This is a genomic window from Cronobacter sp. EKM101R, from assembly GCF_963888145.1.
In the GTDB taxonomy this organism is placed as follows: domain Bacteria; phylum Pseudomonadota; class Gammaproteobacteria; order Enterobacterales; family Enterobacteriaceae; genus Cronobacter; species Cronobacter turicensis.
In genome coordinates this window covers 1-57,671 of the sequence record NZ_CAWPHW010000009.1, presented here as the reverse complement: position 1 = coordinate 57,671, position 57,671 = coordinate 1, and the positions used below count along the sequence as shown (strand labels likewise).

Annotated in this window: 55 protein-coding genes and 7 pseudogenes (1 of these 62 running past the window's edge); 18 read left to right on the top strand and 44 right to left on the bottom strand. The window is 49.5% G+C overall.

Going from position 1 to position 57,671, the window contains the following annotated elements:
- The 5 genes from AACV31_RS08070 to AACV31_RS08050 form a co-directional block, all read left to right on the top strand.
- Positions 1–198: the 3' end of a permease gene (locus AACV31_RS08070; protein ID WP_165156881.1), read on the top strand. The gene continues 927 nt to the left of window position 1, outside the view; the window shows 198 of its 1,125 coding nt (coding positions 928–1,125); its start codon lies off the left edge, out of view; its stop codon occupies positions 196–198.
- Entirely contained in the window at positions 195–1,409 is a 1,215-nt protein-coding gene (locus AACV31_RS08065) for a TolC family protein (RefSeq protein WP_165156883.1), read from the top strand. Before AACV31_RS08070 ends, AACV31_RS08065 begins: the two co-directional genes overlap by 4 nt.
- Positions 1,372–2,154, top strand: a complete 783-nt coding sequence (locus AACV31_RS08060; RefSeq protein WP_165156885.1) for a hypothetical protein — start codon at positions 1,372–1,374, stop codon at positions 2,152–2,154. The genes AACV31_RS08065 and AACV31_RS08060 overlap by 38 nt, the downstream gene beginning before the upstream one ends.
- Complete coding sequence (locus AACV31_RS08055; protein WP_165156887.1) at positions 2,147–2,776, top strand: ABC transporter ATP-binding protein; 630 nt, start codon at positions 2,147–2,149, stop codon at positions 2,774–2,776. Before AACV31_RS08060 ends, AACV31_RS08055 begins: the two co-directional genes overlap by 8 nt.
- Before the next feature lie 438 nt (positions 2,777–3,214).
- Positions 3,215–4,015 carry a hypothetical protein gene (locus tag AACV31_RS08050; protein ID WP_165156889.1) on the top strand — a complete coding sequence of 267 codons (801 nt, stop codon included), beginning with the start codon at positions 3,215–3,217 and terminating at the stop codon, positions 4,013–4,015.
- A gap of 398 nt (positions 4,016–4,413) precedes the next feature.
- Here the strand turns inward: AACV31_RS08050 and AACV31_RS08045 are convergent.
- Positions 4,414–4,566 (bottom strand): annotated as a pseudogene (locus AACV31_RS08045) (alpha/beta fold hydrolase); the annotation flags it as partial.
- On the opposite strand from AACV31_RS08045, the gene AACV31_RS08040 reads away from it, so the two are divergent.
- On the top strand, positions 4,519–4,830 hold the full coding sequence (locus tag AACV31_RS08040) for a MerR family DNA-binding protein (protein ID WP_255491420.1): 312 nt from the start codon (positions 4,519–4,521) through the stop codon (positions 4,828–4,830). The pseudogene AACV31_RS08045 and the gene AACV31_RS08040 sit on opposite strands and share 48 nt — an antisense overlap.
- 76 nt (positions 4,831–4,906) lie before the next feature.
- A pseudogene (locus tag AACV31_RS08035) lies at positions 4,907–5,101 on the top strand (ISNCY family transposase); the annotation flags it as partial.
- An 87-nt stretch (positions 5,102–5,188) separates the two neighbouring features.
- Here the strand turns inward: AACV31_RS08035 and AACV31_RS08030 are convergent.
- From AACV31_RS08030 to traI, 4 genes are all read right to left on the bottom strand, one after another.
- On the bottom strand, positions 5,189–5,440 hold the full coding sequence (locus AACV31_RS08030; protein WP_165156891.1) for a type II toxin-antitoxin system Phd/YefM family antitoxin: 252 nt from the start codon (positions 5,438–5,440) through the stop codon (positions 5,189–5,191).
- A gap of 208 nt (positions 5,441–5,648) precedes the next feature.
- Entirely contained in the window at positions 5,649–6,206 is a 558-nt protein-coding gene (locus AACV31_RS08025) for a fertility inhibition protein FinO (RefSeq protein WP_165156893.1), read from the bottom strand.
- 54 nt (positions 6,207–6,260) lie between these two features.
- Positions 6,261–7,007, bottom strand: coding sequence for a conjugal transfer pilus acetylase TraX (gene traX / locus AACV31_RS08020; protein ID WP_165156895.1), 747 nt, complete (start codon positions 7,005–7,007; stop codon positions 6,261–6,263).
- A 19-nt stretch (positions 7,008–7,026) separates the two neighbouring features.
- Positions 7,027–12,297, bottom strand: a complete 5,271-nt coding sequence (traI, locus tag AACV31_RS08015) for a conjugative transfer relaxase/helicase TraI (RefSeq protein ID WP_165156897.1) — start codon at positions 12,295–12,297, stop codon at positions 7,027–7,029.
- Between the two features lie 81 nt (positions 12,298–12,378).
- On the opposite strand from traI, the gene vapB (AACV31_RS08010) reads away from it, so the two are divergent.
- Both vapB (AACV31_RS08010) and vapC read left to right on the top strand, forming a co-directional pair.
- A complete protein-coding gene (gene vapB, locus AACV31_RS08010; protein WP_161574083.1) occupies positions 12,379–12,606 on the top strand; it encodes a toxin-antitoxin system antitoxin VapB in 228 nt (75 codons plus the stop codon).
- Complete coding sequence (vapC, locus tag AACV31_RS08005; protein ID WP_097377987.1) at positions 12,606–13,004, top strand: type II toxin-antitoxin system tRNA(fMet)-specific endonuclease VapC; 399 nt, start codon at positions 12,606–12,608, stop codon at positions 13,002–13,004. Before vapB (AACV31_RS08010) ends, vapC begins: the two co-directional genes overlap by 1 nt.
- A gap of 8 nt (positions 13,005–13,012) precedes the next feature.
- Here the strand turns inward: vapC and traD are convergent, their stop codons facing one another.
- The 27 genes and pseudogenes from traD to traM form a co-directional block, all read right to left on the bottom strand.
- Entirely contained in the window at positions 13,013–15,220 is a 2,208-nt protein-coding gene (gene traD, locus AACV31_RS08000) for a type IV conjugative transfer system coupling protein TraD (protein WP_165156899.1), read from the bottom strand.
- A 242-nt stretch (positions 15,221–15,462) separates the two neighbouring features.
- A complete protein-coding gene (gene traT / locus AACV31_RS07995) occupies positions 15,463–16,194 on the bottom strand; it encodes a conjugal transfer complement resistance protein TraT (protein WP_165156901.1) in 732 nt (243 codons plus the stop codon).
- A 13-nt stretch (positions 16,195–16,207) separates the two neighbouring features.
- Positions 16,208–16,717 carry a conjugal transfer entry exclusion protein TraS gene (gene traS, locus AACV31_RS07990; RefSeq protein ID WP_165156903.1) on the bottom strand — a complete coding sequence of 170 codons (510 nt, stop codon included), beginning with the start codon at positions 16,715–16,717 and terminating at the stop codon, positions 16,208–16,210.
- Positions 16,714–19,539 carry a conjugal transfer mating-pair stabilization protein TraG gene (traG, locus tag AACV31_RS07985; protein ID WP_165156905.1) on the bottom strand — a complete coding sequence of 942 codons (2,826 nt, stop codon included), beginning with the start codon at positions 19,537–19,539 and terminating at the stop codon, positions 16,714–16,716. The genes traS and traG overlap by 4 nt, the downstream gene beginning before the upstream one ends.
- The gene (gene traH / locus AACV31_RS07980) at positions 19,536–20,918 is read right to left on the bottom strand and encodes a conjugal transfer pilus assembly protein TraH (protein WP_165156907.1); all 1,383 of its coding nucleotides are present in this window, start codon (positions 20,916–20,918) and stop codon (positions 19,536–19,538) included. Before traH ends, traG begins: the two co-directional genes overlap by 4 nt.
- Positions 20,908–21,453, bottom strand: a complete 546-nt coding sequence (gene trbB / locus AACV31_RS07975) for a type-F conjugative transfer system pilin assembly thiol-disulfide isomerase TrbB (protein ID WP_165156909.1) — start codon at positions 21,451–21,453, stop codon at positions 20,908–20,910. The genes traH and trbB overlap by 11 nt, the downstream gene beginning before the upstream one ends.
- The gene (gene traQ, locus AACV31_RS07970; protein ID WP_000270010.1) at positions 21,440–21,676 is read right to left on the bottom strand and encodes a type-F conjugative transfer system pilin chaperone TraQ; all 237 of its coding nucleotides are present in this window, start codon (positions 21,674–21,676) and stop codon (positions 21,440–21,442) included. The genes trbB and traQ overlap by 14 nt, the downstream gene beginning before the upstream one ends.
- A gap of 169 nt (positions 21,677–21,845) precedes the next feature.
- Positions 21,846–22,589, bottom strand: a complete 744-nt coding sequence (gene traF, locus AACV31_RS07965) for a type-F conjugative transfer system pilin assembly protein TraF (protein ID WP_161574067.1) — start codon at positions 22,587–22,589, stop codon at positions 21,846–21,848.
- Positions 22,582–22,839 (bottom strand): conjugal transfer protein TrbE, encoded by a 258-nt coding sequence (locus AACV31_RS07960; protein ID WP_161574085.1) that lies wholly within the window; start codon positions 22,837–22,839, stop codon positions 22,582–22,584. Before AACV31_RS07960 ends, traF begins: the two co-directional genes overlap by 8 nt.
- A 26-nt stretch (positions 22,840–22,865) precedes the next feature.
- Positions 22,866–24,674, bottom strand: a complete 1,809-nt coding sequence (gene traN / locus AACV31_RS07955; RefSeq protein WP_165156911.1) for a type-F conjugative transfer system mating-pair stabilization protein TraN — start codon at positions 24,672–24,674, stop codon at positions 22,866–22,868.
- Positions 24,671–25,309 (bottom strand): type-F conjugative transfer system pilin assembly protein TrbC, encoded by a 639-nt coding sequence (gene trbC / locus AACV31_RS07950; protein ID WP_165156953.1) that lies wholly within the window; start codon positions 25,307–25,309, stop codon positions 24,671–24,673. The genes traN and trbC overlap by 4 nt, the downstream gene beginning before the upstream one ends.
- Positions 25,310–25,317: 8 nt before the next feature.
- Positions 25,318–26,310, bottom strand: a complete 993-nt coding sequence (traU, locus tag AACV31_RS07945; RefSeq protein WP_000830839.1) for a conjugal transfer pilus assembly protein TraU — start codon at positions 26,308–26,310, stop codon at positions 25,318–25,320.
- Complete coding sequence (gene traW, locus AACV31_RS07940) at positions 26,307–26,939, bottom strand: type-F conjugative transfer system protein TraW (RefSeq protein WP_001203720.1); 633 nt, start codon at positions 26,937–26,939, stop codon at positions 26,307–26,309. Before traW ends, traU begins: the two co-directional genes overlap by 4 nt.
- Positions 26,936–27,322: a type-F conjugative transfer system protein TrbI gene (gene trbI / locus AACV31_RS07935; RefSeq protein WP_001585100.1), complete on the bottom strand. Its 387-nt coding sequence runs from the start codon at positions 27,320–27,322 to the stop codon at positions 26,936–26,938. Before trbI ends, traW begins: the two co-directional genes overlap by 4 nt.
- Entirely contained in the window at positions 27,319–29,946 is a 2,628-nt protein-coding gene (gene traC / locus AACV31_RS07930; protein WP_165156913.1) for a type IV secretion system protein TraC, read from the bottom strand. The genes trbI and traC overlap by 4 nt, the downstream gene beginning before the upstream one ends.
- Before the next feature lie 159 nt (positions 29,947–30,105).
- Entirely contained in the window at positions 30,106–30,327 is a 222-nt protein-coding gene (traR, locus tag AACV31_RS07925) for a conjugal transfer protein TraR (protein ID WP_165156915.1), read from the bottom strand.
- 134 nt (positions 30,328–30,461) lie between these two features.
- Positions 30,462–30,977 carry a type IV conjugative transfer system lipoprotein TraV gene (traV, locus tag AACV31_RS07920; protein WP_161574072.1) on the bottom strand — a complete coding sequence of 172 codons (516 nt, stop codon included), beginning with the start codon at positions 30,975–30,977 and terminating at the stop codon, positions 30,462–30,464.
- Positions 30,974–31,294, bottom strand: a complete 321-nt coding sequence (locus AACV31_RS07915) for a conjugal transfer protein TrbD (RefSeq protein WP_245174386.1) — start codon at positions 31,292–31,294, stop codon at positions 30,974–30,976. Before AACV31_RS07915 ends, traV begins: the two co-directional genes overlap by 4 nt.
- Positions 31,281–31,869, bottom strand: a pseudogene (gene traP, locus AACV31_RS07910) (conjugal transfer pilus-stabilizing protein TraP). Before traP ends, AACV31_RS07915 begins: the two are co-directional and overlap by 14 nt.
- Positions 31,859–33,286 (bottom strand): F-type conjugal transfer pilus assembly protein TraB, encoded by a 1,428-nt coding sequence (gene traB, locus AACV31_RS07905; protein ID WP_161574073.1) that lies wholly within the window; start codon positions 33,284–33,286, stop codon positions 31,859–31,861. Before traB ends, traP begins: the two are co-directional and overlap by 11 nt.
- Positions 33,286–34,014 (bottom strand): type-F conjugative transfer system secretin TraK, encoded by a 729-nt coding sequence (gene traK / locus AACV31_RS07900; RefSeq protein ID WP_161574074.1) that lies wholly within the window; start codon positions 34,012–34,014, stop codon positions 33,286–33,288. The genes traB and traK overlap by 1 nt, the downstream gene beginning before the upstream one ends.
- A complete protein-coding gene (traE, locus tag AACV31_RS07895) occupies positions 34,001–34,567 on the bottom strand; it encodes a type IV conjugative transfer system protein TraE (RefSeq protein WP_161574075.1) in 567 nt (188 codons plus the stop codon). The genes traK and traE overlap by 14 nt, the downstream gene beginning before the upstream one ends.
- Positions 34,568–34,588: 21 nt before the next feature.
- Positions 34,589–34,900 (bottom strand): type IV conjugative transfer system protein TraL, encoded by a 312-nt coding sequence (gene traL / locus AACV31_RS07890; protein ID WP_161574076.1) that lies wholly within the window; start codon positions 34,898–34,900, stop codon positions 34,589–34,591.
- 14 nt (positions 34,901–34,914) lie between these two features.
- The gene (gene traA, locus AACV31_RS07885) at positions 34,915–35,274 is read right to left on the bottom strand and encodes a type IV conjugative transfer system pilin TraA (RefSeq protein ID WP_161574077.1); all 360 of its coding nucleotides are present in this window, start codon (positions 35,272–35,274) and stop codon (positions 34,915–34,917) included.
- Between the two features lie 33 nt (positions 35,275–35,307).
- Positions 35,308–35,535, bottom strand: coding sequence for a conjugal transfer relaxosome protein TraY (gene traY, locus AACV31_RS07880; RefSeq protein ID WP_071645896.1), 228 nt, complete (start codon positions 35,533–35,535; stop codon positions 35,308–35,310).
- Between the two features lie 93 nt (positions 35,536–35,628).
- Entirely contained in the window at positions 35,629–36,315 is a 687-nt protein-coding gene (locus AACV31_RS07875; RefSeq protein ID WP_161574078.1) for a PAS domain-containing protein, read from the bottom strand.
- A gap of 193 nt (positions 36,316–36,508) precedes the next feature.
- Positions 36,509–36,892, bottom strand: a complete 384-nt coding sequence (gene traM, locus AACV31_RS07870; RefSeq protein ID WP_165156917.1) for a conjugal transfer relaxosome DNA-binding protein TraM — start codon at positions 36,890–36,892, stop codon at positions 36,509–36,511.
- A gap of 275 nt (positions 36,893–37,167) precedes the next feature.
- Here traM and AACV31_RS07865 point away from each other — a divergent pair, with 275 nt between their 5' ends.
- On the top strand, positions 37,168–37,815 hold the full coding sequence (locus AACV31_RS07865; RefSeq protein ID WP_165156919.1) for a transglycosylase SLT domain-containing protein: 648 nt from the start codon (positions 37,168–37,170) through the stop codon (positions 37,813–37,815).
- Positions 37,816–38,110: 295 nt separating this feature from the next.
- Here the strand turns inward: AACV31_RS07865 and AACV31_RS07860 are convergent, their stop codons facing one another.
- The 3 genes from AACV31_RS07860 to AACV31_RS07850 form a co-directional block, all read right to left on the bottom strand.
- Entirely contained in the window at positions 38,111–38,932 is an 822-nt protein-coding gene (locus tag AACV31_RS07860; protein WP_001234475.1) for a DUF932 domain-containing protein, read from the bottom strand.
- Positions 38,933–39,062: 130 nt separating this feature from the next.
- Positions 39,063–39,338, bottom strand: a complete 276-nt coding sequence (locus tag AACV31_RS07855) for a hypothetical protein (RefSeq protein WP_185155307.1) — start codon at positions 39,336–39,338, stop codon at positions 39,063–39,065.
- A 24-nt stretch (positions 39,339–39,362) separates the two neighbouring features.
- Positions 39,363–39,518, bottom strand: a complete 156-nt coding sequence (locus tag AACV31_RS07850; RefSeq protein WP_339379739.1) for a single-stranded DNA-binding protein — start codon at positions 39,516–39,518, stop codon at positions 39,363–39,365.
- Between AACV31_RS07850 and AACV31_RS07845 the strand changes: the two are divergent.
- Positions 39,505–39,829 (top strand): annotated as a pseudogene (locus AACV31_RS07845) (hypothetical protein); the annotation flags it as partial. The gene AACV31_RS07850 and the pseudogene AACV31_RS07845 sit on opposite strands and share 14 nt — an antisense overlap.
- A 28-nt stretch (positions 39,830–39,857) precedes the next feature.
- On the opposite strand, the pseudogene tnpC reads toward AACV31_RS07845, so the two are convergent.
- The 3 pseudogenes from tnpC to AACV31_RS07830 form a co-directional block, all read right to left on the bottom strand.
- Positions 39,858–40,937 (bottom strand): annotated as a pseudogene (gene tnpC / locus AACV31_RS07840) (IS66 family transposase); the annotation flags it as partial.
- A 25-nt stretch (positions 40,938–40,962) separates the two neighbouring features.
- A pseudogene (gene tnpA / locus AACV31_RS07835) lies at positions 40,963–41,464 on the bottom strand (IS66-like element accessory protein TnpA); the annotation flags it as partial.
- 774 nt (positions 41,465–42,238) lie between these two features.
- A pseudogene (locus tag AACV31_RS07830) lies at positions 42,239–42,349 on the bottom strand (type I toxin-antitoxin system Hok family toxin); the annotation flags it as partial.
- A 976-nt stretch (positions 42,350–43,325) separates the two neighbouring features.
- On the opposite strand from AACV31_RS07830, the gene AACV31_RS07825 reads away from it, so the two are divergent.
- The 3 genes from AACV31_RS07825 (at position 43,326) to AACV31_RS07815 (ending at position 45,575) form a co-directional block, all read left to right on the top strand.
- On the top strand, positions 43,326–43,943 hold the full coding sequence (locus AACV31_RS07825; protein WP_165156925.1) for a ParA family protein: 618 nt from the start codon (positions 43,326–43,328) through the stop codon (positions 43,941–43,943).
- 52 nt (positions 43,944–43,995) lie between these two features.
- Complete coding sequence (locus AACV31_RS07820) at positions 43,996–44,235, top strand: plasmid partition protein ParG (RefSeq protein ID WP_165156927.1); 240 nt, start codon at positions 43,996–43,998, stop codon at positions 44,233–44,235.
- 467 nt (positions 44,236–44,702) lie between these two features.
- The gene (locus AACV31_RS07815; RefSeq protein ID WP_023897702.1) at positions 44,703–45,575 is read left to right on the top strand and encodes a RepB family plasmid replication initiator protein; all 873 of its coding nucleotides are present in this window, start codon (positions 44,703–44,705) and stop codon (positions 45,573–45,575) included.
- A 381-nt stretch (positions 45,576–45,956) separates the two neighbouring features.
- Here the strand turns inward: AACV31_RS07815 and AACV31_RS07810 are convergent, their stop codons facing one another.
- The 4 genes from AACV31_RS07810 to AACV31_RS07795 all read right to left on the bottom strand — a co-directional run bounded on the left by AACV31_RS07810 (position 45,957) and on the right by AACV31_RS07795 (position 48,467).
- Positions 45,957–46,745, bottom strand: coding sequence for a site-specific integrase (locus AACV31_RS07810; RefSeq protein WP_165156929.1), 789 nt, complete (start codon positions 46,743–46,745; stop codon positions 45,957–45,959).
- Positions 46,746–46,897: 152 nt separating this feature from the next.
- On the bottom strand, positions 46,898–47,491 hold the full coding sequence (locus tag AACV31_RS07805) for a hypothetical protein (RefSeq protein WP_255491419.1): 594 nt from the start codon (positions 47,489–47,491) through the stop codon (positions 46,898–46,900).
- Positions 47,492–47,548: 57 nt separating this feature from the next.
- Positions 47,549–48,223 carry a hypothetical protein gene (locus AACV31_RS07800; RefSeq protein WP_185155306.1) on the bottom strand — a complete coding sequence of 225 codons (675 nt, stop codon included), beginning with the start codon at positions 48,221–48,223 and terminating at the stop codon, positions 47,549–47,551.
- Positions 48,216–48,467 (bottom strand): hypothetical protein, encoded by a 252-nt coding sequence (locus tag AACV31_RS07795; RefSeq protein WP_165156931.1) that lies wholly within the window; start codon positions 48,465–48,467, stop codon positions 48,216–48,218. Before AACV31_RS07795 ends, AACV31_RS07800 begins: the two co-directional genes overlap by 8 nt.
- 693 nt (positions 48,468–49,160) lie before the next feature.
- On the opposite strand from AACV31_RS07795, the gene vapB (AACV31_RS07790) reads away from it, so the two are divergent.
- Both vapB (AACV31_RS07790) and AACV31_RS07785 read left to right on the top strand, forming a co-directional pair.
- On the top strand, positions 49,161–49,391 hold the full coding sequence (gene vapB / locus AACV31_RS07790; protein WP_165156933.1) for a type II toxin-antitoxin system VapB family antitoxin: 231 nt from the start codon (positions 49,161–49,163) through the stop codon (positions 49,389–49,391).
- Positions 49,388–49,798: a type II toxin-antitoxin system VapC family toxin gene (locus tag AACV31_RS07785; protein ID WP_165156935.1), complete on the top strand. Its 411-nt coding sequence runs from the start codon at positions 49,388–49,390 to the stop codon at positions 49,796–49,798. The genes vapB (AACV31_RS07790) and AACV31_RS07785 overlap by 4 nt, the downstream gene beginning before the upstream one ends.
- 69 nt (positions 49,799–49,867) lie before the next feature.
- Here the strand turns inward: AACV31_RS07785 and AACV31_RS07780 are convergent, their stop codons facing one another.
- Both AACV31_RS07780 and AACV31_RS07775 read right to left on the bottom strand, forming a co-directional pair.
- Positions 49,868–50,770: an ATP-grasp fold amidoligase family protein gene (locus tag AACV31_RS07780; RefSeq protein WP_165156937.1), complete on the bottom strand. Its 903-nt coding sequence runs from the start codon at positions 50,768–50,770 to the stop codon at positions 49,868–49,870.
- Between the two features lie 160 nt (positions 50,771–50,930).
- Positions 50,931–51,740 carry an AraC family transcriptional regulator gene (locus AACV31_RS07775; RefSeq protein ID WP_165156939.1) on the bottom strand — a complete coding sequence of 270 codons (810 nt, stop codon included), beginning with the start codon at positions 51,738–51,740 and terminating at the stop codon, positions 50,931–50,933.
- Positions 51,741–52,074: 334 nt separating this feature from the next.
- On the opposite strand from AACV31_RS07775, the gene AACV31_RS07770 reads away from it, so the two are divergent.
- Positions 52,075–53,886, top strand: coding sequence for a ShlB/FhaC/HecB family hemolysin secretion/activation protein (locus AACV31_RS07770; protein WP_165156941.1), 1,812 nt, complete (start codon positions 52,075–52,077; stop codon positions 53,884–53,886).
- An 85-nt stretch (positions 53,887–53,971) separates the two neighbouring features.
- Positions 53,972–57,671: two-partner secretion domain-containing protein (locus AACV31_RS07765; RefSeq protein ID WP_166337104.1), on the top strand; the 3,700-nt coding region annotated here is incomplete at its 3' end.

Sequence of the window (57,671 nt, the reverse complement as noted above, 5' to 3'; positions counted from 1 at the left end):
ATAATATCATTTATATTCAGTTCGGCATTTTTATTTGGTTTATCTGTTATTCTCCATGTTGATTTACATATTAGGTTTTTTGCTCTTCTTTTATCTTTGACCTGTTTATCATTTGTTTGCATCATAACTAATGTGGTTTTAGGAAGGGGTTTTTTTAGCAAAAGACCTATTGATTTAATCAAAGGCAGAATGTTATGAAGCGCTTTATAGTTGTAGTTGTTTATATTTTGTTTTTTTTTATAATCCCTGCTCACGCTGTGCCTCCGGCGTGTACATTAGATAACTATTTCATGAAAACAGAAGGGTATAAAAACCACATGTTGCAGAAGATGGATAGCAGCATAAACAGGGAGCGAAACTATACATCCTTATATCCTAATTTATATCTAAGTTCTGGGCAATATGCAAATAACAATACTTCTTTTACCAGCATTGATAACAGTTTTGTAACATTCGGGCTATCTATGCCACTTTATAGTGGTGGCTTATACAGCAAGCAAATAAAAATGAATGATGCTCAAGATGCGCTGAGCTTTAACTCATTGAAAGAGTATAAGATGAACTATCTTTTATCTTTGTTTTCGGATGTGTCAAATTATAATTACCTCATAGATCAACTTGTTTTATCTGAAAAGAAATTAAAAAACCAAAAGCGCGATATAAAAATTGCGTCACATAACGAAAGGTTGGGGTATATTTCAAGATTTGAGTTTGATATAAGAACACAGAGGAAAAGTGAGATAGAAAATGAAATTTTAAATATTAAAAATAGCATTGAAGAAAAACAAAAATATATATATTACAAGTATAAAATACCAAAGGAAAACATCAAAGATATATCTTACCTTGACATATTAAATTGTAACCATAACGGATTGCTGGAAATATTAAAAGAAAAAGTATCAACTGAAAAAGATATATTATCCGTCGAGCATGAAATTAATTTATCCACGCTTAAGCCATCAGTTTACGCGGGAGTGAATATAACCCCAAAAAATAGAGGGACTTTATCAGATGTAAGGTTTAACAAGGCAAACTATTCGCTATCCATAAGTGTTGACGTGCCGTTAAATATATTTTTTAGCAAATCCATTTATGATAAGGAATATCATTTATCTTTGAAAAAAAAACAATTGCGTTATGATGATGAGTTTGAGTATTATTTAAATCAAAAAGAATCTAGCGAAAGGAAGCTGACTTCTCTTCAAAATGAGTTGAATTTCCTAAAAAAAAATATCGCCCTGAAAAGGGAAAAGGTGAAATTCACATATGACAGATTAAAAAAGAATCAAGATACTATTATTGAATATTACAGACAACAAGAGGATTTATATTTATCCGAAATTTTAATGAAGAAAGCGGAGAGAGAAATTGAGATTTATAAAATCTACATTAATTTTATTAAGTAGTGTTTTGACTGTTCTTCATATTGATGATGGGCATGCTAACATCAAATATTATGGTATATTAAAGGGCGGGGATATCATTGAATTCAAAAGCCCAGTGTCAGGGGTTGTTTCGTTAGTTGGTAACAAGGAGGGGGATATAAAAACAAAAGGAACCGTTTTTGATCTGGAAAGTATTGAGAACAATGCAAAAATAGACTTACTTAACCTGAAAATAAAAAAAACACGAGCACTGCTTTTACAAAAAAAGAATGAGTATAATGAAGCATACCAATCCTATAAACTGGGATACATATCAAAAAATGAACTAGATTTAAGAGCAAACCAATTAAATGATGCGGAGATTGAGCTTAAGCAACTGCATATAGAGTTATCATCAATTATAAAATTAAAAAAATTGAGTAATCCATATGTAAATGATAAGTTCATAATAAGAAATTTATATGTTAATGATGGGCAATATGTAAACACAAATGAACCTATTCTAAAAATAGAAAAGATTGATAAATATCATGTAAATATAAAAGTTGACCCTCTAGTTTTAGGGGATATAAAAAATCATGATATAAGAGCCAAGTCTCTTGTCTCAGGAGAAATTTTTAAGGCGCGGCTTTTGAAAGTTAATAGCGACGATAGTGGTAATAGCGCGACAGGAATGAAAATAATAACACTTCTGATTGAACCTCAAGATGTCATTATAAATGACAATTTATTGGATACGGCATTCGAGATTATTATAAATGATTAAATTACACATTAATGGAAAAGTATTTAAAGAGAGAATAATATTGAATAATACTTACGTAACTATCAATAAGGGGGATTTTTTAGTTATTTCAGGTCCTTCTGGTATCGGTAAAAGTACTTTATTAAATATAGTAGGTCTTTTAGATCTTAATTTTGAAGGGGTCTATACTTTTTGTGGTAAGGATATTAATAGCTATAATGATATCTTATTGTTGAGGCGTGAATATTTTGGCTATGTTTTTCAAGACGCATTAATCAATGACAAGCAAAGTATAATAAGAAATATAATGAGTGCCATTGATTATTCCAATCATAGTAAGTTAACTCAATCTGATATGTCCGCCATATTGAATGCGGTGGGCCTATATGATATAACAAAACCTGTTAATGTCTTGTCTGGTGGAGAGCGGCAACGCTTAGCTCTAGCTAGAGCATTATTGAAAAAACCCCGGATATTATTGGCTGATGAACCTACGGCCAGCCTTGATAATGAAAACAAAAAGAACATAATGCGTATTTTGTGTGAATTCAATAATGACGGAGGGATTGTTGTTATGGTAACCCATGATCTGGATTTAATTGATGGCAGAATGAAATTGTTAAATTTAGATAATAGCAGATAATGTAATTTTAATGATATGTTTATTAGTTTGCTTTTTTTTTATATGCATATTGTATTTAAAAACAATTGCTTAATAAAAAAACTGTTATTCCCTTTTCTTTTTTCCTTCCTGTTTTACAGCTATCTGCTATTTGAATATTCATTTTCCACTTCATTCTTTGAAAAAGATATACTTCTTATATTTATCTTTTTGCTGTGCTATTTTTATTTTTATTTTTTCCTTTATTCTATTTTTTGTGGTAATATACTCGGGATTTTATTTTTTTCATTGTTGATGGCAGGGGTTTCATATGTACATATATTCCCCGTTATCAACCCATTTTTTTTGCTGTGTTCGACGGATACTTTTTTTCTTCCGAACACAGCATCTCCAGTTTTGAATACGATACTACTTTTTATTTTTATTCCTCTTTTTTGTTTATGTCTTTATAAAAAGAAGATGGGGTACTATTTTTTATTCATGGTGTTTGTTTTTTTTATTTATAATACAAACTGTATAAAACATCCGATTTATGAGGGAAAAGAACCTAAAATTGCTGTAATTCAGATTGGACTCTATCTGAAAAATGGCGGTAGTGTGGTAACACTTGCTAATGATTTACATCAATTCATTAAAAAAAATCCGTCAGTTGAGATTCTGATTTTTTCAGAAAATACAACGTATGGTTATAAAGGGGAATATAAAAGTGAATTAACGGAAGATTTATTGCAGTACTTAAAAACTCAAAAAATATTTGATACATATGCCTTTTTATTTAGTTTTTATGGATATGAAAACATCAACAACATGGTATCCATGTTCATGCATAATGACACCAAAGTTTTAAATCAAAAGAAAATTCTAGTTCCATTTTGGGAGGAGGATATTTTTAACAAAAACAATAGCATTAAATCTAAATATCTCTACGCAGATAAAAACCTTACTAATAAGGCGATAAGATTTAAAACATATACTATAAGAACATTCATCTGTTATGATTCTTTATTCCCCTTGCATTATGATAGCCAAAATAATGATTTTGTATTTGTTCAATCTAATTTTAACACCCTTAACGTTGGGAATGGCTTCAATAATTTATTAATCCTTGGAAGTAAACTGGCAAAATTCGCAACTGCTCCACAAAGCAATCTGTTTATTAATGCTCAGAATTTTGGTGGGACTGTTGTTATTAGGGGGAAGGATATTGATATGGATCTTTTTTTAAAGTCAAAAAAAGAACCATTTGTGGTCATAAACTAAAGAAACGGTTCATCACAGAAAAATTTGCGGTTTTGCTAATAGACTTAGCTCGTATATGTAAAGGAAGTTTATTTTATCTGGAGCGATGCGCAGCCATTTGTGTGGTCAGTCGCCGATCGACAACATCTTGAATGATTTTGAGTCGGTTAACTTAGTCCAAGGGGCGAACATCTCAATTTAGCTAATACAATATCAGTGCGCACAACGTGGATTATGTTAAATAATATCTGGCATCGGAACCACGCTGATTGACCCGGTCCGCCTGACGCCGTTATTGCCTGCCCTGCGTGCCTTAACAGCGCGAACAGCAAAGCTGTCTGTATTCAACCCGCGCGCTACGCGAAATCTGCTGGCCTGAGCCTCACAACTTTTCTCAGATTTCACGTAGCGCACCGTTTTTACATCGCCTTCTGCGCGTGCGTTCTGCTTACCCGCGCTACGGCGTCATCAGCAAACTCTTCCAGTTGCGCATTAAACCGCGCGGCGTCTTCCATAAATGGCGCATGTCCGGCGTTCGCATAAATGTCGGAACGTATGTGCGGATTGATCGCTTTCTTGATAAGCAGGCCATCATCCAGGTGCGCCAGATCCAGCGGCTCATTGCCACCGGTTTTAGCGTGGCCGAGATCCGCAGCTTTCCCGATTGCATGTTGCTGGTCGAAGGCGCAAGATTCTGCCCGGAAACCCAGGCCGTACAGTATCAGCGCCTGAAAGATATCGAAAAACAGATAAAGGAACTTGAACAGCGCAAAGCGCGCCTGCTGGAAACGCTGCGGCAAAATGGTCACAGCGATGCGGTAACGTTACATGAATAATTGCCTCCCGCGGGTGCGCTCTGCTTACCCGCGCTACGGCGTTATCAGCAAACTCAGGATTGGCTTATCTGAAAGCATCAGCAGCATCGAGGATGCCAATGCCTGGCTGGATTCCTTCATTATTGACTTCAATCGTTGTTTTGCCAGACTAGCAAAATATCCCAAAGACCTGCATCGACCGGTGGTTGAAAACTCTGAAGATCTGGATGATATCTTTGCTTGGCAGGAATCACGAAAACTCTCGAAAACACTGACTTTCCGTTACGATAAAGAGTTCCGAGCCAGTCTGAAACGCTAGCCCCCTGCTCTGTGGCCTAGCTTCTGCCATTCCTTCAGTGCCCTGCGGTCAAAAGCCAGTTCATAGGTCATCCAAGTTAACCGTCACAATTTCCGGGTTTTTCATACGCTCATCAGCAACAGCGTTTAACTCGACATCTTCAGCGAGTTCCCGATAGTGGGCGTAAAGTTTTGGGGGGACGCAATAGAACGCTGGTTCGTTTCGGTTCAGGATCGCAACAGCATCTCCCTCGCCTTCAGCTACGGTTCCCATGGGATTTTTTTTCAGGTCAGTAATACTGGCCGCTGTGGTTGTCAGAATTTGATAGCTCATAAATCCTCCATTTCTCTCATTGAAATGAGAGCATCGTTAAAAGCACTCTTAAAAGCGCTTTGTGTTGAAGGCAAATTCAGAAACAGGGGCAATATGGCTCTCACCTAAAATGCTCTGTAACGCATTCTGAGCGATTTTTTCGTTTTTAAGATTGTATCGAACGAATCGGCAGAAAGCGATTCAGGGCTTCTCAGTGGGAAGCTTTTTTTTATTTCTCAATCACGGCCTGAAGTTCTGCCTTTATCCGGTTCTGGCGGCGGATTTTCGCCAGACGCTCTGCCGCATACGCTTCCTCCTCCGGAGAAATATGCTCCATCACATCCCCTTCCGTATCATACCGGCAGGCACCGGCTTTCATGGCACACAGATAGCTTTCTGAACGGGCGATGGCCTTCAGCGCCCTGCGCAGTTTTTTATGCGAGAGCGGGATATTCCGCTGCGATACGTCTTCCAGTAACACGTCCCGGATACCGCAGGCCAGAAGTCGTGGTGTGTCACCGTCAAATAATCCCGGCCACCAGGGCTTCAGGGTGTTCACGGCCTCATCCAGTGTGGGCAGAGACAAATAAATGGACAGAGCCTGTCTGGCCTGTGTTTTTTTTGCCGCCAGCTCAGCTTCCCGGGCCGCTTTCTCCGCCAGCTTCTGCTTTTTCACCTTCCATTTTGGTGGCGTGGTGACATTGATGATGGTTTTCCGGCTGTGGACAGGCGTCTCCCCTTCCGTTTTCCGCTTCAGTGTCAGTACCGGTCGCTTCTGCTCTGTCATGCTGTGTTCTGCCTCTGACGAATCATCCTCTTGCGACCAAAGATATCACACCCGTCACAGTGCCAGAACGCCCAGCCCAACCAGATGACAGGCATAGAAAGTCGGGAAAAAATCTCCGGGCCAGAAACGGGGTAATAATTTCCCTGCACCGGACACCAGACCAACGGTTAGTACCGTCATCACAAGGCCGGCTACAGCCGCCGCATCACTGGTGGCAAGGTTAAGTGCCGGAATCACGGCCAGCAAGCATGCAACCAGCGCCAGACGTTCCGTTCTGTCTTTCGCCCGGTACAGCCGGTGGCTGACCGCCAGCATCAGCAGCCCGGCAATGCCGTAACTGGTGCCGGAGAAAGGCAACCATACCGCCAGAAGCAACATGGTTCCTGAGGAACACCACAGGCTGCGCGTTTCACACCATGTCAGCACCTGTGCCGCAACTGCAAAGGCAAACAAGATATTCCCCTCATACCACGGAAATCCAGCCAGATAATACGCGAACTGGGCAATAATCCCCCATCCCCACAGCCGGTTAATGGCCGACTGCCGGATATGCGCATGACGGGACAGATTCATCCCCCACACCAGGGCAAAAAGCGGAAAGGCTCCGCGCCCGGCCAGAAACATCCACGTCTGGTCCAGATGCAGAATGCGGTTTGCATGGTCCAGAACCATCAGCACCAGTGCCACCGTTTTGATGATATCCCGTTGTCCGGGTGACCAGACCAGCAACGACTGTAACCTGGTATCGGTCCGGGCCGCCAGTGAATCGTTACATGTCGTGTTCGTGTTACCCGTTGTCATCAGCGTTTCTCTACCTGTATCAGTCTCCGCCCAGGGTTTTCTCTTTCTGCAGGTCACGGACCATATCCTGCTCCATCTGCTTAAGTCGCTCCTGCAGCAGATTTTCCCGGGCAACCTCACGGACCGCTTCCCGCTCCCGTTGTGGTTCACGTAGTACACTCTCCGGCAGCGCGGTTTCCCGTTCTGAAGTGACAGCCCGGTCACGCCCCTGCCCGGCAATATCCCTGACAACCTGCTCTGTTTTGCCGTCCGGCAGGTCAGGTTTGTTCTCTGCCATTTTACGAACAATTTCATCCGCACGGCGTTCCGTTTCACGGCGGATGGCCTCTTCAGCCTGCCGCTGTGCCAGCACTTCAGCTGTGACCGGTTCACCGTTTCCTGCCCCCGGCTGGACGCTGTTGTCCGGGATATCCCCCCACACGCGACCGCCGGTGATGGCACCGGGATTCCACGGACGACCTTCACCGGCGATTCTCACCACCACACCGCTGTCAGGGTTATCACGGGCAATCCGGACGCCATCCTGCATATTATCAGCCAGCAGGCTCTCTCCGTTACGGCTACCCTGCAGGGCCACGAACTGCGCATTCCCGCTGCCTTTTACCCGGCCTTCACCGCTGAATCCCCGCAGCCCGTTTCCGTCATCCGTGGTCAGCGGGTTCAGCCAGATACCTGCAGACTTGCCGTTACGGTCAAAAGCCGGCAGCGCCACATACGGCTGCGGATATTTACGCCCCGGTGCAATAAACCGTGCCGGACTGTCTCCCCCGGCCAGCCCCGCCTGACGGAGAACAGCACGCCCTGCCGCCACGTCCCGCAGCTCTCGCGCCGTGCTGAACAGCCGCTCTGCATTCATGACCTCCCGGTCAGCTTTCGGCTCCAGCACATCGTGTGCAGTCCCTTTCTGTACGGCGTTGTTGATGGCATCAGTCCATTCCTGACGGTCATCGGTGTACACCTGTACATGCTGCTTCATACGCGACAGGGCAACGTAGGCTGACTCAAAGCCGGCCATCTGTTTCCGGCCACCTTCCGTGCCTTCAAGCGCGATGGCAAAGGTTTCACTTGCCCCCTGCGCACCGTGGGCGGTGATGGCATAGGCCAGGTCAATATGTTGCTCTGCCTGCTCCTGGCCAGGGTGAATCACCCGGGTCTGCTGGCCGTCCGACAGCGTGACACTGTCACCTGAAACCGCTGTCACCGTCCAGACGCTGTTGGCCACATAGCCGCGCTCCCGGTCACTCTTCGTGAAGCGCATCCGGTCACCGGTTCCCACCCGGATTTTGTCCGGGGTGTACAGTGTGACACCTTCAGCCACCGCCTCCCGGGGCGAAATCAGCCGCGTGTTACCTTCCGCATCCTGCAGGGTTATCAGCCCGTCATCCTTACTGACACCGGCAATCCGGTGATACACATTATCCACCAGGGCAAGTGCATCCCGGTTATTCTCCCAGGTGGAGATACGACGCAGCTCCCCGTCGCGTATATTCGCTGTGTTCAGGACAGGCACCATGACCTGCTCTTTCCCAAGCTCTCCGGCCTTTTCCCGTGCATCATGAATCATGCTGTTCAGCACGCGCCGGTCCTCATTCAGGTGAGTGACAATCAGCGTCTGCTCCCGTGCTTCCGGTGTCCTGCCGGTATAGTCGCGGACAATGGCCTCATACAGTGTCATGGGGACATCCGGAAAAGCCTCGCCTGTCTTCCGGGCTTCCCGCTTCGCTTCCGCCAGTGCCGATTCATGACTACGGCTGAACTCCGTTACGGAGTGCTCCGGCGCCCATGCGCCCTCCAGACGTGGCACCTGAGACGGTTTCACACTCTCAAGCCCTGACAGCGCCCTTTCCACATCCCGGTTAATCAGGCTGTATACCGCCTCCCGCAATTCCGGCGACTGACGCACAATCTCCTTCATGATGGCCACATCGGCAGCACTGCGCGTCTGCTGCAGACGGAAAGGCTGACCGGGCGCGATGGCCTGCAGCTGGTCCGTGTCACCGCTGGCCACGGCACGACCGCCCCCGGCCGCAATCAGGGCGTATGCCCGTGCCATGTCGGTATTGCCCACCATCGAACTCTCGTCGAGCAGGAACAGCGTGTTGCTGAAATCCGGCGTTTCTCCGCTGCGCTGCTGCAGCTGCGTGTCATGCAGAAAGGACGCCAGTGTCTGTGCATCCACCCCGGCACTTCGCATCTCCCCGACCGCACGGTGCGTGGGACCCAACCCCACGACACGGGGGCGCTCACTCTCCGGCAGCATGTTCACGGCTGACATCACCGCCCGGAACTGTGTGGTCTTACCCACACCGGCATAGCCCTGCACCACCGTGAAACGGTCGGACGTTTCCAGTATCATGCGGGTGGCGGCACGCTGTCCTGATGTCAGTTTCTCCATGAGTTCACCAGGTACTCTCTCCATCAGCGGCGTGACCGCCTCCTTACCTTCGAGAATATGGCGAAGAATGCTTTTTTCAGCCTCATATGACGCACGGGAAACCAGCAAGTCCGTGCCATAGCCTTTTGCCACATCCACATGCAGTAAATCACCCCGTTTTATCTGCGCATCGATTTCCCGTCCCAGGTCAACAAAACTGGTTCCTTCTGCAGCAAACGACCTGGCCTCTGCCAGCAGTGCTGCCTGACTGAACACCAGGTTATTGCTTTCCACCACAGGAAGGGCCAGATGAATGGCCTGCTGTGCCGGCGTGTGAAGTGCGGACTTCTGGTGTCTGATGGCGGTTTCCAGCGATGTCTCCCCGGCCCGCGCCTTGATCTGCTCAGAAACCACCGTAAAGGAGGGGTGGCGGGCGAGTTTTTCCGCAGTACGGGTTTCATCCAGTGAGGAATACAGCCGGACATCACGACCACTGCGGGCCAGAGCGTTCAGAGTGGCGTTGTCCATCGCCATCTGTGTGACGGAGGCAAAAACCGTCGCACTGTCGCTGACAGAATGCCCGGGCGTTTCCACCCAACCGCTCTCCAGCTTCAGTGCCGTGAATGGTGAGTCGCCCACAGGCAGGGAGGCCGGTTCAGCCCGCCCCGGCACGACAACCGTCATCGTCTCTTCACTAACGGACGCCACCTGCAGGCGGTCACCACCGGAAACACGGAGTCCGGGAATTTTTCCCGTCACCCTCAGACGCTCGCCGTCTGCCACCGGCATTTTTTCCGGCCGGAACAACGACCAGCTGCTGTCCAGAGAAGAAATACGCACCACCTGCGTTTCGCCCTGCGCATCCCGCAGGGTCAGGCTGTTACTCTGCGCCGTCACACGATCTATCACATAGCGGTCATGACTGCGTGTCTCCGGGTTCCACTGCTCCATCACCATCCCCGGGCGGTACATATCCCGCAGATAACGGCTCCGGCTGTCCAGCCAGACCGGTGACAGGGCGGTCATGGTCACCTCCGGGTGTCCGAGCACGCCTTGTGTTTTCAGCTCACTGCGAATAGCCTGTGTCAGTATGGCCTGTTCCCGTACACCGCTGACCTGTGCCACGCTCTCTTCTCCGGCTTTCACGCTGGCCGCAAAATCTCCGGCCAGTCGGGCATAGCGGACATTACGGTCCGGTTCACTGATGATGGTTGCCGGTCGCTGCTCTCCGCCCTGCCAGCGATACGTGTTCACCCCGGCATCTTTCATGGCCATCAGTGCACTGCCTGTACCGGTTCGCTGCCCGCTGTCGGTTATCAGGACCTGTACGTTATGACGTGCGGCACCGTCCAGCAGGGTTAACGTCTCTTTCAGGGAGAGTTTTTCGCCCTGGTCAACGATAACAGTACTGCCCGGCGTGAAGGCCATGCCTTCCAGCAACTGACGACGTCCGGTTATCAGCTCACCGGACAGCCGTTCATCCTGCTTCAGGTTCATCTGTGAACGACGGTCAGCGGCGATAATTTGCACCTCCCGCCCCTGCTCCCGGGCCATCATTGCCAGCTCGGCCACCCGCTCACGCTGCCCGGCTGCGCCACCCTGACCTGACACAATGGCCAGCGACGGACGGTCCTGTGCCAGAACACTGACGGCATCGCTGTAACCGGCCGTCCGGGGGACGCTTTTCTCCGGATGTATGGTCACACGGTTCTGTTTCATAATATCGCGACTGAGTGCCCGGACTGACAGCTCATCGAGCACATGAATCCCGGACGTGAACAGCCCCTTCTCACGGTCGAGGGGAATGAGTTGCTCACGGCTGATGGCCTCATCGATACCGGCGCGAGCCCGCTCAATCACACCATTTTCCGGCGGCAGCATGCCGACCGTCCTGGCCAGCACGTCCGTATACGTGAATTGCACTTTTCGGTCACTTAATCCGGCAATGGCCTGTGTCACCGCCTGCTGCACATCCGGCCCGTCCTGTGAAGCAGGTCCGGGCGTCTGCGTGCGGGTCTCGCCCCGTTGATCCGCCGCGTCACGATACGCCCGGATGTCGAACCCGGTTTCCTTCAGCGTCTGCATCCATTCAGCCATTCTGACTTCAGGATCGACGTGCTGTTTGGATTTTCGCGTATCCAGTGCCGCCACATCCCGGGATTTCAGCGAGGCATCCTCCCCGACGGCCTCCCGGATAGTCTGCGAGCGTCCGGAAAAGGCCTCCACCGGTACGCCCGGCATTTCCCACATACCGTGCTTACCAACTACTTCAGTTTCATAGCCCAGCGCCTCAACCTGCTCTTTCAGCTTTTCCCGGTAGAGCCTGCCAAAGGCAATCTGATTAGCGTACACATTCTCAATGAATCCCGTTTTTCCTACTTTGTCACTGCTCAGTGTCTTCCACTCGCCGTTATGCTGCGTGACATTGGCCACCACCGCATGCGTGTGTAACTGTGGTTCCTGATCGCGACTGGTGTCGTGGTTAAACAATGCCATCACCAGATTACCGGTCAGTACCGTTTCTGACTGTCCGTCCGTCATAACCCGTGTGGAGGCCAGCGCCTCCACCTGACGGACAGCAAAATCCACGGCCTGATTATGTGCATCAATCAGGCGCTTATCGCCGCCTAACATGGCCATCATGGAGACGCTTTTGGGGGCGGAGAACGTCAGGTCGTAACCGGGACGATGCTTATTACTGCCATCCTGCATGCGGCTTAAATCCGCTCCGTCCGGCAGCTTCCCTTCCAGAAGACGGGTAAAAACATCCTTATCAACACTGCCCTGCAGCCCCAGCTGTTCAGCCCCCTGGCCAGCCCAGCGTTCTCCCATGCTGCCCAGCACATAGTAATTATCCTTGTCGGTATAATAGTTCCCGGCACTTCCGGCCGATCTGACCTGCGCGATACTCATCATAAACGTATATCCCTTTGACATATCCCGGCATCAATCCCACAATGTATATACACAAGACATATCCACGTAAGGAGGCAAATGATGGAAACCACCGTATTTCTCAGCAACCGCAGCCAGGCGGTCAGACTGCCAAAAGCGGTTGCATTGCCAGAAAACGTAAAACGCGTTGAAGTGATTGCTGTCGGACGAACCCGTATCATTACGCCAGCCGGAGAATCATGGGATGAATGGTTTGATGGAAACAGCGTCAGCACCGATTTTATGGATAACAGGGAACAGCCTGGCATGCAGGAAAGGGAGTCATTCTGATGCTGAAGTTTATGCTCGATACCAACATCTGCATTTTTACGATAAAGAACAAACCCGCCAGTGTCAGGGAACGTTTTAACCTGAACCAGGGGAGAATGTGTATCAGCTCTGTCACCCTGATGGAGCTGATATATGGTGCAGAAAAAAGCCAGATGCCTGAACGCAATCTCGCTGTGATCGAGGGATTTGTTTCCCGCATTGACGTTCTGGATTACGACGCTGCTGCAGCCACACACACTGGTCAGATAAGAGCAGAACTTGCCCGTCAGGGACGCCCTGTCGGGCCATTTGATCAAATGATCGCAGGTCATGCCCGCAGCCGGGGACTGATAGTTGTGACTAACAACACCCGTGAATTTGAACGTGTGGACGGCCTGAGAATTGAAGACTGGAGCTGACCTGTTCATCAGAAATCATCTCCCGGCTCAACATCCTCCCCGCGCTCCCGGTGCACATTGATGTTCACCTCTTCACGACGCTGCATCTGCTGCTGGGTGTCCGGATGATTCTCCTGTTGCCATGCCTCATAAGCGGCCATATCCACCACCTCACCGGATTCACTGATCCCGGGTGGCAGTTGCTGTTCCATCTCTTCTTCCGGTTTCATTTTCAGCTCCTGCTCGATCCCCCCTGCCGGAACATTCACACCTGCATCTGACTTCTTATCATTGATGACAAAAGACACTGGCTGTTGTGGCTGTTGTGGCTGTTGTGGCTGTTGTGGCTGTTGTGGCTGTTGTGGCTGTTGTGGCTGTTGTGGCTGTTCAGCCTGAGTCACCTCTTCTCCGGAGACAACCTCCGGTTCGAAGAGACTGGCCATCTGGCGACCTTCTGCTTCCCTTGCAGCAAGCACGGCACTAAGGCGGTTCTCCATTTCCGGGTTGATCTCACGCGGAATAAACTCCGGAGCAATCTTCGGACGTGCCTGATATTTCAGTGAGAGTTTTACTGCCGGATATGGTCCGGGCAGGGTGACATAGCAGGTCAGATCCGGCAGAGACTGAATGTCGGAATAACTGACCAGCGTCTGGCGCTCCATATCCTTACCGGTCGATACCCCGTCACGTACCGGGTCAGCACCGTAGGAATACTGCTCGCTGGCTTTCAGGTGCTCTTTCTCACCAATTTCACCGGCAGCGAACTCTGCAATCTTATGACTGGGGGAACGGAAAAAAGCACGGGTGTTCATGACGTCAAACAGCGTGGCTGCCGCTTTCTCACCGTAGATATCTTCCAGCTGGGCATAAGACTGGATACCAAACACATAACAGCCACCGAACTTACGGGCTTCCGGCAGGATCTCCACAAGGTCCGGCAGTTTGTGTAACGTGGGCAACTCGTCACAGAAGAACCACACACGACGGTTACGGTTTTCTCCCATTGCCAGCAGACCACGAATGGCAATGGACAGCCACATGGAGATCACCGGCTTAAGGGAGGCATGGGTGTCGGCATTCGATGAGATAAACAGCCAGCCGTTTTTCTGATCTTCCCGAACACCACGCATCCAGTCACGAATGGTGAAGGACTCACCGTTATGCTCAATCCCCTGCAGGTAACGGATGGCTTTCACGTAGTTGGTCAGCACAGCACGGATGGAAATCGCCGTTTTCTCAATTTTCTCTTCCACCAGGTTGGCCGCCGGTGAATTACGCAGGTAGGTACGCAGTTTTTCAATTTTGATGGAAAGCAGGGTATCCACCAGTTTGCTGTAGCTGCGGTTGGGGTCATTACGCATCAGGTACGCCGCTTCCGCAAAAATGGTACGTCCTGAACCCTGCCAGAACGGGTCCTCTTTTGTACCCATCGGGATCAGAGTATTTGCGGTATTATCAAAATCCGGCTGTGTCAGGCACTCCTTCCACAAATCCCATGCGGCACAGCGGGCATCCAGCGGATTCAGGATTTTATCGATGGAGGGATCATAGTAACTTTTAACAAATTCCCCCGAACGGTCATAAATCACCACCATATCACCACGCTGACGGGCGTAGTTGGCCAGACGACGGATAACCTCCGACTTACCGGCCCCGACTGTGCCGTGCAGACAGAAGTTCTGGATTTCAGAATCCCGGATAATCGGCAGATCCCCAATCCGGATATCGGAGTCCTTGCCGTCTTTTTTCAGCATCCGGGCAACGTCTTTCGGATTGTCTGTCAGCTGACGACCACCTGTGACTTCATTTTCGCTCTGTTGTTTACCCTGACGCCCCAGAATCCAGGAGACAACAAAGAAGGTAATCAGGCAAATAACCAGTGCCACAACAGTTGCCAGAACGAATGCTGACCATAACTGTTCACCGCACCAGATCATATATTTATCATGCAGTACCTGAGCAGCGTTCATCCGGAATGTTTTGCCGTAATACTGGATCTCATATACCGGCTGAGACTTGATTAAATCCCGCATGCCTTCCAGTGTTGTGCACCACCAGTAAATACAGCCGTTCACAAACGTCTGCCAGCTTATTTTTACCCATAAAACCAGACCAACGAGTATCCAGAAAAAAATAAACAGGCAGTAAAGCATGATATTGGCGATCTGGCTGAACATGCGGATACGCATGGACGCAATCTGACCGCCCTGGGTCATATCCTTTGCGTTAAAACTCATGATGATATTCCGAAGAAAGAAAGTCAGTCGGACTGATTATTAGATTAATAATCATTAAATTCCGGCTTCGCCGGCAACACTTCACGGTCGCACAAAGAATTTGCACAACCGCTCAGTGTTTTCATATTTATTTCGGAAACGCCGGGGAGGAATAAAATTTATTTTATTTCTTTCCGGGGTTGGACAACGAGCAAAGCGAGGTATCAGTCAGGAGGCCAGTCAGACCAGCCCCCGGAAGATAATCAGAGAATATTTGCGATTGATTTGGCCAGCTGGTCTTCGAGAACAGGCTTCGCCTCTTCAAATTTCAGGTTAACCTTATTCGCATTGGAGACCACACGGGTCTGATATTTATGCTGGTTACCTGTTTCAGTACTGGTCTGAATTTTCGCACCTGATGTGCCCTGACGCAGGGCGGCAACATTATCCGTTGTCACCGTTGCCTTAGTACGCTCTGCAATCTGCACATCCGTGATCATGGTATAGTTCACATCTTCCACCATCGCATCTGCAGCCATACCCACCAGACCGGCAGCAAGGCCCACACCGAGTGTGGCACCGGCAGAATTGGAATTATATCCGGTAATACCGGCACCTAACGCTGCACCAACTGCTGCGCCTTCATAACCACTGTTCAGCCATCCCTGAGACTCCCGCAGATCCATCTTATCGGCCTTCAGTACATTCGCCTGAATCCAGTAGTAGGCTTTATCCGGAGAAGTCACCACCTGATACCCTTTTGCTTTCACAGCATCAGCAATTTTGCCCTGCAGCCCACTCATATCTTTATCAGACGTGTTTTTGATCTGCAGAAATACCGTGCGTTCGCTGGCGGGTTCAAGCCAGATGGTCTCACTCATCTGGGTCTTCACCTCAAGGTTACGCTTCTTGATTGCTGTGCTCATCGCACCACACCCTGAAAGGGCCAGAGTGGAACTGACCAGTGCAACCATCATTAGTTTTTTTGTTTTCATCCAAAATATCCTTTTAACTAACAGACTCTTTTTTGAACAACCCTATTACTGAAGTAATAGCTGATAGATTATAACGATTTATATCTATAGTATAAATAAAGGAAAAAATTACAAACAGAGTTATCGATAAAAAACCAAATAAGAACGTATGGGCGAAGGAAACTATTGAAAAAACAATCATAAACGACAAGATATAAGTTTTGTTCTTATCATACATAAAAGATATAACTTTCGAGTCATCTCTGAATTTTTTAGGGATAGCAAGATACAACATCATTCCATTAGTAATGGCAACAAAAAGGATAAACCCCATTACGCCACTAAAACATATATCAAATCCGGCATCTCGGATATCAACTTTATCTGCCAGCAAACGGAGAAATGTCGGCCATAATAAAATCCATAAAAATACATACCCCCCTGGCTTTATGACTTGTAATAATGGCGGAATATTAACACCCTCTACAGAGAGTACATCCTTTAGTTTCTGTGTCTCCGTTTTTATATCATAGTGAGTAATCATAATGGTCCCTTCAGTTGATTCTTTTTCTCATCAATCATTTTTTTCACCGTCTCTTCTGATGGCTCAGGTATTATCTTTTGACTTTCTCGCTCTTCATTATATTTATTATTCTGAGATAATGCTTCTGTTTTATGGTGATTTTGTAGTTCAGAATACTGTTCTCTTACAATATTTTCCTCGCCATGTATGCTGTTCTGAGTATCACCTATATTCCCTTTATATTCTGTGACCATATTATCAACCTGATGTTTTACATCATCACGGATATTACTGTCCTGCGTTCTTTGATCAATAATGGCCTGATGCCCCTGATGGTCAGCAATAATATCCTGGCTGCCACCACCCGAAGGTACGCTCTCCATTCCTTTACCAATATCTCCACGGGATTCACGCCAGGCATTATCAACACCAGGCTGTATCTGTTCCTGCACAAAAGACCAGGCCATCGCCCGACGGCGTTCTGCAATCTCCGGCGAACTGGTATTTGTCAGAATAGCTTCGGCATCCTGCGGTGCGTGTTTCATCACATACTGTGCAAACTGTTGCGACAAATCTTCACTCATCTGCCCACTCATGCTTTCAGTACGGGATGCCATTTCAGCATATTCATGGCTGCGGGTCATATTCGTCGTGTACTGGTCGTAACTCTGTTTCGCTGAGTTCAGGGCTGCAGACAGCTGGTCCACACGGGAATCGGCATTATTGTCAGTATGGCTGCCGGACTCACTGACCTTGCGATTCATAAAGTAATCGCTGGCCTCTTTAAAGTCCTTACTGGCTTTAGCATCGATATCATGTCGAGCATCATGGGTAGCCCTGCTGCCACTACTTGCAGAATGTGAATCATCATCCGTTCGATCAAGACTTCCCTTAAATCCGCCTCTGACACCAACTCCACCACCAACCCCAAGAATTTTAGGTTTAATCCCCCATTCAGCATGAGCATCTGCATATCCGCCATACGAGAACTTAGAACCTGTTGATGCCAGTTCCTGAGTCGCCTGCTCATTACTGATATTATGCGCCTTCGCATAACTTTCTACTGCACTGCGCATACGGCTGACCATCAGGGAGTCCTGTGCGCTCATGGTGCTGTCAGCACCACCGGTGACAGAGTCACTGCTCCCCCGGTTAGAACCAAACTGGCTGAGTGTGTTCCAGGCACTGGCAATACTGCTGCTGAAACCATGCAGGGCGCTTTCGGCTCTGTTCGACGCCTCCCGGGCCATTTCCTGTTGTGCCGCCGCAATCTGACGCGTTGCATTGATACCGACTGGTAACCGGGACATCGCCCCACTTGCATCCATCACCATATTACCGTCACGGGTCTGTGTGGCGGTTGCGCCACTGCCGGTCTGGTACATCATCTGACCAAACGACGTGGTGCTGTTGGTGCTCCAGCTGAAGCCGTTCACGTTCTCCGTCTGCATGTTGCCGTAGGAATAATTACCATCAACCACACTGCCTGCCGCACTGGCGGTCGGGCTGATAGCAGAGGAAGCGAAATGGCTGTACACACTGGAAAATCCTGCCCCGAGTCCCCTGACCATCATCCAGGATAATGGCGGGATCATCATGGAAAGATACCCGGCAGTGGAAGCCAGATCGGAGTATTTCAGCTGTATCTGTGAAATTTCAGAGAGCACCACCGGTGCCCCATTCTGCTTCGCATAAAATGTCATGGCACTGTTCAGAATGGCGTACAACATTGGCCATGACTGCAGCCACATCAGGGCAAACACATAGCCTTTCAGGACGGACAGTGTCAGTTTGTTGAAGACAGCCGCCAGTACCAGGAGCGGGAAAATACCAATGGCAATCCCCGTCAGGATGGTCTGCGTCATGGGCAGTGTCCGCATCGCCACATGACCGATTGAGACATGTGCCAGACGTTGCTTCTCCATCGATGACGTGGTGGCCAGATTCACCAGGCTGGCCGAATCACCATTACGTGCGGCATAACTGGTGATCCCCTCCTTCAGCGCATTGATGGTGACATTCTGGCGGATGATCTGGCTGGCTGATTTACTTGAGCCATAGAAGTAACTGTAACTGTCGCCAATCAGCGTACTAAACAGCAGGTTCGAATCAGGGCGACCACCAAATAACTGCTGGGCATAATAATGCCAGGTTTTTCCGCCACTCTGTGTGTCCAGATTCAGCTTGTCTTTCAGCGAAACCGACGCGTCCTTACAGGTCACGAAATTATTCTTGCTGTCATAAACGCCCCGCAGCGGACTGGGGCGGGAAAAAATCAGCGTGTAGGGATCAGCGGAGGCCATCAGCTCCTCCAGCGTGTATTTGTGGTTCAGGTAAATATCCCCCATCACGCAGTTCTGCACATAATCCTGGAAAAGATTGGTGATTTCCGGATTGCGGGACAAAAAGTCGGTGCTTTTTGATACCAGTTCTGCGCCGAACAGCATCCCCGTTTTGCTGTAGGTGACACTGTCCGGTTGCGTGAAGATCATCTCGTAACTGGCCACCATTGCATGCCCAATCCGGGTCGTCAGTGAAAGTGGCATCGCCAGTCCGACCGGCACATTATCCACCCGGTGAACTTTGACCAGGTCACTGTTATCAATAATCTGCACCGATGTGCGGACATTAACCAGCAGGCTGATAAGCACAAACACGGCCACCCAGCCCAGCAAATCCACCACGTTGTGCCGCTGTACCCACATCACAGCCACCGCGAGAACAGACAATGTGAGCGCAATTTTTTCAATGGAATCCCACGTCCGGGTCCCCATAAAGGCGGCAATGGCGTTCAGGTTATTTCGCAGCCACTCACCACCGGCAATCACATAAACTTCATTCACAACGTGCTCCCTCCGAAGTGATAGTTGTTCTGGTAACGACTGAGCATGCGGGCGGAAAGCTGCTGACGCATGTAGCTCATCTGGCGATCGACAACCAGAAGCGCATCCTGCTGCACCTGCACCTGTGACTGAAACGCAGCAATCTGCCGGGTGGCATCATTCATGTTGTCGTTAATATGCTCGATAACCGCTTCGTCATAATTTCCCGTGGCCACCATCGCCCGGGCCTGCTGTATCAGCTCCTGAATGTACTGCAGCAGGATGTCGTAACCGATATAGTCCGTCAGCTGGTAAATCATGCTGTTGGAAACACCGAGCATCTGCGGATCAACCAGGTATTTGAAGACGGGAATGGTGGTACTGGAAATAAAGCCTTTTTCCTTGTCATCCAGAGGCGTGTCGCTGACCGCTTTGTTCTGAATGCTGGCAAGAATTTTAGTAATCTGAGACTTCAGGGCATTATCCCGGCTGATGGTCACCGGTGTGTCTGCCACCACTTTCAGGCATTTATCAGAATCGTTGCAGTGATAAATTTTTGCTGTGCCGCCTTCCATCATGGCCCGGATAATTGAGCGGTCAGTGGTTCTGGCTGACAAGGGGGTGATTTCGCCGTTGGGACCAAACACCAGTGAGCCGGTCAGCGTCATCACAAATTCTTTCAGCTCTTTGTTGCCGTCAAACATTCTGTTTTTGGAAAGCGCATTCCACATGATGTTGATGTTTTTGGTCACCCGCTCCTTATCCTTGTTGCTGGCTTTATCCCTGACGCTGTCAGATTTACCACCAACGGTACATCCCTGTCGGGAAGCTGCCCAGTCAGCAAAAATATTGCTCTCACCGGCAATGTCCTGACAGACTTTCTGCTGGGACACCTGCGTCCGGGGGAAAAGCCCGCCGATAATCCCCTGCGCCGCCTGGCAGGAACTGAGGTTCATACTGTTAATGTCGCTTGCCATTTTCTGCAGGAAGTCTTTTGCGGTTTTGATTTCCGGCACCGTTGTCTGCAGGGCAAGGTCAAAAAAGTAACCGGCAGCGTTGCTCATAATCTGCTTAACAAAACGCTGCAGCTGCTCGCCATTAATAAAACTGAACGAGCCGAGATAGGCGTCGATGCCGCCACATCCGGCATTGATATCCGGCAGCGTCATGGAAATCAGCTGAACATTTTTGACCTGAGTACGGGCATACAGGGAGCCACCGTAAGCATAGCCGGCGGCCTGCCCCTGCCAGACGCCCGGCTGTGTGGTATTGGAAGCGAAGCCCAGCTTGTTAAAGAACTGATTCATGTCGCTGTTCACATCCGCTGACGCTGCAGGCGTCACAGTCAGTAAGGCGGCACATAGCATAAATAGCGGTCTGAACCGTGCTTTACCCGGCATGTTTTTTTCCTCCGTACATCTGCAGAACGGTATCCATCCGCGCCATAAAACTGGCGGCATCCGTTGCCCCCTGTAAAAGCGGTAATGCCTCCAGCGTGTTGACATTGACCAGGAAGGTGGTCGGTGTGACCACCGGGATATTCGGGAAGAAGGTCTGCATCACGTCCGGTGGCACCGGTAATGCCTCCGGAAAGGCCGTATCACCCTGACCATCCAGGGTGTAGGGAAAAACGGAAAAGCTGTACTGCTGCGCCAGCTGTTTCAGTACCGGGTCAAACTGGTGACAGTAAGGGCAATGGCCCTGCATAAACAGCACCACCTTCCAGTCGGCCAGGTTAACCTGCCTGCCGTTGCTGAGGCGGAACCAGCGGGGAGCCGGCTTTTCTGTCCTGGCTGACGTGCCTGCTGCCGGTTGTGCAGGCTGCGCGGCCATACCCTGCGGATTCCAGAGTCGCTCTATTTCATCCCGGGTGGAGGCCTGAACGGCAGCGGCTGTCAGTAACAGGGTGAACAGTAGTGATTTAGTGAGAGACATGTCCGCCCTCCTGCTGCTCTGCCATCATGGCCTGTTGCCTGGCTTCCAGCGCCTCACGCTCTTCCCGGCTGACACGGGCAATCCATGCATCCAGCACCTGGTATGCGCCGAACAGCACGAGAATGGCCGCAATAAGCTCCGCCAGAAAAAAAGCCATCCAGGGTTTGCTGTAAACAAGACGGGCAACAATATGAAACCATACACCCAGGGAAAACACCCACATTCCCTTAATATCAAGCCGGGGTAAAGAGAATTTATATTTATGCACAGTAAAACTCTCCTGTCATACAGAGAATTAAATAAGGGACTACCGGAATAAATAGTGAATCACTTCCAGGTTAACAAAATGCAGAATTGATGAAATTTATTGACGAACGGAAAATATCTGTAATTCAGAAGTTCGGTTTAAAATCTTCAGAAACGTTCAGGAATTGTTTTGCCAGGTCATCCTGCGAAATAAATCCGTATGATAACGGGCGAACACTGCCCTGTTTCGGGTCAACCAGCATCATGGCCGGAAAATATTTCACGCCGAGGCGCTGCGCCTGTCCCTGGTCAGTCCGGGAATCCGGCAACAGCGGATTAATCACACCGTCCACGGAAACGGGAATAACACTCAGACCATAGGTATCCCGGAAGCCATTAATGACCTGCGCCAGCTGCCCGTCGATGGGGTCCTGCCCACGATAAAAAAACATGATGCCATAATGATCTGCCAGTCTGGCAATAGCCTGCTGCTGCTGTGCCTGGTCTGCCGCCAGCTGGTTCCTGACCGTGCCGTTGTAATGGCTGTACTGCAGGTTATAGTCCAGTTCAGGATGTGCCAGCATGGCCTTTTTAGCGCTCATGGTGAAAAGCCCGGCCTGCTGAGTCCAGTAATTCTGCAGCCGGAAATATTTCACAAAATTATCCACGCCGGGATACAGAATGGCTTCGTATAGCGCCCGCTTTGTTGCCGTCTGCAGCGCGGCCAGTTTCTGCATAATATCCGGCTCCTGACGGGGAGCAGCAGGTACTGATTTATTTTCTTTTTCCTTCGGATTTATTTTCTCGTTATACCACTGCCAGCCTGCATCTTTCCCTGACGCCGGAAAAATAAAGCAGCAGAGTAACAGAGGCAGTAATGCTTTATTCATCTTCATTCCTTTCATCATTTTTTCTTTCATCAGCTTTCTGCAGGTCAGTCAGGGCAGAAAAACAACCATGCAGAATAAACAGGAGCACACCGGAGTAAAGGGTAACGAAAGCAGCTGCAAGCATCCCGCCTGCCGTGGTTGCTTTTACCGTATCCCATGACCAGATAATTACCGGGGAAATGACAATCGCTGTAATAACAAGCCGGATAAGAAAATCAATAAAACGGTTCGACGTGAATATGACTTTCATCATTTTCCCCGGTTATTTTCCATACCTTACTGTCCAGCCTGTTTCAGCTGGTCAGCAATCTGTTCTTTCACTTTCTGCGTCAGTACGCCACTGTCCGGGATTTTCTGGTTATTCATCAGGTCTTCGTAGAAGTTAGTGAAATCCAGTCTGTCGAACTGAATTTTCTGCAGCTCATCAACCGTAATCCCCCGACAGTCAGGATGCTTCGCACTGCCAAAACTGATACGCAGCTGTCCGTTGCGCCCCTGCTGCTGGACTATCTGCGCCAGCTTCGAATCAAACTGACAGTAACTGCGTTTTTTCTCCAGGCAGACACCCAGCACTTTCTTCGAACAGAACTCTCCGACACTGACGGTCAGTTTGTTTGATTTTGCTTTAGCCAGGGCCTTTTCATCACTGCTGCATTTGGCCAGCCCGATATCCTGTCCCCAGCCGCTGTCCTTACAGCAGTTGCTGTATCCGGCTGCAGCCTTCTTACAAAATTTCGCCTGACCGGTGAAAGCACGGACATCCACCCCGTTCAGCGCCGCAACATCCTTACCTGCTGCGGCCAGTGCCGCCAGCTGAGAAACGGCTTCGGCAAAATCATTACTCTGCCCGCTCTGAGCCTTATCACATTCGCCATCGAGACAGAAGACGTCTCCCCCACAGACCATCACTTTCCCGGATGTTTTTGACTCACAGGAGTAGGTGGCATATTCATGCAGACAGGCACCTTCTTCGGAGTAAAAGGCGCACTGGTGTGACACTAGGGTACAGGCAGGATTGTCGGTGTAGGTCTGACAGGTTCCCTTGTCTGCTGACTGCGTGACATACGTGTCCCGGTATGCCCAGCAGCTCTGGTACATGCTGTATGACTGACCATCTTTCACCAGCGTCCTGTTCCCGCCAGCCTCCGTACATTCTGTTTTTGTCAGTTTCCCCAGCTCCTTGCTGAACGGGCAGCTTTCAGACCAGACAACATACGGGGTGTACGAGGCTTTTTTTACCCTGACAACCAGACGCAGCTTCATTGATATATGACGCTTAAGTCTTATACTCCCGGCCCGGGCAGGATGAGATGAAGTGAAAGCCACACCGGCAGTCAGCGTTTTCTGCACTGGTGTAAATGAGGCATCCACGGATGTTTTCGAGTTCCAGTTCAGGCGGCTGCCCAGCACAGTAACCACCATATTATTGCTTTTCTGCAGATATATCCGTTTCCAGCTGTAATGAGCACTAACTATTTCTCCGGTAACGGGAGAGGTAATGGAGACAACATACTGACCATTCACTTCCCGGGAAGGTAACTGCCCCATATCATATTCCAGCGTCCGGGTTTCCCATGTGGTACTCCCCTGCAGCTCCATACGGGCAGTTCGCGTACAGTACTGCTCCACCTGTAAATCCCGCTCACAGGTGTAATTCGTGTATTCACTCCGGCTAATCTTCTGTGCACTGCACTGCTGCCGGGTGTTTCCTACGATGCTGTCGGCCCGGTTTACCACATCCCTGCCGGTCTGAATAAACGGTGCATCCGGTGACAGAATGTCTTTCGGCTTGTTCATGAATGACGCTGTGATGGTTTTACCGGTTTCACCTGTCGCCCATTCCGTGGTGCCGTCATTTTTCAGGCCGCCATCCCCGCCGGCAGTCACGCCACCGTAATATTTTGTCTCGTCCGGATTCGCGTTATAGCCGGGGATACTCTCCTGTGGCTTAAAGCCCTGAATACTGCTGCTTCCCTGTCCTTTGATCTGGTGAGCAAAATCAGAGCCGGCCCGGTAATCACTATTGCTGTCAGCCTGTGCCATGCCGGCAACCAGAGCCAGTATCAGAGGTAAAATACGTTTCATTTCCCGGAATCTCCTTTCCCTGCCAGTAAATCATGAGCCACCTGGCGACAGTCCCCCGTGGCGGCCACTTTCTCCAGCGCCTGGCCGACCCGCAGGTTTCCCCGGATGATGTCGTATCCCTGGCTGCAGAACACCACCAGAGCCGGCACACTGCGGATGTTGTACTGTGAAAAGAGCGTCGGGTCGATCTGAACACCATCAGTCGCGCCGTCTTTCACCAGGGACAGCACGGCTTCAGCGGTGGTCTTCAGGTCATTGTTCACCATGCCCCGCAGTGTGGCGGGTATACCGTAGTGCCGGGTTTCGCCCAGCATTCGTTTCAGCCCCTCTTCGGGAATGGAAAACGACACAAAATACAGAGCACCCTGCCGGGGTTTCCCGTCCTGCGAAGCCTGCTGTTTACGAACCAGTTCATCCAGGAAATGGTTATCTGAACGCTGAAGGGGTTTTTCCAGCACCTGTTGCTCCGCCCAGGCTTTCAGCTGATGGTCAGGTTTTTCGCGCAGTTGTCTGCTTAAATTTTCCTGCTGCTTCAGGAACTGGCGGTTTTCAGGAGTGTTCACGTTTTCTGACGCCATAACCGCCCCGTTCAGCATCATCAGAAGTGCTGCCAGAGATTTCATACTCAGCTTCATCATTCACCTCACAGGAATACACAGTTACGTTTACGCCACATCAGGTAGCCGAAGTTTTTCTTTGTGTTGGGCGGATTTTTCCCGGTTTCCCAGCGGGTCACGCTGCGCCCGAACGGGTGGCACTGTCCGCTGTCCGGATACATATTCACCATCTGATAACGCCAGCGTTCTTTGGGCAGGATTGGGGACGGATATTCATTACAGACGGCGTTATTTTTCCCGATAGTTTCCATAATCATGCCCTGACGGTGCAGCTTGAACGCCATGCGTTCACTGACCAGCAGGGAGGACTGCAACGGACTGGACTCATTACTCACCCAGCCATTAAACGGGTACATACTGCCCTGCGAACCGGCACACCAGAACAGAACATCGAGAGGCATATTAAAGGCGCTGGCAATCGCATCTGCTGCACAGGCCCCCTGTGCTATCGGATTGGCAAAGATGACAGCTTCCGGATTGAGAATGGTGGTCAGGCTGCTGTCCGTCCAGGTGGGGTCGATTTCAGAAAGATAAGCGATATCCAGGTCACCACCTTCCAGACAGCCCAGAGATGTGATGATGTTAAGCCAGTACGTCAGCGGGTATTTGTACCAGTGAACGTGATAGAACGCCCCGTTCACCTGCTTCTCATCCTTTTTCGCCGTTCCCTGTGCCGTTTTACCAAAAGCCGGCAGGCTGAAGCCCAGGTTCACCATACATCCCGGTGACCGGGTGACGTCCGTCAGCGCCATCGGCTCCCAGTAACCAATGGCCAGCCCGATACGCCTGAACAGCGGCGGCGGTGCCGGACAAATCTGAATGGGCATCGACGGGTTCGCCGTGTCGGGGACCTTACCCTGACTGACTTTGATACTGCCCAGCGAGAGCGGGAAAATACAGCTCCAGCAGATATCCGTGATCGGGTTTACAAAACGCCCCTCACAGGCAGAATCCGCAGACGCTGCAGGGACATGACCGGCGAGAAGGAATAACATCAGCAGCCACAGGCTTCGCTTCATTTTCTGCCCTCCTCTGCCGGAATAAATTCCACCTTCAGGAAGCGATCGCCGGGAACGGCGCTCACCCGTGCCGGGACCTGATCAATGCCGAGGCGCTGGCAGAGCACACCGTTCTGGTCAAAGTAAACACGGCTGTCCAGAGACTTCTGCATCTCCGGGATACTGCCCTGCACGAGGATAATTTTGCTCTCCAGTGTGGGCGGCGTCTGGCGTTTCATCCAGGCCACCTGCGCCGGATCATCGCCATTGATGAAATACAGCGTCTGGTTAAAAGGAACATACTGCAGCGGATTCATCACTTCACCCTGACGGGCAAACACCCGCCCTTCGTTATCCCGGATATCCGCAGCCAGTCTGACGGACGGGTCAAACAACCGGCTGCCGTATTTCTCCGTGCGTCCGATACCGGGCACGGCAGGGGGCCGCAGACTGTTGCGGATCACCCGCTCCTTAAAGGCATCCATTTTCCGGCCCATCTCACCGGACTGCTCCAGTGCCGTCAGGCGCTGCATGATCACCGTCAGCATGTCCGGCTCCTTTACCGGCCACAGATCGCCCCAGGTACCAAGATCGGCGGCGGCCACACTCTGCCCCCATATCAGCAGGGCAATCAGCCCCCGGCATCTCATGGTTCCGCCCTCATTCGCCGGGCGATATCCTGCTGGATTTCCCGGGTGATATCCGGAGCCCCCTGTACCACGGCAGGCGACACCAGAATGACCGCGTGGTGTTTCTGCTGCCACGCCTGCAGGCTGGCTTCCAGTGCCGTGTTAAAACGCGCTGAAAGGGCTTTTGACTGTGCTTCTGACAGTTGTTTCTGACTGGCGCTGTCAAAAAACGCATCCACGGTCTGTTTCATGTTGAAGGCGGCAGTCACCGGTGCGTTCAGTCTGACAATGCCGTAACTGATGGCTGCGTTCAGTAACACCATTGCCAGGTATCCCGGCACCGTCCACCACCAGTGGCTGCGTCGAGGGGCTGTAACGTCAGTCGTTTTTTGCGTTGTGGTCATGCAACACTCCTGTATTTCTCATGCTCTTCAAGCCAGGCTTCCAGCGAAGCCATCTCCGGCCCTGATTTCTTCCACGCCAGCTGCCACACCGCCTCATGAATACTCAGCCCCTCTTTACGCTTCTGCTGTACAAACTCAAAGTCCGGGCCGTCAGAGCTGTACATGGCACGGCTTAACGGGTCCACAAACAGACGGTGCCAGGAGGAATGGTTTTCCACCTGCAGCAGGAAGGAACTGAACCACTGGTCTTTGGCCGCACCAAACTTGCCAATCATGTCGCGCTGCAGTGGCAGGAACTGGTCCGGATACAGCTGGTTGTATTTCGCGAACTCCTTCGCACTCTGTTTGAGGATAATTTTGTAGGAGGAGTTACCCCATGCCGCACGGGCAGCACTGGATGCCTTGTCAGAGTCAAAGTCGACGATGTTCTGTGTGATGGTGATATAGGCACCGGTATGACGGCGGGCGGTACGGTAACCTTTCTCAATAAACTCACCGACCTTGTGATTTTTGAAGTCCAGCAGACGCCAGCCTTCATCAATAACGTTCAGTTTTTTGAGATTACGCGGCGTGCGGTACATCCTGTTCTCGATGTAGATAATCAGGGAGAACATCACCGCAACCAGCAGTGACGGACGGTCTTCCAGTCCGCCCAGCTCCAGCACCACCATTTTTGCGTCATCCCGCAGGGACGGCTCATCAGAGTTAAAATACTGGCCGTAAGTGCCGTTGGCAGTGTACTGGTCAAGCAGCACAATCATTTCGTCCAGACGGCTGCGGATAGTCGGTGACTCGGCATACTGCTCGCTGTCACTGGCGTTTTTCAGAAAATCCACCACGTCATCAATACGTGCCCTGTTCTCTTTGGCCAGCCATGATGCCCTGACGGCCTGCAGCAGCAGACCTTCATGCACTTCATCCAGGTTACCGTTGGGGCTGGCCATCACCGACAGCTGGTCGCGGACACGCTCCGCTGACTGGTCAATATCGGTGATGTTCGCAAACGGGTTAAAGCGCAGGGTTTCACCGTCCAGATATACGCCCCCCATGTTCTCACACAGGGACTTGTAGCCATCCCCCATGTCGAACACCACGGCAAAGCCCCCGGAGTCCAGCACGCTGCGGATAAGTGGCTGTATCAGCCCGGTTTTACCGGCCCCGGAGGTGCCACAGACCGCCATGTTGTAGTTGGTGTTATTCATCCCCCGGAAGAAAATATCGATAAACGCCAGCTGGTTACGGTAGGTGGGTGCCAGCAGACCTGCCGGTGTCAGGGGGTTATCCGCCACTAACGGCATCAGGTTGGCCACATTAAAGCTCTCTGCGCGCTGTACCACTCCGGCCTCTTTCAGCTGTTTAAACAACCCTTTCCCGGCCATAAAGGGCAGACAGGTCAGGAAATTGCGCATGTGGTTAAAGCGCGGTGAAATCAGCTCAAAACCGTTTTTACGGAAGCTGTTCAGGATGTCCTGCTCCACTTCCAGTGCCGTTTCATTATTGTCCTTGCAGAAGGCTGTGATGTTGAGGAAGTAGGACACCACGGAGGACTGACCGGAGCCCAGCCGCTGACGCAGTTCCCCCCACTCCTTCGCCTCTTTCTCCACGGACGGAAACCATTTGGCATAGGAGGTCTTCGACTTTTTCTCCAGGTCCATGTACTTCAGGTTGGCTTCGCTGTGGGTTTTCACCTGGTCTTCCACCACCAGAGTCAGCGTCAGGATGAACGGACAGGAGATGGACAGTTCCGGGTTCAGCAGGTTGCTGTAGTTGTCAGCCATGTTCCACAGGAAGGCGATTTCCGGGTTACGGGCCAGATGGAAATTCAGGATGCGGGCCGTGCTGTTCCTGCCGTTCTCACGCAGGCCCAGCGTCAGATAATCAGCCCGGACTTTCAGATCAAAACTGTCCTCCACACACTGATAATTCAGATCAGAATACGGGTCCAGCTGACGTCTTTTCGGGTACAGGGAGTCCGGGTTATGGTTAATCATCTCCCCGACAATATCGATAAAGGCCTGTGCATCCACCGTCTGTGTGATGATACTGGCCCCCTGTAACGACGCCCGGATGATTTTCACCAGGTTTTCCATTTCCAGAATGTCGGCCCGGCTTTTTTTCTTCGAGGGAGAACAGTACGAGATAAACACCCGGTAATGGCGCAGGGTCAGGGGCAGATTCATCCCCTCCGGCAGCGGGAACTGTGTCGCTGCCGCTTTCATATAATAGGCACGGGTAATGGCGTTAAACCGTTCAGCCTGTTCACCTGACCAGGAGAACTCACGCAGCCCGTATTCAATCCTGTCACCAACCAGCTGGCTGGACATCAGATGGATACACAACGGAATACCGCGCGGCAGTTTGGTGCGCAGCATGTGGTCGAGCGCCTCCACAATGGACTCATTCGCACCATTGATGGGAATGGCTTCCAGCATAAAGCCCATCGTGGTGTCATTCATGAACAGGCCGGACTCCTGGTTGTAATCACGGTACGGCAGCAGACGGCTGAACTGCGGGAAGCTCATTTCGCCCAGAACTTCATTGGCCTTTGCGGATTCATCCGGTAATTTAAGCGCGGTCAGCAGTGAATTGACCGCCTGAGTGACGGCCTCAAGTGGATTATTCACATGAATTCCTTAGTTGAAAAATAAAGCGAGAAATGCGGTAGCCATGAAGGGAATACCTGTAATTAACGCGCCATTTCCCGGCGCATATACAAAGATTTCTGTTTTCTGAATATCCACTCATATTCATCCGGAATTAAATCACTATGTTCTGCGACTGACTTATGCATAATGTTTTCTCTGCTTTTCCTGATACGCCTGGCATTCAACGCATAACGTCACACCGGGAAATATTTTCCGTCTGGCCTCCGGAATGGGGTTTCCGCATGCCTCACAGAGATAAACAGGAATACCATTAACATTTATCTTCTGGCGTATCCGGTTTATTCCTGTCATGGTCAGTTGTTCTGTCACTGAATATGCTTCATCGGCTTCATCACTCACGGAATATTCCTCCCGACATGTTCTGACACGCTACCGCCCGTCCCTTTTCACGCACAGGGCACTCGTTTTACAGGCAGATTTTGAATACAGAAAGCCCGCCGGCATTGCCGGCTGATATACAACTTCAGGGTCAGTTAATTAATACGTGGTTTTCCCCACGCAGACGGCTTAATAACAAAAAACACACTGGATGGCTGATGATAAACATCCTGATTATCAATATAAGGCGCTATCCATAATGCTGCCGTCTGCTCACCCGTTCTTAGCGGACGGGGTGGTGTTATCGGCGCAACTGAACTGACCGGAACAACCGTTTTCACTTCCCGGGCAGCGGTAAACAGCGGGCGTGGTGCCAGCAGTTTCTGCTCCGGAAGTGCCGTCACTGCAGGTTTGCTGCCGGACGAAGTTGTCGTGCTAACGGTCTGCACCGGGGTTGTCCGGAAGTTCCCTTCAGCCAGGTGCGGCAGTGATGCCGCAACCGGCTTTGCTTCTGAGGACTGCTCCAGTTTTTTGGCCTTCTCGTTGGCCTGATCCATCGTCATACAGGTATCTGATGTGGTAGCGTTACACTCAAATTCCGTACTGGTTCCGGCACAGCCGGAAAGTAATAACGTCCCCAGCAGAGGAATAAATAAAGAAATCTGTTTCATTGCCCTTCTCCTTTTTTATTACCCCCCACAACAGAAGAAATGAATTCAACCATCATATTTGTTTTCCCTGCACAGGGTTGTCCGAAGACTACTGTATTTCCCGGAGAAGAAAACAAACTCATCGACATCCCCTTCTTTATCACACCAACAGCAGCCATATAAAAACTGTGCGGCAATGATTCAGGAGTGAACCCCTTCGGTGCAGGGAGAACTATTCTTGTGGTGCAGTTACTGAGAACAGAATGAATAAAATCATCTGATACGATTTTATCCGGTACAGAGCAGGCAGTAATAACATTAATATTACGCATGTTCATTTTTATCTCCGTTGTTTCTGTTTGTTCTGTTATCAGGGAAATAAACAGGGTATTCCCTGATTTTTCCCGGCAGGGAAGTGTCTTCCGTAAGCACATCCTTCAGACGTTCATCTGCGGTTGCCACCCGAACACATTTTATTGTTCCGGGCCGCACCGTTTTTTTTCCTGGTGCCCACCGCAAACGACATAAACATCAGTGCCAGCGTTGCCCATAATGCGGTGACCAGTTGCATCAGTGACCGGTCAGTTTCCCGGGTATACTCTGTGGCCCCAACATTGCGGTAATGGCAGATTTCTTTTACTTCTGCTCCGGGAAAGTCTGAGGAAGAAAACCGACATTCACTGACCGGAAATTGCCCGGCAGGGGCTGTTTGTCTTACGAAGTTAATCTCCTTAACCAGCAATTTCCCTGGCGTGGTGTTGTCCTTCCATAAAACAAACAGAGCCATCAGGGCCATTGTGGCCAATGGCAGAATGACGGCATATTTCAGACACCAGAGCAGTCCTCGCAGGACACGGGCAACAACATACCGGGCGGCAAGGCATGTCTGACGGGGCGACATATTATTTACCATCGCTGCCCCCACCATGACTGCCGGACATAAACTGCTGCGGATTCAGGTTGCCCAGTTGCTTCAGCATCTGGTCAGTATTAAAGCCGTTAAGATGACTTTCAGCTGATGGCGGAACAGGTACTGGACTTTCCGGATTCTCATCTTCCGCTCTGTTCTGCGTGCGTTCCAGCGCCATCTCTTCCACGGTTTTCAGCTGGAAGCCGTCCTGGAACACCACGGTCACTTCATTGCCCGCGCCAATGGGTATCACCGGGTGATACTGTTCGGCACGTTTGATGTAATAGTCACTGAGCGTCTGTGCGGCTTTCGATGCGCCGCCACCGATACCCATTTTCAGGACATCGCCAGCCCCGTAAGCGGCAGTGGCACCCAGCCCGACAGCCGGCTGGGAAGCACGCTCCATTCCCTGACCAATACCATCAACAAATCCCGCGCCCCATGCCCAGCCGAGGATTTTGCCGTTACGCATCACCACTTCGCCCTTGATACCGTTTTTACCCCGGAAGCTGACATGCCCCTTAATCGGCATATCAATTGTTTTGCCGTCCTTCAGGCAGCTGATATTACGGGTGCGCACGATGGCACGCTCACTGGACACATCCCCCCAGGCTTCCAGACCAACAAAACATCCCGTTGCGTCATACGTCTTGCTGTTCGGCATTTCCACCAGGCCGGTGATACGCAGCTGCATCGGCACCGTGGATTCATTACCGGTGACTGAGGCATTGGCATCCGCCCCTTCAATCAGCATGGCTTTCGCAAAACTTCCTGACGGAATGTACGGCAGCGATGGTCCCTGTTTTCCCTCATTACGGGTAAACACCTTACGCTGTATCCGGTTAGGCACTGGCACAGACTGGTACGTCACCTGTGGTGGTGGCGTGACACCATTACCGGGATAAAACGCCGTCGGCGGTGGAACAGCAACGCTGCCCTGCGGCGGGAAGGATACGGGTGTGTTTCCTGGCTGTGGTTCGCCTTCCGGGCCGGGCGGTGAGGCTGGTGTATGCGGTACAGGCTCTCCGGTCGCGGTGACGGGATTTGCACCCAGGGCTTTCACCTGCTCTGCCAGGGCGGCATTGTCCTGGCCCAGCTTTTCAATACGACGCTGGTCATCACCGCGCTGTTTGTTCAGGACATCCAGCTCTCGACGGATTTCCTCATACTGCTTCTGCATCTGCGCTGCAGTCACCTGCATCTCTGTGGTTGCATGCTGACGCACCTTGTCATCAAAGGTCGTATCCACCACACCGGTCATATCCGGCACAGGCTCCTGTTCAGCCACCGCCTCACCGTTACCGGACATGTCCACATCAGACAGATACAGTGCACCACCAATCGCGGAAACTGCACCGACAACCACAATCCCCAGCCACAGGTACTGCTTGCGCTTCACAATGGTGTTGATACTGGCCATCAGTTGCCCTCCCCGTCACGGATGACATACACATCCATGCGCGCACCTGCCAGTAACTGGCTGGCAGGCTGACTGAACATTACGGCACGGGTTCCCGGCTGCCAGAAGTCACTTTCCCGGATATTCAGGGCAGCCAGCGTTTTATTTTCCACGGCAAAGCGGATCATCTTCAGGTGATTCCCTGTCCATACCGCATCTGCCACTGAAGACAGACCCGCCGGAGCCTGCAGGGTTTCCTTTGTCACAGGAACCTGATACCAGCCTGCGGGTAATTTTCCGCCACGGACGGCCTGGCTGATGGTCACAAGCAGGGATTCGTAAGGCGTGGACGTTTCCCACGCTCCGGCTTCTTCTCCGGTCCCGCGCAGGTCACTGACCAGTTGAATGGTACGCCCCGCGCCTTCACGGGGAACGGCCTGAATGGAAAGGTTAAGACCACGTTCTGTTTCCAGAATGAACGTAAAGGGCTTTTTGTTGACGGTGGCCACCACTACACCGCCGGAGGCGGTCTGCTCATTATTGGTCAGGGCACCATCCAGACTGTTCACGGCGATAATCCGGTCACCGGGAACGGTAAACAGATTCGGGCTGGTATTACTGATGGCAATACTGGCCTGACCACCGTTCACCATTGGCACCACGGTGGGGGGCAGCGTACCGGTTGCGGCCATCACGCTACAGGAAAAAAACAGGCCGCCGAATATTATTGCTGTATTATTTTTTCTCATCGTCTGTTTCCCCGAAATTATCCAGCCAGGTCACCCCGTTTTCCCTCTTCAGAATAAGGATGTAATGTTTGATATCAGTGAAAGGTTTTGAATCACCAATCCAGGTTTTAAGCACACCACGAATTTCCACACGTCCATACTGAGGCCAGACACGAACACTGGTCTGGAAAAAGGCGGAGTTCACGTTATCGTTTTTAATACGCTTCGCCTCTTCAGCCAGAATAACTTTCATCTGGTTCTGTGCGCCTGGACGGATATATTGCAGAAGCGCCTGATGTGAGGCATCAACGATTTCCGGTGAGACATTCAGACGGAGGGCAACAAATGACAGCGCCATCTGCTGTAAATAAGAGGCATCGGCACTGTTCTGTGAAACGGCAAAAGGGGCATTAAACGCCATTGGTGTCACGGCGGTGCGTTGCTCATTCTGAAGACGGTAGTTATTTACCCCCTGAATAACGTTAACGGCGAGGCTGAGAACAATAAGCACCGACATAAATATAAAAGCGATGGCCATTACACGACTGGTACTTAAACGGGCACCGTGTTCCATATAACAATCCTGGTATCAGTTCTATTTAATCCACTGCCGGAAACACGAATCGGGAACATTATGAAAAATCCCACGCAGCAGGGCTGTTGGCATATACCAGTAAATCAGGTCACGTAACCAGGAACTGCCCTGCCCTTTTTTCAGTTTTTTAATCCCGAAATAAACCAGAACCGCTGCACCGATACCGAAAAGATATTTTGATGTCATCATCCCCCAGCCAATACAGATTACGGCGGGAATGAGTTCATCCAGCGGCAGGCCAAACCAGCGGCTCTGGTTGGTCAGTGTTTCCGGGAAACGATATTTCTTAAGTTTGTTCTCGTTTCCCGACATCGTTTTATTTCCTGTCAGAGGCCAACGACGGCCATACCCACAGCAATAAATACAGAGAGGATGGCAAAACCGGCCAGGAACTTGACGTTTTTGGTCATCATGTACATGACCGCACCGACCAGAACTTCAGCCAGAACAACCCATTTAACAACACTGGAGTCCTTACCGAAGGTCGCCTTAACCGTGGTGTTACCGCTTGCCATCAGGTCCTGACCACCGGAAGCCATCGCCAGCTGCGGGAAGAACATCATCAGAACAGCAGCCGGGATCACAGCGCGAGCCAGGCGAAGCATATTCAGACGAGTGAATTTAGAAAAAAACGACTTCTTTTTGATGGGCGCAGAAGCACCCTGAACACTTAAAACGGCGTCCATATGATTCCTCTGTTTAATATTGATAGATAAAAACTAAAGTTCTTTAAATGTTGACTCGCTCTCTTCAGTCACCTCCCTGAATATTTCTTCGTTATAGAAATCAGGAAACCGTTTCAGATGATCTCTGAGACGGATCTGGACTTCTATCGTTTTACTTCTTCCACTACGATCTTTGGCCTGAATAAGTCGATTATTTGTATCTTCATCGAGATACACCGAGACCGTTCTGCTTATACCTCCTCTCGCGTTACGCCTCCTCACTAAATTCACCTCTGTTTTCCGACCAATAAAATTATGATTGCACAGAAACCGACGAAAAAAAACACGCCAAAATTGGCGTGCCTAATTTTACATTTATTTAACGCTATAAAATTCACGAATTACACTTAATAGCGAATCTATTTCCCCTTTATAGATGCATGACACCCTGAATAAATCAAAGCGTTCAAAAAATTCTTTTATTTTTCGTTTAACTGGTTTAATTCGATCCTCAGATGCTCTGTCTGTAATACCCAACTCCCTGGCAATTGTTGCATGGCCAACACCCAGCATATAAAAAGAGAAAACAAGCAATGTTCCGGGAGAAAGATCATTCCATATCGTTAATTTATCAGAAGTATTTGTATTACTCCCACTCTGATTTAACGCAAAAAATGGATAATCCGGAAACGGATTAATTTGCCATAAAATAACAGAGTCATCATTATAAAAAGAAACATTCTCCATCCTTATCTGATAGATTTCGCCATGAAAATTAAAACGACGACAAAATGCAGAACCATGCCCAAGAGCCTGGCACTCCAGTTCAAGTGATGAAAGAAAAATTTCAACCTGCAGACGTATATAACTCTCTCCGGATAAGGGTTTATCTTCTCTGGAAAAGAGTTCAATAAAAGCTCCATTGGCATAAAGGATTTTCCGGTTCTTGTTACGGACACAAACCGGAACGGGAGAGTTTCTGTAGATATTCTGAACGTTAAGGATGTATTTATTTACAGATTGACTGTTAAGTGGCCTTTCTCTACGATCCAGCGCACACATAGGAACCTCCGTTAAGGATTCTATGGATAGTCGATGCAGGGAGGCCGAAACTCCCTGCATCGGCGATTTTTAACATCAAGTTTTAACGTGGCATTAACCACGTAATTAATATACCCTTTATGTGATTATTTGTCATCAAATTGAGGTAGATCAATATTCTGTTATCTGAAGAAAATTAACTTTTAATTCTTTTTTATTCCTCATCTTTTTTTGGAAAAAATCGCTCCATCTCAACAGACACTTTCTCTCTGATATCGTCAACCATATTGGCATATTCAAACTTCGGGTTTCCAGAAACATGAGGGCTAAGAGACTCAATACCTAAAATCTTTGCCACCGTTGACTGAGTTTTTACAACACATTCAAGAAGAAGTTTATTAAACTCTGCCTGATTAAACGCAGACTCTTTACACTCCATTTGAGCGTCATATACACGAAGTCCCAATTCAAGAAGCATTGAAGCAGTTCCTGAAAGGCTTATATCTTTATCTCTTGCTCCCTCTTGACGACGTTTTTCAACAATCATGTTGATTTTTTCATGGACCTCATTACTGATATACAGATTTACTCTGGCCATAAGACAGCACCTTTTAGATTCTGAAATAAGTGTTTTATATCATCTACTCATAGTATGCTCTGAAAAAAGAAGGCACCCCTAGCGGCGCCCCCAGGGTCATACTATAAAAAAACGCACGGCGCTGCTAGGGGCGGCCCTAATATATACCAATGTTTTTCATAAAAATTGTCAGTACTGACCCTAACAAGGGTCGCCATAGGGTCGCTATAGGGTCGTCAACGACCCTATTTAATAATGTAAAATAAATTAAAATACATTATTTAAAACATAAGTTAATGATTCAAAAAGCAAATCAGCAAAAACTTGTTTTTGCGTGGGGTGTGGTGCTTTTGGTGGTGAGAACCACCAACCTGTTGAGCCTTTTTGTGGAGTGGGTTAAATTATTTACGGATAAAGTCACCAGAGGTGGAAAAATGAAAAAATGGATGTTAGCCATCTGCCTGACGTTTATAAATGAGATCTGCCATGCCACTGATTGCTTTGATCTTGCAGGCCGGGATTACAAAATAGATCCTGATTTACTGAGAGCAATATCATGGAAAGAATCCCGTTACCGGGTTAATGCCATCGGTATTAATCCGGTAACGGGATATGGCAGCGGACTGATGCAGGTAGATTCCCAGCATTTTAACGAACTGGCCCGCTATGGAATTAAGCCGGAACATCTGACAACAGATCCCTGCATGAACATTTATACCGGTGCTTATTATCTGGCAATAGCCTTTAAAAAATGGGGCGTCTCCTGGGAGGCCGTTGGTGCATACAATGCCGGATTCAGGAAGACCGAACGCCAGAACCAGAGACGTCTTGCCTACGCATCAGATGTTTACCGGATTTATACCGGCATAAAAAGCAGTAAAGGTATCCGGATTCCGGCCACGAAGAAATCACTTCCGGAAATTAACAGCGTGCAGAACAATTAATCTTACAGACATTGTCAGATACCGGTTATGCCACAAAAGCGGCATGGAAGGCCACACACAAAAATATCATATGAGTGACAATACTGACTGGCCGAAGCCCCGCGAAGCGGGAACCCATCTTATATATACCCGGTAACTGCGCAGCCTCCTGCCAGACCATTTTTCGCGGGCACAATATTTACAGACAACCGGAAAGCCAGTTGATGAAATTGAGGTATATCAGACGACACAGCGATGCCGAAGAATGATAATATAAGTAAAGCCCCAAAAATTTTTCGGGGCTTTACTTATATTATCATGACTTCCACTTTCTGAACTGTTCGGCAATCACCCATAACGCCTTGTTGATTCTTATATCACCATCAATACCTGTAATGGCTCTTGTCCTGGTATTTTTCCCGGAGGCACTTCGCCCCGATAATCCACCTTTTATCATATTCTCCTGAACCCGCTGCCAGGTTGTCCAGAGATCGTTCTGTTTATCCTCCCAACGACGGGGAGTAATTATCTGTTCAGGCGTCACTGGCGTTTTATTTTCATCTTCATACCTGACCATCAGTGCAGCTCTGCCAAATAAATGTTGCTCGTCACTGTTAAGATGAATTTCTTTCATCGCCTCCATATTATCAGTGACCTTATCAAAGACACCGAGTACTTCATACGCTCCCTCGATAACCTGCCCGACAATATCACCTTTATGTGGAACGCGGATTTCGCCAAAATTATTTCCGCACACCAGGCCATTTGTGCAGACAAAACGAAAAATCCCGGGGATCATCTGATAACTGGATGAACCATCATGTGAATTAAGCAGGATAATTTCAGGAACTTCCTGCCCGTTAATATGCCCTTCCCTGCGAAGACGTAACATATGTTTACTGTATTCGCGACGTCCCAAATCACGAACCCGACTCTGACAGGCAAAGAATGGCTGGAAACCTTCATCACGTAACTTATTGATGATATTGATTGTTGGAATATACGTATAACGTTCACTCCGGGACTCATGTTTATCACCGGAAAATACCGAAGGCACGAACTGCATTAATTCATCATCCGTTAAAGGACGTTCACGGCGGATGGAATTATACCGACCAAAACGGGAAGCTAATCGCATAACAGCTACTCCTTTATGAAAGAATAAATTTAATAAAAAATTTTTCCGCTTAATATCATCCCTCCTGGTTGCCATTAACAATATGGCAACAACCAAGAGAAATATTCATCACATACGGTCAGCAGATCGCCTAGATATCCAGGCCGGCACGCTTAATCTGACGCAGGAACTGTTTGAAGTGATCGGCTTGCACAACGTTGATATGGCGGAACTTCGTATCCACACCCTGACTGAGCGTGTAGCTATAGCTGAAGGCCATCTTTTCCGGGTGGCTTTTGCGATATTTTTTCAGCTCATTCAGGCTGCTGAATTCCAGGACGTCCCATTCTTCTCCGGTGTTTTTTTTCTTCCCGGCAACAAGAAGCGTGTACGACGCGGTGTTAACGTGGATATTTCGGGTACTCATCCTGCTTTCTCCACTGTCTGGTTTTCAGCCCCCATCATCTGTTGAGTTTCGGGAGCCGCGGTTTTGACGTTTTGCGGGGACCTGCCTTTTGTTCCCTCCGGTATTAGCCATCACCTTTTTGAGAACCTTCGCCGCAAGGGGCACAGACAGGTGCTTAAACAGGTGAATAGCACCGGACACAACAACGGGCAGGGACCCGCCGCAACGACGTGAAGCGCGGTTTGCGAAACGGCGTTGCTCGGTACATCCCGGCGTCTTTTGACCGGGATGCACCGAGCGCAGACCACGGCGCGACAGAAGCGGCGCGACCGGAATGGTCGCTGCAAGCCAGGGTTTTGCGTCAGGGAGGAGACAGCTCCGCAGGCTCAGTTCACGACAGCCCGCCCCGCCAGGGAGACGCCCGGGAAAGGTATAAGCAGGAGAACAACAAAACGGACAGTAATCAGAGCAGCAGGAAAAAGAAGAACAGTTGCAGTATCAGAAGCAACAGTAAGCGGCTGGTCAGAACCGTATTGATATTTAATGAGAGCTCAGATCAACTTTCCAGGGCAACAGATCGCGTACCCGGTTTGCTGGCCAGTCCTGGATATGCTCAATGACGTAACGCAGCAATTTTTCTGGTTCCACATTGTTCAGACGGCATGTGCCGATCATCGAGTACAACACCGCCGCATGTTCGCCACCGCTGTCGGAACCCGCGAACATCCAGTTTTTCCGGCCTTCGGCCACTCCCCGTAAGGCGTTCTCTGCGATGTTGTTGTCGATTTCCACCCAGCCATTACTGCAGTACACGTTCAGGCTATCCCAATGTTTCAGCAGGTATGCGAACGCTTTTGCCGTATCCGAGTGACGCGACAGTGTTTTCATCTGAGTCTGTATCCAGTCATTCATTGACTGCATCAGTGGCGCAGCTCTGGCTTTTCTTGCCGCCAGACGTTGTTCTGCTGCCCCCCTCCCTCGGACCTCAGCCTCGATGGCATACGGATCACCGATACGCTGCAGGGCTTCAGTGGTGATATCGGTGGGCGCTCTTGCATGCACATCGTGGATTTTTCTCCGGGCATGAGCCATACACGCGGCTTCCGTTATTCTGCCGGATTCGTATAACGCCCGGTAGCCACCGTAAGCATCGGCCTGAAGTACACCGCTGTAACCGGCCAAGTGATTCTGTAGATGTATGCCTTTCCGGTCCGGGCTGTACGCGAACCAGAGCGCCGGGTGCATCTCCGAACCGGCGTTACGGTCATCACGGACATAGCCCCACAGCCGGGTAGTCCTTGTTTTACCACTGCCCGGCACCTAGATCGGAACGGGGATATCATCGGCATGGACTTTACCGGGTATCAGCACATACTGGCGCAGGACGTCATACAGCGGCTCCAGCAGTTCAGCAACGGCATCTGTCCAGCGCCCCAGCGTGACGCGGCTCAGCTCCACACCCTGGCGACGGTATATCTCCGAGTGGCGGTATAACGGCAGATGGTCTGCATATTTCCCGGTGTCAACATGAGCCAGAAGCCCCGCGCCGGCATAACTGCGTGCAATGGGTTTTGAAGGCACCGGTGCCTGCACGATATGGTCGCACCGGCAACCAGCCAGATGCGCGAACCGGCAAGGAGAGATATCACCAGTGGCTGCTCCCTTTCATTTCCCGGATAAGTGTCTGTAATAACGCCGGCGTCAGTTCACCTTTCAGTCTGGAGTTCCTGCCGGCAGAACCAGCTCGCAGCACAGACTGTCGGACGGTGTTCTATCTGTTCAACCTGCACTGGTGCCGGGATTTTATTATCCGGCTCCGGAGTTAACGTCACGGGAAGCAGTGCCGGCATATTTTTTCCGGAAGGCAGCAGGCCACCTTTCCGGTATTGATGACGCCAGTTGAAGAGCAAGTTATCGTTGATTCCGTTTTCACGGATAATCTGTGCCACACAGGCCCCGGGTTGCAGTGACTGCTCCACTAAGGCGATTTTGAACTCATAAGGGAAGCTGGGCCGCCGGGGACGTTTTTTTACCGCGGGGGCTTCGGATATAACGGTGCTTTCAGGACGTACGGCTGGTCGAGTGGAGAATTGTCCGTAAAGGCAGGCATCAAGTTCCTGCTCCGACATACCTGCAGGCAAAGGCCTGCACTCCGAAGGCGCACGAAAATACCACAAACTACGCCAGAGACTGTGATAACGTAATAATGTATATTACCGGCACCTTAGCAATGGTCATTAAGCGACGGAGCGCTGACTCAAAGAACATGAAAAAATTTACCGTGTCCTTTTGCCCAGTAAAATAAGTGAGAATAAAAAAGCCAGCAACGCAGCGACCAACAGCCTTGCCCTCTTAACCACAGAGAAATGAGACGATAACCCTCTGAGAGGCCATACTGAAAGATAAAAAAATCACCTTCTGACATATTTATAAATTTCAGCGTCTTAGCTTTATCATTTCTTCACTGAGAGACCACACTGACTGGTTAATGTTAAAATCACCATCTATTCCGTTATGGCACGTGTACGGGTTCGTTTACCTCTTCTTGATTTAGCCAGCAAGCTGCCCTTAATAATATTTTTCTGTACGCGGTTAACTGTGGACTATTTTGCTGTCGTTCCGGCGCTAGCCAACAACCTGCTCCACGGTAACTGGCTTATGTTTATCAAAATATTGATATCCCAGCGTAGCCCTGGCAAATATGCGTTGCTCTTCCCCGGCTCCCACCATAGTTTTTATAAAGTTAATATTTTCATCAGCTTTATGTAATCCCCTGCCTGCAGGAGCTGCCGCTGGGGGCAGCGGTCTATATACGGAAAAAGGGCTGCCAGCCTGAACTGACAGCCCCTTATAAAGGCGCTCGTGGCAATGCAATCCAACATCTACTCTGAAAAGGCGGGGTTTCCCCCACCTCCAGATTACTACTTACCGGATTCGTAAGCCAGAAACGCAGCGAACTCCCTTTGTCCGTCCTTCAGTCGTAATTCACAGAGTGAATTACGCGTCAGGAATGTGAATATCAACAGCGTTATCTCCTTGCCTTTCGGCGGGTAAGAGGCTAATCTGATGTTGTCACGCATATAGACGGCCTCGCTGGTTAATTGAAAAATTACCTTCGGGGCTTTCTTCTTTCTGCCTCACAACAAAGTTACACACCACGTGAACGTCATGAGACAAGAGCCTCAAGCGCCACGGCCATTATATCCCCATGTCGATTATCTGCCCAAGATTAATAGCCTTAAGCATGTATAAATACTCACCATTTTCCTGTGTTATTTTTTTCCTAACATTCCCAGAACATCATGAATCATAGCGGCGCGCTATTCACTTTAACGTAGGCTGCGGGCACGCAAAGTTGAGGCCAGTATCGTGTCGCCGACCAGGCGAGTGAGAGGCGACCCAATCCGGATGCTCCGTATGTGCGTTGGATAAACCTACGTCAGGACACATTAAGACTGGCTGTATCTTGTCGTGGTTGTTGATTTGTTCTCAGTAAGATTATCGGCTGGTTAATGCACTACAGACGACAAAAGATATTGTCCTGTACGCACTGCAGATGGCGGTGTAACTCCCACTATGGCCGATCAGTTCAGAGCCCCACCCTTATGTAGGTGCTGACATAACTATCAATTTTCATCGTACGAAACTACATTACTCATCCACTCAAAAACTCAAATGAGTTGAAATAGTGATTTATAGTGTTTCCACTGATGCTCTATGGATACAGTTGTAACCATGGGCCTGTGTCGTAGTCTCCAGATCCCCCCTTAAGACACCATCGCCCCTTCACTGGCATGGCTAGTAGCTAAGCATCGCTACGCGCGTTTCTGTGGATATTGATTCTGTGTCCGACCGTAGGCGGACAAATTTGTATCTAAGCCCTATTACTCATATGAGTAAATACACATAATTCCATTTACACATTTGCCTTTATGCTTTAAACTACTTACTCAAAAACTCATTAAAGTTAATACACATAAACTCATATGAGTAAAATATGAGGTATAAATGAAAGTAATATCGTTTTTGAATCCAAAAGGTGGGAGCGGTAAAACTACTGTCACAATTAACGTCAGTACCAGCATTGCTAAGCGACATCGTGTGGCTGTTGTAGACACCGATCCACAGCAAAGCCTTGCAAACTGGAACAGGGCTGAAAAAGCGAACTTTGACGTATTCACTGCAGCGTCTGAAAAGGATGTTTATACAATAAGGAAAGAACTAGCAGATTATGACTATGTCATGATTGATGGAGCAGGTGCGCTCTCTGTAATTACTGCCGCTGCAGTTATGGTCAGTGATCTGGTTATCATTCCAGTGACGCCGTCACCATTGGATTTTTCTGCTTCTGGTGCAGTTATAAGTGTGCTGGAAGCTCAGTCATACAGCAGACCTGTTGAGTGCCGTTTCCTTATTACACGCAAAATCGAGCAAGCTACGATGCTTGGCATTCTGCGTGAGAGCATCACTGCAACGGGAATTCCTTCTTTAAAAACGTCTATTACACAAAGACAGAGTTATGTGAAATCTGTTCTTGATGGCGAAACGGTGTTTGATACTAATGACGGAGCTGCCAAAGGTGAGATAGAAGTGCTTGCAGGTGAGATCCTTAAATTAATTGATTAAACACACATTTACACATAAACTCAAATGAGTAAATGTGTGCTGGAGTGTTGTTATGAGCTTAGTAAAGCAGAACCGTACTCAGACTGCCTCACCTCGGGTTATGACCTTCGGTGAAAACAGGGATTTAGATAAAGTTATATCAGCCCAACCATCGGGCATACAAAAACGCGTCAATTTCAATATGGCAGAAGAAAAACATCAGAGATTGAAAGCTGCATGTGCCCGAAAAGGCGCTTCTATTTCAGATGTAATGAATGATCTCGTTGATTCGTGGTTAAAAGGTAATGAGTAATTGCGTTTTTACTCATTAACTCAAATGTTCTTGCTTAAGCGAATGATTACTTTAGTTGGCTAAATGAGACATCTATAGGTCATGGGTGTTTGGTTTGTAGGCTTGGTACTACAAAGTGTAATCGTACTTGGCTGCTAACGAGTATAGGGCCTCAAGATAGGTGTTAGCATGGACGCACGTAGCAGGATTTATAGCCATATGATCACGTAGTACTTTATCCACATATTCACCTGATAGATCAATTGATCAGATCATTACATAGATCATTACAGTTCAATAGAGATCACCACACCTATAAGCCACTGATTTATATTAAATAAATAGCGATCATAGCGGTTACTTTCATAAACCGGGCGGTTACTTTCATAGTGAACGCGTTTACTTTCATAATGTAGGCGGTTATTTTCATAAGTTAAATGCGGTTACTTTCATAAAGCCAGCTGCTTTTACTCACTGGATGTGGATAAATGGAAAATTCTGAAGCGCAGCAAAGCCCTTTTGCGATCAAAAAGAAAGAGTCAGGGGAGAGTTATGAACTGACGCCGAACAGTAACAAAACTGTGCAGCCTGTGGCTTTGTTACGCCTCAGTGTGTTCACTCCGGTATCCCCAAAAGAGAAGGGAAAACGTGATTTTCTTATTGATGCGTCGGAAGAACTTTCAAGCCTGGAAGTTGCGCGGCAGGAAGGGTACACCAATATCAAAATCCAGGGGGCTAAGCTCGGTATGTCAACCGACTTTAAGACTTGGATCGGGATTATTTCAGCGTTCTCCAAGTATGGTTATACCTCCGACAAAATTTGTCTACCTTTCTCAGAGTTCGCAAGGATGTGCGGTCTGAGACCAACTGACATCAATGGCCGAGCCAGAAATCGATTAAGCGAATCTCTTTTTAACCTGTCTAGCGTGACTCTTTCGTTTCGCAGTCAGGATGGCAAGCGCAGCCTTGTAACCCACCTTGTCCAACGTGCGCAACTTGATATGGAAACGAATGAAGTTGAGATAGTTGGAGATCCGAGTCTATGGGAGCTATATCGCTATGATCATAAGGTTTTACTCGGACTGAAAGCGCTGTCAGCATTATCCCGTAAGGAGTCAGCCCAATCCCTTTATGTCTATTTCGAAAGTATGCCTGCCGGTACGTTGTATGTCTCCATGAAGCGGCTGCGTGAAAGGCTTGCAATGGAATCTCAGGTAAAGGACCAGAATGCAACTATACGGCGCGCGATGAAGGATTTAAAAAGCATTGGTTACCTTGATTACACAGAAACCAAAAAGGGTAGGGAAATCATGTTCATCGTTCACTCTCGATCGCCACGCCTTACGTTACCAGTAGCGTGAAGGCGGTCACGTTCATAATCTTGTTTGAAAGCGGCTGCATTCATAATTTTGATTGTTTAAAAGCGGTTGCTTTCATAAGGTAGTCATCTTTTGATAGCTTGAAAGCCTTGATGACAAGGGGGGGGTCTAAATTATCATGAATAAAGAGGTGCCTGAAGTCAGGTTATCTTATGAAAGTAGCCGCTTTTTATGAACGCAGCGAGCTATTTATGAAAGTAACCACCTTGTTGGAGGCTGAGTTAACGCCCAGCCAGAAGCCAATTCGTTCTGATCGTCAGGAGATATATAATAGCGGTTATATTTATAATGACATTGCGCTACATGAAGTCTGGCCTGTTATACCCTCAGAGCCTTGCTTTGTTCACAAAGCGCAAAATTTAGCTATCTGGTTTTCAACATTGCAACAGCATCAGCTTCTGCCATTGAAAATTGAACCCTATGCCGTGCGGCGACATCCAACGCAAACACTTTCGTGTATACCTCCGTCGAGCTTACCGATTTATGCCCCATCAGACTCTGTAGCACCTTCAGCGGAAGGCCAGCGTACAGCATGTGCATGGCGTAGGAATGCCGGAACGTGTGCGGTGTCACCGGCACCGAGAACGTGACACCATCAGCGGCAGCGGCATCGACGGCCTCATTAATCCACGTGCGTACGGTGCGGTCGGTGATTTCCCAGATACGCGCTTTTTCAGTTCTGCCGGTACGCTTGTTACGGCGCTCCATCGGAATTTTCAGGGTTGCTATCATCATCTGCAGCTGGCTGACGTAATGCTGATCCGACAGTGGCACCAGGCGATGCGCCTGGCTGCCTGCCGGTGCCCTGCCGGCTGTTCGCGCCGCTTTCTCCGCACGCTGTTTGAGCGTTGCCAGTTGTACGAACGGCAGCGATGGCGTTAGCGAAAAATCTGCCCGGGTGAGTGCCAGTGCTTCGTTAACACGCGCACTGGTGTTCCAGAGAGTTGCCAGCAGCATTTTACGGTGAAGATCGTGCACATAGTAGAGCAGGGCGTTCACCTCCGGTGCCAGCAGGTATTTCGGCAGTTCATCCTGAACGAGAGCCATCTGACGCAACGCCAGTGCGGCCGGATAATCGATGGCGACGGGTAACGAGACAGCCTGCGGAGGGAGGGCGGGATAGTTAGTCATGGTCACATAGTTATCCTTCATGATCGTCCGGGTGGGTTTCTTTTTGCTGAGCATGCCTGGCAGCAGACTGTCGCTTCACCTGATGAACGAGCCAGGACAGCAGCGTAAACGGTGCGCTGATGAGCTGGATAAGCAGCATACGCGGCTGCGGGCGGATCTTTTCTCTGCTGGCTTTAAGGGCATGGTCTTTGGCTTGAGTAAGAATATGCACGCCCTTTTGCAGCAGTGCCACGTTCGGATTCGCACCGCTGCCTGCCGGGAGCAAAGCGGAACCCCAGTCCGTGCCAGAACCGGTCACGCCGGGAATGGTTTTCTGCATCTTCTTCATCGGCGGGACCCGTCCGGATCGATTTCACGGGCGTATCAGATGGCAGATTTTTTGCCAATCTGGCCAGTTGCTGCATGATCCACGATCCGAGCCCGCGTTCCCGTAGCTCGTAATCCAGCATAAAGTGACTGTTGGTCAGGTTAAGCTGGGTGGTACCGTCATAAAGATTGATGGTGTAACGGGCCAGAAAGGATTTTTCCTGATGCCAGCCACCGCCACGCCAGTAAAGTTTCAGCTCACAGTCACGGCGTACCAGACGTCTGGGGGAACGGTCTTCCACACTAACGGCTGCCGGATAATAGACGTCACTGACGGTTCTGATGGCAACAAGGGTAAGAGCCTGGAAAAAGTGTGCCCCGTTTCGCTTTTCCGGCAGGGTGATCAGCCAGGCGTTTTCGTTGTCACGATACCGCTGTTCCGCAGAGGATTGTTCAGTCATGGGCAGGTATTATCCCGATGGTCTTTGATGTGGCATATGGAAGGGTTTTTAATTACGTCAGAGGGTGAAATCATCATCGTTCGGTTCCCTGTGTCTTCGTTTCAGTTCACGTTGCAGGACATCAAGCATTACTGCATGAGGTGACCAAGAGGACGAAGAATTAAAACGGGAGCGTTGCAGTCCGCAAATCATACGAAGTTCTCTGGCAAGCCCAATGGATTTAAGGCCCAGCCAGGCATACTGATACTGACGCTCAGGATAGTAATCATCCAGCATCCCGGTATCGTTTTCTCGGGTTGATGTGATTACTCTCATTGCCTCGTTTCTGAGCACAGGCTGTTCCCGGATACGGTACATCAACATAGGAGGCAGACTACGCCGGTCGCCAGCTACCTTTTCGTAATCGGGCGGTGCAGGAGCACTGTTAATGCCTTTGCGAAAATTTTGTCCACCAGGTACGATTATGGTCTCACCTTCATTGATGGCTTCCTGCGCACATTCATCTGCAAATCGCTCAAGAATAATAATCAGCTCTGTAGCGATAAACAGGCGCTCGCTGGCCAGCTTTTCTTTTGCTGCTGCTTCCTCACGCTTTAGCGTAAAACGATGCGTCAGAGGGACACCGCCCATTGCGGCACCAATGCTCGAAACCGCAGTAATGATCTGCGGCCACAGGCTGGCGCTGTCCTTCACCACCTTCACGCCTTCGGTTGCAATAAACCAGTCAGCCATGTTTGTTCCTTATTGAGAAATCCCTCCAGCTGCTGTAACAGGAATCATTGCGGTCGTTTTCAGTAACAAAGGCACCATTTTCTTCAACGTAAGGATGTTCCAACATTGTCATCCAGAACCCTACATTCTTAAGGAAATCTGCGGTGATAGCGGAATCATCATCTGGCTCATCAATAATCAATCCCGTATCCGGTTTGTCAGAAAGCGGAGTAAACTCCCACTCATCCGGATGGCCAGTTTGCATCGCAAGAACTCTGCCCCCAGTTGATAAAATCTCACTTGTCACAATGAGTCAGCTCACTGAGCTTTGCCTTAGTAGAAAACCAGAGATCTTTATGTAGAATTTGCAACCCAAAAACGACCTGCCTAAAAGTATGGCTCACCATTTACTCCAAAAGAAATAATCCCGCCCTGCAATCATTCACACTATTACCCGCCCTGATGGTCACTCAACACAATTTTCGCTTAAAGTTATCATTTTAATAAGAATAATAAGCATGAATATAACCATACAGTTAAATTACCGGAAGCCCGTTACGGGGTGATCCGATTTTTTTCATATTTTCGGTTTTCCGGAAGTGTACCACGGTCAGGAAATAAACAAAGCGCCCTTTTCCGGGGGGGCAGCCGGTCACGGATCAGGAGTGAAACACAACATATGTACTAAAAGTCAGCTGCAGTATAGCGCATATTGTGTTTATGCTGCACAGCGCACCGGTGCGGTTCGCGGAGATCCGTCTCTACCGGTTTTCGGATCTCAGCGGAAAAAGAGAGAAATAAGGATATGCACCGCATATACATATGCTTCACATCTGCATATATACCCCCTATACATATGCTGTGCATCTGCCTATACTGGACATATGCACACACCCGATGCAATGCACATCATTCCGGATATGCGCCACATATCCACACTTACCCGGAAAAAAAGACCATGAGAACCGTATCCATTTTTAAAAACGGCAACAACCGCGCCATCCGGCTTCCCCGTGACATGGATTTTGAAGGCGTGAGCGAGCTGGAGATTGTCCGGGACGGGGACAGAATCATCCTGCGTCCCGTCCGGCCGACCTGGTGCTCGTTCGCACAGCTCGAAAAAGCCGATTCGGACTTTATGGCAGAGCGAGAGGACGTTGTCAGCGACGAAGGACGATTTGACCTGTGAACACAACCTATATGCTGGACACCTGTATCTGCTCGTTCATCATGCGCGAGCAGCCGGAAGCCGTCCTGAAGCGCCTGGAGCAGGCGGTGCTGCGCGGCCACCGCATCGTGGTCTCGGCCATTACCTACTCCGAAATGCGCTTTGGCGCCACCGGCCCGAAGGCCTCGCCGCGTCACGTGCAGCTGGTCGAGGAATTCTGCGCCCGGCTCGATGCCGTCCTGCCCTGGGACCGCGCCGCGGTGCACGCCACCACGGAGATTAAGGTCGCGCTGTGCCTCGCCGGCACGCCGATCGGCCCGAATGATACGGCGATTGCCGGCCATGCCATTGCCGCCGGCGCCGTGCTGGTCACGAACAATATGCGGGAGCGGGTACCTGGACTGTTGCTTGAAGACTGGATTAATTAGTTTTAGTCAGAAAGTCAGGTTATCGAGATCCGCCTGTTGACAGAAGCGGACCTTTGTTTTTCCCGGAGGCTAACCAACTCTCATCACAGGCAAATCCCATAAGCAGCCAAGACGCAAATCCCATTCTGCAGGGCAGAACTTTAGCTGACCACTTTCAGGAGTCAGTGTGATCTCACTGAAGTAAACCCATTCGTTTTCAACCATAAGGTCGACCCTGCAGTAATCAAGGCAAGTGGCGAGTTTCGCTGAAATATCAAGAATGTCCTGTAAACAACAGGGACGTTCAATGTCGTAAGGAGTATTACCATATCCCAGCGTAAACGGTTGAAGCTTCCAGTGAGCGTCATAAATGTTAACGTATTGTCGACCATTCATGCAGGTAAAATCAGCTTCGATATACATAGGTTTTTTGTGAAAACAATGCACACGGAACATTTCGGGTGTTATATCCTGATTTTTTCCGGCAAAAATATTTAACTTTTTTTCAACCAGTATCTGAGGCTTAATATTTTTATACTGCCACTCCCGATTTGTATAATATGGATTCATGCGCAACCGGCGAGCAAAGTGACTGACCAATTTCTTTTTGTCGATTTCACTCTTGTCATGACAGATAATGGCACTGCCGCTATCATGATTACATTTCATAACAAAAGAATCCGGAAGTTCCTCGAGATCCTGTATGCTTAAACTATCAAAAACGGCAAGCAACGGGACCAGATGTTTGTTGCCCACCATCATTTCTACATAGTTCCGAACGGCAATCTTATCAGCAATAATGGTGAAGAAAAAATCGCGTTCGAAAATCATTCTATAGTTTATTTTTTCATTAAGGGTTGACGGCGGCGACAGGTTTAGCTCCTTATTAAATATTTTTTTAAACTTTCTACGACGGTAATTTTCATCTGAAACGAATAAAGTTCGCAATGCTCTGAACTGGTATTCAATTATTTTGTAGCTTTGCTTGAACATTATTTGCCCTCATTAATGAATTTGTTTTTATTTATGCATCACGATGATATTATCTGGGTGTTGACAATGATACTTATTATTTGAACCTGTTTGAGTTATAACTTAATATTAAAAAGCTTAATGTTTTGTATGTGATTTATAAATATTTTTTAGCCTATTCTTATTGATGGCTTATATTTTTAAAGTATAAATAAAATTGTTTGGGGGTCGCCCCGTAATATGATGAAAACGTCTTAATAAAGTATGATGTACTTGACATGCCGATACTTGAAGCGACTTTTCTTAAATGATGATTTTCATCTAGGATCAGCTTTGCTGCTTTTTGCATCCTTGCATCAAGAAGAATTTGATAGAAACTCGTGTTCTCGGCCTCAAGTTTTTTTCTGACAGCAATTTCAGACAAACTTAACATTTCTGAAATAGTCGATAAACGCCATTTTTGGGTCAGATCGGACTCTATGAGATTCTTTACCCTGTCAGAAAAAAAACTCGATGCTGACAGACGTAAAGACCAGTATATTTTTTCTGGTTTATCTGATTTTAATATTAAGCATGCGATCTTATAGATTTCAGAGGCTGCATCTTCGTTTTCCTTTATGCTCTGGAAAAGAATTTTGTTTATCCCATCTCCTGGTACAATGTGGATTTTATCTTTCAGTTTTCTTTCATTCGCTATATCAACAGGGATAAACTTTAATGATGGTTCAAGAATGTTAATCAAATTCCGTACGGTATCAGATGTCAGAGTATGCACCTTATAGGCATCTCCATTATGCTCCTTGATAATGTGAATTTGAAGACTTTGATTTCTTTCTATGAAAGATATAGTTCCTTTAGGTATGTTAATTTCATCATGACTTTTTTCTTCTTTAATATTTATTGAACAGTTGCTGGCATATAAAATGCTAAACTGATACGGCCTTACCTTTAAATGATGGACCTTTGTACGATAAGTTAAGTGGTTTTTCATGATGGCCTGGGACCTCACATTTTGATGCAAAAAAACATTATCAAACGAACTTGTTGTAGCGGATATCACTGTTATAAATGTATCTATTAGCTTTCTTTAAAGTGTGTTTTATTTATTTTAGTGCGCTTTTTTTATCAAAAAGTGGGCTGGTTTTTTGTATGTGTTTTGTTTGATGTTTTTCTTGCTGTTTTGCGACTTTCTTGAAGTGTCGTGGAATAATTTTTGAGAATTTAGCATGACTGTGGGAGGGTTTATCCGCCAAGTTAATTAGTACGGTTTCTTTTAACTCCTTTGATTTTTCTAATAATACTGATTTTTGAACTGCAATGTTGTAATGGAGGTTAATTTCATGTCAAAACCTTCTTTTCGCCTGAGAATGCTACCTGCCGCGTTTAGCCAGATGATATTGGCTAGCCGAATCTCCGCTCCGGTTGCTGTTCTCTCACTCAGCCTGCCTCTCCATGCTCAGGGGGCATCATTGCTGCAGAATGCCGGCTCCCTTGGTAACCAGATCCGTCAGGATGAATCCCGTTTGGTGCATATACCTGAGCTTACTGCACCTAGTGTTGCGACATCCCTGGAGGCTTCTCAGACTGTCCGTGACACGTCTTCTGAGCGCGTGATCCTGAAGCATATCCGCCTGTCTGGCGCGCAGTCCTCACTCTTTGTACAGGTGGAACCAGTTTTGCGTGCGTATACCGGCAGACCACTATCCTTTGCTGACCTGCGCTCTCTGACCGCAGAGCTGACTGCGCGGTACCGCGATGCTGGACTAATGGCCGCCCGGGTGATCATTCCCCGTCAGGTTATCCGCGACGGTGAGCTGAAACTGACCGTCTTGCCAGGTATTGCTGACCGCGCATCCGTAAGCAACGCAGCCCCAATCCGTGATGGCTTCCTCATGCGAATGGCCAGTGCGGCCACGCCAGAGGGTAAGCCCGTGCTTCGCAAACAGGCTGAACGTCTGTCCCTGTTGCTGAACGAAATACCTGGTATAGAGGCCAGCGTCTCACTGAAGCTTGGTAAGAAGAGCGGCACAACGGCGGTGATGGTTGATGCGCGTCCGGGTCAACGTTTCGGAGGGTATGTGGGGCTGGACAACCAGGGAACGCGGTCCACCGGGCGCAGCCGGGTTCAGGGGGGAGCGTATGTGAACAGCCTGCTCGGCACCGGTGACCAGCTGCGATTGGACGGCACGCTCAGCTACGAGCATGGTGGTCTCGTGAATGGTCGCCTGGATTACAGCCAGCTCGTGTCCAGCTACGGTACCCGTGCCGGCGCGGCATATAGCCGTCTGGATTACCAGTACGACTTTATGCAGGAGCGCTTCAGAGGATATTCCGATGACTGGGAAGTGTACGTCACGCATCCGCTTGTAAGAACTGGCTCAGCACAACTGAACATCACGGCTTCTGCGGGACAGTCCTTCCTTACAGACAAATACCCGCAGAAGTTCTCCGTCGCGAACGGTACGAAAGCCAATAAGACGGCCACCACTGGAACGATTGGTGTGGCGGGCAGCGTGGCTACGGTGCCGGGTGGGGTGACCGGGGGGCGGGTGGATCTGACTCTGGGCCGGATGCGATATCAAAATGAGACATCCCGTTTCTGGAGCGGCAGCGACGTACGCGGCTCGGATGGCAGGTTCTCCACTCTGAACTATCAGGTACAGCACGACCAGCAGATTTACGGGCCTCTGCAGGTTTCCTTCCGTCTGAGCGGGCAGGAAACCAGCGGTAACCTGGATACGTCCCGCAAGTTCCTGCTGGGAGGGCCGTCTGCGGTACGTGCCTATGACGTGGGGGCTGGCGCAGTAGACCGTGGTCTGGTAACCACCGCAGAAGTGAAGGCGAGCTGGTTCCTGCCGTCAGGTTCTCAAGGCGGGGGGCATCGATTTGTTACGGCGGGCATCTTTTACGACCACGGTAACGGGCAGCAGAACCGGGATAATGTCACCAAATCCGGCCTTCGCGTGACGGATAAAAACGAGGTGAATCTGGGCGGGGGCGGGCTGTTTGTTACAGTGGGCGCCCCGAGTAGCTACGCAGTAACTGCTACTTGGGCACGCTCGTCATCCGGTAAGGACCCGGTATCCGGTACTCGTGATGACAACCGTGTCTGGTTGTCCGCCGTGAAGAAGTTCTGAGTTCGAGTTATCGCATAAACGAAAACAAGGAAATAACACCGTGAAGCAAGTAGGTCTGTTTCCGGACCTTCAGTGAGAGAACAGTATGAACCGCATATATAAACTGAAATTTGACAAACGTCGCAACGAACTGGTGGTGGTCAGTGAAATTACCGCCGGGGTGGGTAAGGCTAAAGCCACAGGATGCGTGGACGTAGCGGAGAGGGCACGTCGTGGCGTACGCTCCATGGCACTCAGTATGCTGACGGTTATGATTATGATGGTCCATCCTGTGACTGCGGCAAATTTGCCGACCGGCGGTCAGATTGTTGCAGGGTCAGGCAGCATCCAGACACCATCAGGCAACCAGATGGATATTCATCAGAACAGCCAGGATATGGTGGCCAACTGGCACAGCTTTGACATTGGTAAAGGGAGCACGGTGCAGTTTTACCAGCCAAACAGCAGTGCTACTGCGCTGAACCGAGTGGTGGGCGGCGGTGAGTCGCAGATTATGGGTAACCTGAAGGCGAATGGTCAGGTTTTCCTGGTCAACCCTAACGGCGTCCTGTTTGGTAAGGGGGCCAGCGTCAGCACTTCCGGATTTGTGGCCACTACCCGCGATATTGAAAACGACGACTTCATTAACCATCGTTATACCTTCAGCGGCGAGCAAAAAGCCGGTGCGGCGATTGTTAACCAGGGGGCACTGACCACGACACCGGGTGGCTATATTGTGTTGGCCGCAGATAAGGTCAGCAACAATGGCACTATCCGCACGCCGAGTGGTAAGGCAGTCCTGGCAGCCACCGATCGCGTCACGCTGCAGCTGGACAATGGCGGTCTGACCTCCGTACAGGTTACTGGTGACGTGGTTAACGCCCTGGTGGAAAACCGTGGTCTGGTCAGCGCCAGCGATGGTCAGGTTTACCTGACGGCGCACGGTCGGGATATGATGATGAACACGGTACTGAACGTGAGCGGCGTGGTGGAAGCGGGCGGCATGCGCCGTCAGGACGGTAACATTGTGCTGGACGGCGGCGAAAGCGGCGTGGTGAACCTGAGCGGCTCCCTGCAGGCGGACAATATGTCCGGTAAGGGCGGAAAGGTTGTTGTGCAGGGACAAAACCTCCTGCTGGGCAAAGGCAGCAGCATAACGGCGACCGGCGGCCAGGGGGGGGGAGATGTGTACATCGGTGGGGGCTGGCAGGGTAAGGACGTCAGCATTCGTAATGCGGACAAGGTGGTGATGCAGGACGGTTCCCGCATTGATGTGTCTGCGACACAGCAGGGTAACGGCGGTACGGCTGTATTGTGGTCAGAGAGTTTAACCAACTTCCACGGCCAGATTAGCGCGAAAGGCGGGGATAAAGGGGGGAACGGTGGGCAGGTAGAGACCTCTTCACTCGGTAACCTCCAGGTTTTTGGAGCGGTCAGTGCATCCGCAGGAAAAGGCAAAGCAGGTAACTGGCTGCTTGACCCACTGGATATCACCATTGTGAATGGCAGCAGTACCAGCGTGTCTGAAAATACTGACACCTCTGGCCTTTTTGAGGTTACTCCCGAGGCATCAGGCTCGCAGGTCAGCAATACCAGCATCAGCAATGAGCTGAATAACGGGACCAGCGTTACTATTCTGACCCAAAGCCAGACAGCAGGAGGTAATCAGAGCGGGAATATCACTGTTAACGCTGATATCAGCAAAAATGGAGGCGGTGATGCGAGCCTGACGCTTAAGGCGAACGGTAATATTACCATTCAGAGCCATAACATTACCTCCACTGTAGGCAAGTTAAACATCAGCCTCCTGGGGGCGGGGAGCAACTCTGCCATGGTGCATCTCAATGGCAGCACGCTGCAGAGTAATGGCGGGGATATTACTGTTGGCCGGATGGCCGGTGGAGAGGCGAATGCGCTTACGGTGAAAGTATTCAACAGCACCCTGAACACGTCAGCTTCTTCAGGAAACGACAGAGGTAATATCACTATCTCGGCCTGGAATCCGGACGTTAATCTGAGTGAAAGCGCTTTCGTTAACACGGTACGTAATGCTGGGTCACTGCTGAGTCTGGATGGCTGTAGCTCTTTCTCCGGGGGGATAATCACACTGGCCGGAACGCAGAGTGGTGGAAACAGCCGGCATTTACCTGTTTGGGTGAATAACTCAACATTGTCTGCCACGGGGAATATCACACTCACCGGTAATAACACGAATGCCCCGAACGTAGCCTGGCTGGAGTTGCGGGGTACGACCACCCTTACATCAGAGAGCGGTAATATATCCATCAGTAACTCGGCCGACAACAAAGGGGTATTACTGAATGGCACCGTAACCCTGAATGCGTCAAATGGCTCTATCACACTGAATGGTAGCGGTGGTGGTGTCTCCATTCTCGGCAATGGCAACATCCTGAATGCAGCAGAAAATATATCATTGACAGGGGTTTCAAACATCAGTAGCAACCCCGGAGTTGCTCTTCAGAATACATCTTTGGTTTCAACAAACGGTTCCATTAATGTGAGTGGTACCGGAAAAGTTCCCACTAATGGTGTAGTTGTTTCAAATGCTAACCTGAGTGCTGCAAATGGTTCTGTTACTATTAACGGAACCGCGGAAAGGACTATGAGTGCTTATTTTGGTTATGAAGGGGTAGCTTTATCGCGTGTGAACAATATTTCTGCAAGGAATATTGCTGTTAATGGTAGATACACAGGAACTGAAAAACCAGACTCATTTGCTCTGGGGAAAGGTATCTTTTTTGATAACACTACCACAAGCTTTACCGGAGAAACTATCCTCAACGGCACAGCAGAATATGGCAACGGAATGGCTGTAGCGCTTAATACGACGTTGGTCTTTAATAACGGAACTGTAGATATACATGCCAAAAGTAACATAACTCAAGAACTAGTAGATTATTACTCCAGACAAGACCCCGGTACCTATAGAACTGATCACCTCTCAGCTTTTAATTTTTTGAATAATGGAGAGACTACTGGTCGGTTATATATGGTTCTTAATAATACCAACCTCACGTTTGATGCTGACGGTGGTAAAGGGAATGGGATAGGGGGAGCTTTCAATGTCGCGAATAGCTGGATAACAATAAATGGCACTGGCAATGCCAATATCAATGGATCGAGTAGTGGAAACCTTCATGGTATTTCACAAATTAAAATGGACACTTCCGGGGTGAATGGCACAGTTAACCTGAACGGGACATCCCAAAATGGCAGCGGTGTTGTTCTTGTGAGTAGTAAGCTGACCAACACCAACATCACAGGAAGTTCACTCAGCGGCCGCGGCGCGGGCGTGAATTTCTGGGGCAGCAGCGCGCTGAACAACACCACCGTCAGCGGCAGCAGCGTGGACGGCACCGGCGTGAGCCTCTGCGGCACCGTGATCGGCGGTCAGATCAGCGGCAGCGCCACCGGCAGCGGCACCGGCGTGAATCTCTGGGGCACCGGCGTGCTGAACAACACCACCGTCAGCGGCAGCAGCGTGGACGGTGCCGGCGTGAATATCTCCGGTAAGCTGACCAGCACCGGGAACAGCGCCGTCAGCGGTAACGCCACCGGCAGCGGCACCGGCGTGAGCCTCAGCGGCAACATCACTGACGGTAATATCAGCGGCAGCGCCACCGGCAGCGGCACGGGCGTGAACATCAGGGGCAACAGCGCGCTGAACAACACCACCGTCAGCGGCAGCGGCGTGGACGGTGCCGGCGTGGATATCTCCGGTAAGCTGACCAGCACCGGGAACAGCGCCGTCAGCGGTAACGCCACCGGCAGCGGCACCGGCGTGA

Excerpts from the sequence above, each read along its gene's own strand:
- vapB (WP_165156933.1), top strand. The coding sequence starts at position 49,161 with ATGAGAACCGTATCCATTTTTAAAAACGGCAACAACCGCGCCATCCGG.
- traW (WP_001203720.1), bottom strand. The coding sequence starts at position 26,939 with ATGAGATGCCGGGGGCTGATTGCCCTGCTGATATGGGGGCAGAGTGTG.
- AACV31_RS07820 (WP_165156927.1), top strand. The coding sequence starts at position 43,996 with ATGAGCTTAGTAAAGCAGAACCGTACTCAGACTGCCTCACCTCGGGTT.
- AACV31_RS07775 (WP_165156939.1), bottom strand. The coding sequence starts at position 51,740 with ATGAAAAACCACTTAACTTATCGTACAAAGGTCCATCATTTAAAGGTA.
- AACV31_RS07810 (WP_165156929.1), bottom strand. The coding sequence starts at position 46,745 with ATGAAGGATAACTATGTGACCATGACTAACTATCCCGCCCTCCCTCCG.
- traV (WP_161574072.1), bottom strand. The coding sequence starts at position 30,977 with ATGAAACAGATTTCTTTATTTATTCCTCTGCTGGGGACGTTATTACTT.
- trbB (WP_165156909.1), bottom strand. The coding sequence starts at position 21,453 with ATGTCTCTCACTAAATCACTACTGTTCACCCTGTTACTGACAGCCGCT.
- AACV31_RS08050 (WP_165156889.1), top strand. The coding sequence starts at position 3,215 with ATGGGGTACTATTTTTTATTCATGGTGTTTGTTTTTTTTATTTATAAT.
- vapC (WP_097377987.1), top strand. The coding sequence starts at position 12,606 with ATGCTGAAGTTTATGCTCGATACCAACATCTGCATTTTTACGATAAAG.
- traL (WP_161574076.1), bottom strand. The coding sequence starts at position 34,900 with ATGTCGGGAAACGAGAACAAACTTAAGAAATATCGTTTCCCGGAAACA.
- traB (WP_161574073.1), bottom strand. The coding sequence starts at position 33,286 with ATGGCCAGTATCAACACCATTGTGAAGCGCAAGCAGTACCTGTGGCTG.
- traN (WP_165156911.1), bottom strand. The coding sequence starts at position 24,674 with ATGAAACGTATTTTACCTCTGATACTGGCTCTGGTTGCCGGCATGGCA.
- AACV31_RS08065 (WP_165156883.1), top strand. The coding sequence starts at position 195 with ATGAAGCGCTTTATAGTTGTAGTTGTTTATATTTTGTTTTTTTTTATA.
- traI (WP_165156897.1), bottom strand. The coding sequence starts at position 12,297 with ATGATGAGTATCGCGCAGGTCAGATCGGCCGGAAGTGCCGGGAACTAT.
- traE (WP_161574075.1), bottom strand. The coding sequence starts at position 34,567 with ATGGAACACGGTGCCCGTTTAAGTACCAGTCGTGTAATGGCCATCGCT.
- trbI (WP_001585100.1), bottom strand. The coding sequence starts at position 27,322 with ATGACCACAACGCAAAAAACGACTGACGTTACAGCCCCTCGACGCAGC.
- traS (WP_165156903.1), bottom strand. The coding sequence starts at position 16,717 with ATGATTACTCACTATGATATAAAAACGGAGACACAGAAACTAAAGGAT.
- traT (WP_165156901.1), bottom strand. The coding sequence starts at position 16,194 with ATGAAAACAAAAAAACTAATGATGGTTGCACTGGTCAGTTCCACTCTG.
- traU (WP_000830839.1), bottom strand. The coding sequence starts at position 26,310 with ATGAAGCGAAGCCTGTGGCTGCTGATGTTATTCCTTCTCGCCGGTCAT.
- traK (WP_161574074.1), bottom strand. The coding sequence starts at position 34,014 with ATGAGAAAAAATAATACAGCAATAATATTCGGCGGCCTGTTTTTTTCC.
- AACV31_RS07815 (WP_023897702.1), top strand. The coding sequence starts at position 44,703 with ATGGAAAATTCTGAAGCGCAGCAAAGCCCTTTTGCGATCAAAAAGAAA.
- AACV31_RS07875 (WP_161574078.1), bottom strand. The coding sequence starts at position 36,315 with ATGTGTGCGCTGGATCGTAGAGAAAGGCCACTTAACAGTCAATCTGTA.
- AACV31_RS08055 (WP_165156887.1), top strand. The coding sequence starts at position 2,147 with ATGATTAAATTACACATTAATGGAAAAGTATTTAAAGAGAGAATAATA.
- traQ (WP_000270010.1), bottom strand. The coding sequence starts at position 21,676 with ATGTGGGTGTTTTCCCTGGGTGTATGGTTTCATATTGTTGCCCGTCTT.
- traM (WP_165156917.1), bottom strand. The coding sequence starts at position 36,892 with ATGGCCAGAGTAAATCTGTATATCAGTAATGAGGTCCATGAAAAAATC.
- traD (WP_165156899.1), bottom strand. The coding sequence starts at position 15,220 with ATGAGTTTTAACGCAAAGGATATGACCCAGGGCGGTCAGATTGCGTCC.
- traX (WP_165156895.1), bottom strand. The coding sequence starts at position 7,007 with ATGACAACGGGTAACACGAACACGACATGTAACGATTCACTGGCGGCC.
- traH (WP_165156907.1), bottom strand. The coding sequence starts at position 20,918 with ATGCCGGGTAAAGCACGGTTCAGACCGCTATTTATGCTATGTGCCGCC.
- AACV31_RS07825 (WP_165156925.1), top strand. The coding sequence starts at position 43,326 with ATGAAAGTAATATCGTTTTTGAATCCAAAAGGTGGGAGCGGTAAAACT.
- traF (WP_161574067.1), bottom strand. The coding sequence starts at position 22,589 with ATGAATAAAGCATTACTGCCTCTGTTACTCTGCTGCTTTATTTTTCCG.
- AACV31_RS07770 (WP_165156941.1), top strand. The coding sequence starts at position 52,075 with ATGGAGGTTAATTTCATGTCAAAACCTTCTTTTCGCCTGAGAATGCTA.
- AACV31_RS08025 (WP_165156893.1), bottom strand. The coding sequence starts at position 6,206 with ATGACAGAGCAGAAGCGACCGGTACTGACACTGAAGCGGAAAACGGAA.
- AACV31_RS08030 (WP_165156891.1), bottom strand. The coding sequence starts at position 5,440 with ATGAGCTATCAAATTCTGACAACCACAGCGGCCAGTATTACTGACCTG.
- traA (WP_161574077.1), bottom strand. The coding sequence starts at position 35,274 with ATGGACGCCGTTTTAAGTGTTCAGGGTGCTTCTGCGCCCATCAAAAAG.
- AACV31_RS07865 (WP_165156919.1), top strand. The coding sequence starts at position 37,168 with ATGATTCAAAAAGCAAATCAGCAAAAACTTGTTTTTGCGTGGGGTGTG.
- AACV31_RS07780 (WP_165156937.1), bottom strand. The coding sequence starts at position 50,770 with ATGTTCAAGCAAAGCTACAAAATAATTGAATACCAGTTCAGAGCATTG.
- AACV31_RS07805 (WP_255491419.1), bottom strand. The coding sequence starts at position 47,491 with ATGACTGAACAATCCTCTGCGGAACAGCGGTATCGTGACAACGAAAAC.
- AACV31_RS07800 (WP_185155306.1), bottom strand. The coding sequence starts at position 48,223 with ATGGCTGACTGGTTTATTGCAACCGAAGGCGTGAAGGTGGTGAAGGAC.
- vapB (WP_161574083.1), top strand. The coding sequence starts at position 12,379 with ATGGAAACCACCGTATTTCTCAGCAACCGCAGCCAGGCGGTCAGACTG.
- AACV31_RS08040 (WP_255491420.1), top strand. The coding sequence starts at position 4,519 with ATGTCCGGCGTTCGCATAAATGTCGGAACGTATGTGCGGATTGATCGC.
- AACV31_RS07915 (WP_245174386.1), bottom strand. The coding sequence starts at position 31,294 with ATGAACATGCGTAATATTAATGTTATTACTGCCTGCTCTGTACCGGAT.
- AACV31_RS07795 (WP_165156931.1), bottom strand. The coding sequence starts at position 48,467 with ATGCAAACTGGCCATCCGGATGAGTGGGAGTTTACTCCGCTTTCTGAC.
- trbC (WP_165156953.1), bottom strand. The coding sequence starts at position 25,309 with ATGAAGCTGAGTATGAAATCTCTGGCAGCACTTCTGATGATGCTGAAC.
- AACV31_RS07860 (WP_001234475.1), bottom strand. The coding sequence starts at position 38,932 with ATGCGATTAGCTTCCCGTTTTGGTCGGTATAATTCCATCCGCCGTGAA.
- AACV31_RS07855 (WP_185155307.1), bottom strand. The coding sequence starts at position 39,338 with ATGAGTACCCGAAATATCCACGTTAACACCGCGTCGTACACGCTTCTT.
- AACV31_RS07960 (WP_161574085.1), bottom strand. The coding sequence starts at position 22,839 with ATGAAAGTCATATTCACGTCGAACCGTTTTATTGATTTTCTTATCCGG.